The sequence below is a fragment of the Mycobacterium sp. 852002-30065_SCH5024008 genome (assembly GCF_001665645.1).
Classification (GTDB): Bacteria; Actinomycetota; Actinomycetes; order Mycobacteriales; family Mycobacteriaceae; genus Mycobacterium; species Mycobacterium paraffinicum.
Map to the genome: position 1 here is coordinate 1 of NZ_LZSZ01000171.1, position 56,416 is coordinate 56,416.

At 66.0% G+C, this 56,416-nt stretch carries 56 protein-coding genes and 2 pseudogenes (1 of these 58 cut by a window edge); 39 read left to right on the top strand and 19 right to left on the bottom strand.

The features are described from left to right. Positions 1-534 (bottom strand): carboxyl transferase domain-containing protein (locus A5781_RS21000; RefSeq protein ID WP_304441383.1); only part of this gene is annotated, 534 nt, incomplete at its 3' end. A gap of 85 nt (positions 535-619) precedes the next feature. Between A5781_RS21000 and A5781_RS21005 the strand changes: the two genes are divergently transcribed. The 8 genes from A5781_RS21005 to A5781_RS21040 all read left to right on the top strand — a co-directional run bounded on the left by A5781_RS21005 (position 620) and on the right by A5781_RS21040 (position 8,334). Further along, entirely contained in the window at positions 620-1,642 is a 1,023-nt protein-coding gene (locus A5781_RS21005) for an LLM class F420-dependent oxidoreductase (protein WP_067211243.1), read from the top strand. After that, complete coding sequence (locus A5781_RS21010) at positions 1,639-2,874, top strand: cytochrome P450 (protein ID WP_067211248.1); 1,236 nt, start codon at positions 1,639-1,641, stop codon at positions 2,872-2,874. Before A5781_RS21005 ends, A5781_RS21010 begins: the two co-directional genes overlap by 4 nt. A gap of 48 nt (positions 2,875-2,922) precedes the next feature. Beyond that, positions 2,923-3,744: an SDR family NAD(P)-dependent oxidoreductase gene (locus tag A5781_RS21015; RefSeq protein WP_067211251.1), complete on the top strand. Its 822-nt coding sequence runs from the start codon at positions 2,923-2,925 to the stop codon at positions 3,742-3,744. 119 nt (positions 3,745-3,863) lie between these two features. After that, positions 3,864-4,520 carry a TetR/AcrR family transcriptional regulator gene (locus tag A5781_RS21020; RefSeq protein ID WP_067211256.1) on the top strand — a complete coding sequence of 219 codons (657 nt, stop codon included), beginning with the start codon at positions 3,864-3,866 and terminating at the stop codon, positions 4,518-4,520. Beyond that, positions 4,507-5,184 (top strand): hypothetical protein, encoded by a 678-nt coding sequence (locus A5781_RS21025; protein WP_067211259.1) that lies wholly within the window; start codon positions 4,507-4,509, stop codon positions 5,182-5,184. Before A5781_RS21020 ends, A5781_RS21025 begins: the two co-directional genes overlap by 14 nt. Before the next feature lie 2 nt (positions 5,185-5,186). Beyond that, complete coding sequence (locus A5781_RS21030; RefSeq protein WP_067211262.1) at positions 5,187-7,091, top strand: YhgE/Pip domain-containing protein; 1,905 nt, start codon at positions 5,187-5,189, stop codon at positions 7,089-7,091. 68 nt (positions 7,092-7,159) lie between these two features. Further along, complete coding sequence (locus A5781_RS21035; protein WP_067211265.1) at positions 7,160-7,600, top strand: VOC family protein; 441 nt, start codon at positions 7,160-7,162, stop codon at positions 7,598-7,600. After that, positions 7,597-8,334 carry an SDR family NAD(P)-dependent oxidoreductase gene (locus A5781_RS21040; protein ID WP_067211269.1) on the top strand — a complete coding sequence of 246 codons (738 nt, stop codon included), beginning with the start codon at positions 7,597-7,599 and terminating at the stop codon, positions 8,332-8,334. Before A5781_RS21035 ends, A5781_RS21040 begins: the two co-directional genes overlap by 4 nt. On the opposite strand, the gene A5781_RS21045 is transcribed toward A5781_RS21040, so the two are convergent. Then, positions 8,327-9,484, bottom strand: coding sequence for a Zn-dependent alcohol dehydrogenase (locus A5781_RS21045; protein ID WP_067211272.1), 1,158 nt, complete (start codon positions 9,482-9,484; stop codon positions 8,327-8,329). The genes A5781_RS21040 and A5781_RS21045 overlap by 8 nt on opposite strands. Then, positions 9,481-10,707, bottom strand: coding sequence for a cytochrome P450 (locus A5781_RS21050; protein ID WP_067211275.1), 1,227 nt, complete (start codon positions 10,705-10,707; stop codon positions 9,481-9,483). Before A5781_RS21050 ends, A5781_RS21045 begins: the two co-directional genes overlap by 4 nt. A 149-nt stretch (positions 10,708-10,856) precedes the next feature. On the opposite strand from A5781_RS21050, the gene A5781_RS21055 reads away from it, so the two are divergent. From A5781_RS21055 to A5781_RS21080, 6 genes are all read left to right on the top strand, one after another. Then, on the top strand, positions 10,857-11,216 hold the full coding sequence (locus A5781_RS21055; protein WP_067211278.1) for a Rieske (2Fe-2S) protein: 360 nt from the start codon (positions 10,857-10,859) through the stop codon (positions 11,214-11,216). Next, positions 11,213-12,259, top strand: coding sequence for an amidohydrolase family protein (locus tag A5781_RS21060; protein ID WP_067211282.1), 1,047 nt, complete (start codon positions 11,213-11,215; stop codon positions 12,257-12,259). Before A5781_RS21055 ends, A5781_RS21060 begins: the two co-directional genes overlap by 4 nt. Next, positions 12,256-13,404 carry an amidohydrolase family protein gene (locus tag A5781_RS21065; protein ID WP_067211286.1) on the top strand — a complete coding sequence of 383 codons (1,149 nt, stop codon included), beginning with the start codon at positions 12,256-12,258 and terminating at the stop codon, positions 13,402-13,404. Before A5781_RS21060 ends, A5781_RS21065 begins: the two co-directional genes overlap by 4 nt. Before the next feature lie 137 nt (positions 13,405-13,541). Then, complete coding sequence (locus A5781_RS21070) at positions 13,542-14,513, top strand: alpha/beta hydrolase (protein WP_067211290.1); 972 nt, start codon at positions 13,542-13,544, stop codon at positions 14,511-14,513. A 95-nt stretch (positions 14,514-14,608) separates the two neighbouring features. Beyond that, complete coding sequence (locus A5781_RS21075; RefSeq protein WP_067211293.1) at positions 14,609-15,751, top strand: acyl-CoA dehydrogenase family protein; 1,143 nt, start codon at positions 14,609-14,611, stop codon at positions 15,749-15,751. Then, the gene (locus A5781_RS21080) at positions 15,748-16,992 is read left to right on the top strand and encodes an acyl-CoA dehydrogenase family protein (protein WP_067211296.1); all 1,245 of its coding nucleotides are present in this window, start codon (positions 15,748-15,750) and stop codon (positions 16,990-16,992) included. The genes A5781_RS21075 and A5781_RS21080 overlap by 4 nt, the downstream gene beginning before the upstream one ends. On the opposite strand, the gene A5781_RS21085 is transcribed toward A5781_RS21080, so the two are convergent. Then, on the bottom strand, positions 16,989-18,959 hold the full coding sequence (locus tag A5781_RS21085; RefSeq protein ID WP_067211300.1) for a SpoIIE family protein phosphatase: 1,971 nt from the start codon (positions 18,957-18,959) through the stop codon (positions 16,989-16,991). The two genes, A5781_RS21080 and A5781_RS21085, sit on opposite strands and share 4 nt — an antisense overlap. Positions 18,960-19,165: 206 nt before the next feature. Here A5781_RS21085 and A5781_RS21090 point away from each other — a divergent pair, with 206 nt between their 5' ends. The 3 genes from A5781_RS21090 to A5781_RS21100 are packed head-to-tail and all read left to right on the top strand — an operon-like array spanning position 19,166 to position 21,480. Next, the gene (locus A5781_RS21090; protein ID WP_067211303.1) at positions 19,166-19,666 is read left to right on the top strand and encodes an oxidoreductase; all 501 of its coding nucleotides are present in this window, start codon (positions 19,166-19,168) and stop codon (positions 19,664-19,666) included. A gap of 13 nt (positions 19,667-19,679) precedes the next feature. Continuing rightward, positions 19,680-21,173, top strand: coding sequence for a molybdopterin-dependent oxidoreductase (locus A5781_RS21095; protein WP_067211306.1), 1,494 nt, complete (start codon positions 19,680-19,682; stop codon positions 21,171-21,173). A gap of 1 nt (position 21,174) precedes the next feature. After that, the gene (locus tag A5781_RS21100) at positions 21,175-21,480 is read left to right on the top strand and encodes a hypothetical protein (RefSeq protein ID WP_067211309.1); all 306 of its coding nucleotides are present in this window, start codon (positions 21,175-21,177) and stop codon (positions 21,478-21,480) included. Here the strand turns inward: A5781_RS21100 and A5781_RS21105 are convergent. The 3 genes from A5781_RS21105 to A5781_RS21115 all read right to left on the bottom strand — a co-directional run bounded on the left by A5781_RS21105 (position 21,437) and on the right by A5781_RS21115 (position 24,298). Beyond that, entirely contained in the window at positions 21,437-21,820 is a 384-nt protein-coding gene (locus A5781_RS21105) for a hypothetical protein (protein WP_082939464.1), read from the bottom strand. The genes A5781_RS21100 and A5781_RS21105 overlap by 44 nt on opposite strands. 113 nt (positions 21,821-21,933) lie before the next feature. Then, entirely contained in the window at positions 21,934-23,139 is a 1,206-nt protein-coding gene (locus A5781_RS21110) for an amidohydrolase family protein (RefSeq protein ID WP_067211313.1), read from the bottom strand. Positions 23,140-23,266: 127 nt separating this feature from the next. After that, complete coding sequence (locus tag A5781_RS21115; RefSeq protein WP_067211317.1) at positions 23,267-24,298, bottom strand: hotdog fold thioesterase; 1,032 nt, start codon at positions 24,296-24,298, stop codon at positions 23,267-23,269. 184 nt (positions 24,299-24,482) lie between these two features. Between A5781_RS21115 and A5781_RS21120 the strand changes: the two genes are divergently transcribed. Beyond that, positions 24,483-25,340: an SDR family oxidoreductase gene (locus A5781_RS21120; protein ID WP_067211321.1), complete on the top strand. Its 858-nt coding sequence runs from the start codon at positions 24,483-24,485 to the stop codon at positions 25,338-25,340. A 74-nt stretch (positions 25,341-25,414) separates the two neighbouring features. On the opposite strand, the gene A5781_RS21125 is transcribed toward A5781_RS21120, so the two are convergent. Next, on the bottom strand, positions 25,415-26,860 hold the full coding sequence (locus A5781_RS21125; RefSeq protein WP_067211324.1) for an aldehyde dehydrogenase: 1,446 nt from the start codon (positions 26,858-26,860) through the stop codon (positions 25,415-25,417). A gap of 168 nt (positions 26,861-27,028) precedes the next feature. Here A5781_RS21125 and A5781_RS21130 point away from each other — a divergent pair, with 168 nt between their 5' ends. From A5781_RS21130 to A5781_RS21175, 10 genes and pseudogenes are all read left to right on the top strand, one after another. Continuing rightward, entirely contained in the window at positions 27,029-28,297 is a 1,269-nt protein-coding gene (locus tag A5781_RS21130) for an aromatic ring-hydroxylating dioxygenase subunit alpha (protein WP_067211328.1), read from the top strand. Next, complete coding sequence (locus A5781_RS21135; protein ID WP_197503834.1) at positions 28,294-28,632, top strand: hypothetical protein; 339 nt, start codon at positions 28,294-28,296, stop codon at positions 28,630-28,632. Before A5781_RS21130 ends, A5781_RS21135 begins: the two co-directional genes overlap by 4 nt. After that, positions 28,629-29,891 carry an amidohydrolase family protein gene (locus A5781_RS21140; protein WP_067211333.1) on the top strand — a complete coding sequence of 421 codons (1,263 nt, stop codon included), beginning with the start codon at positions 28,629-28,631 and terminating at the stop codon, positions 29,889-29,891. The genes A5781_RS21135 and A5781_RS21140 overlap by 4 nt, the downstream gene beginning before the upstream one ends. Then, positions 29,875-30,327, top strand: coding sequence for a MarR family winged helix-turn-helix transcriptional regulator (locus tag A5781_RS21145; protein ID WP_067211336.1), 453 nt, complete (start codon positions 29,875-29,877; stop codon positions 30,325-30,327). The genes A5781_RS21140 and A5781_RS21145 overlap by 17 nt, the downstream gene beginning before the upstream one ends. Positions 30,328-30,445: 118 nt before the next feature. Next, positions 30,446-30,712 (top strand): annotated as a pseudogene (locus tag A5781_RS21150) (2Fe-2S iron-sulfur cluster-binding protein); the annotation flags it as partial. A gap of 31 nt (positions 30,713-30,743) precedes the next feature. Continuing rightward, complete coding sequence (locus A5781_RS21155; RefSeq protein ID WP_067211343.1) at positions 30,744-31,487, top strand: SDR family NAD(P)-dependent oxidoreductase; 744 nt, start codon at positions 30,744-30,746, stop codon at positions 31,485-31,487. 19 nt (positions 31,488-31,506) lie between these two features. Further along, positions 31,507-32,775 carry an aromatic ring-hydroxylating dioxygenase subunit alpha gene (locus A5781_RS21160; protein ID WP_067211346.1) on the top strand — a complete coding sequence of 423 codons (1,269 nt, stop codon included), beginning with the start codon at positions 31,507-31,509 and terminating at the stop codon, positions 32,773-32,775. 16 nt (positions 32,776-32,791) lie between these two features. Continuing rightward, on the top strand, positions 32,792-33,115 hold the full coding sequence (locus tag A5781_RS21165; protein ID WP_067211349.1) for a hypothetical protein: 324 nt from the start codon (positions 32,792-32,794) through the stop codon (positions 33,113-33,115). A gap of 30 nt (positions 33,116-33,145) precedes the next feature. Beyond that, the gene (locus A5781_RS21170; protein ID WP_067211353.1) at positions 33,146-33,991 is read left to right on the top strand and encodes a TauD/TfdA family dioxygenase; all 846 of its coding nucleotides are present in this window, start codon (positions 33,146-33,148) and stop codon (positions 33,989-33,991) included. A gap of 39 nt (positions 33,992-34,030) precedes the next feature. Next, entirely contained in the window at positions 34,031-34,453 is a 423-nt protein-coding gene (locus tag A5781_RS21175) for a hypothetical protein (RefSeq protein ID WP_231987252.1), read from the top strand. Between the two features lie 21 nt (positions 34,454-34,474). Here the strand turns inward: A5781_RS21175 and A5781_RS21180 are convergent, their stop codons facing one another. From A5781_RS21180 to A5781_RS21200, 6 genes and pseudogenes are all read right to left on the bottom strand, one after another. Then, positions 34,475-35,971, bottom strand: coding sequence for a class I adenylate-forming enzyme family protein (locus A5781_RS21180; protein WP_067211356.1), 1,497 nt, complete (start codon positions 35,969-35,971; stop codon positions 34,475-34,477). Continuing rightward, positions 35,968-36,042 (bottom strand): annotated as a pseudogene (locus A5781_RS25725) (16S rRNA (guanine(966)-N(2))-methyltransferase RsmD); the annotation flags it as partial. The gene A5781_RS21180 and the pseudogene A5781_RS25725, both read right to left, overlap by 4 nt. A 1-nt stretch (position 36,043) precedes the next feature. Continuing rightward, entirely contained in the window at positions 36,044-36,979 is a 936-nt protein-coding gene (locus A5781_RS21185) for an acyl-CoA dehydrogenase family protein (RefSeq protein ID WP_067211359.1), read from the bottom strand. After that, positions 36,976-38,133 carry an acyl-CoA dehydrogenase family protein gene (locus A5781_RS21190; protein WP_197504006.1) on the bottom strand — a complete coding sequence of 386 codons (1,158 nt, stop codon included), beginning with the start codon at positions 38,131-38,133 and terminating at the stop codon, positions 36,976-36,978. The genes A5781_RS21185 and A5781_RS21190 overlap by 4 nt, the downstream gene beginning before the upstream one ends. Then, positions 38,130-39,227 carry an acyl-CoA dehydrogenase family protein gene (locus A5781_RS21195; RefSeq protein WP_067211362.1) on the bottom strand — a complete coding sequence of 366 codons (1,098 nt, stop codon included), beginning with the start codon at positions 39,225-39,227 and terminating at the stop codon, positions 38,130-38,132. Before A5781_RS21195 ends, A5781_RS21190 begins: the two co-directional genes overlap by 4 nt. Beyond that, positions 39,224-40,297: an acyl-CoA dehydrogenase family protein gene (locus tag A5781_RS21200; RefSeq protein ID WP_067211366.1), complete on the bottom strand. Its 1,074-nt coding sequence runs from the start codon at positions 40,295-40,297 to the stop codon at positions 39,224-39,226. Before A5781_RS21200 ends, A5781_RS21195 begins: the two co-directional genes overlap by 4 nt. Positions 40,298-40,374: 77 nt before the next feature. On the opposite strand from A5781_RS21200, the gene A5781_RS21205 reads away from it, so the two are divergent. Continuing rightward, positions 40,375-41,232: an LLM class flavin-dependent oxidoreductase gene (locus tag A5781_RS21205; RefSeq protein ID WP_067211369.1), complete on the top strand. Its 858-nt coding sequence runs from the start codon at positions 40,375-40,377 to the stop codon at positions 41,230-41,232. Positions 41,233-41,235: 3 nt separating this feature from the next. Here A5781_RS21205 and A5781_RS21210 read toward each other — a convergent pair whose 3' ends face one another. Then, on the bottom strand, positions 41,236-41,955 hold the full coding sequence (locus A5781_RS21210) for an SDR family oxidoreductase (protein WP_067211371.1): 720 nt from the start codon (positions 41,953-41,955) through the stop codon (positions 41,236-41,238). 10 nt (positions 41,956-41,965) lie between these two features. Beyond that, positions 41,966-42,787: a FadR/GntR family transcriptional regulator gene (locus tag A5781_RS21215; RefSeq protein WP_066958635.1), complete on the bottom strand. Its 822-nt coding sequence runs from the start codon at positions 42,785-42,787 to the stop codon at positions 41,966-41,968. A gap of 99 nt (positions 42,788-42,886) precedes the next feature. On the opposite strand from A5781_RS21215, the gene A5781_RS21220 reads away from it, so the two are divergent. Together A5781_RS21220 and A5781_RS21225 are read left to right on the top strand one after the other, a co-directional pair. Beyond that, on the top strand, positions 42,887-45,271 hold the full coding sequence (locus A5781_RS21220; RefSeq protein ID WP_067211374.1) for a CoA transferase: 2,385 nt from the start codon (positions 42,887-42,889) through the stop codon (positions 45,269-45,271). Between the two features lie 17 nt (positions 45,272-45,288). Next, positions 45,289-45,480, top strand: coding sequence for a ferredoxin (locus A5781_RS21225; protein ID WP_067211377.1), 192 nt, complete (start codon positions 45,289-45,291; stop codon positions 45,478-45,480). A 60-nt stretch (positions 45,481-45,540) separates the two neighbouring features. Here A5781_RS21225 and A5781_RS21230 read toward each other — a convergent pair whose 3' ends face one another. Further along, positions 45,541-46,779 (bottom strand): cytochrome P450, encoded by a 1,239-nt coding sequence (locus tag A5781_RS21230; RefSeq protein WP_067211580.1) that lies wholly within the window; start codon positions 46,777-46,779, stop codon positions 45,541-45,543. A gap of 152 nt (positions 46,780-46,931) precedes the next feature. Here A5781_RS21230 and A5781_RS21235 point away from each other — a divergent pair, with 152 nt between their 5' ends. The 5 genes from A5781_RS21235 to A5781_RS21255 all read left to right on the top strand — a co-directional run bounded on the left by A5781_RS21235 (position 46,932) and on the right by A5781_RS21255 (position 51,167). After that, on the top strand, positions 46,932-48,059 hold the full coding sequence (locus A5781_RS21235) for an aromatic ring-hydroxylating dioxygenase subunit alpha (protein ID WP_156624912.1): 1,128 nt from the start codon (positions 46,932-46,934) through the stop codon (positions 48,057-48,059). A gap of 21 nt (positions 48,060-48,080) precedes the next feature. Continuing rightward, positions 48,081-49,667, top strand: coding sequence for an AMP-binding protein (locus tag A5781_RS21240; RefSeq protein ID WP_067211383.1), 1,587 nt, complete (start codon positions 48,081-48,083; stop codon positions 49,665-49,667). A gap of 95 nt (positions 49,668-49,762) precedes the next feature. Further along, on the top strand, positions 49,763-50,188 hold the full coding sequence (locus tag A5781_RS21245) for a nuclear transport factor 2 family protein (RefSeq protein WP_067211385.1): 426 nt from the start codon (positions 49,763-49,765) through the stop codon (positions 50,186-50,188). A 62-nt stretch (positions 50,189-50,250) separates the two neighbouring features. Then, positions 50,251-50,724, top strand: coding sequence for a MaoC family dehydratase N-terminal domain-containing protein (locus tag A5781_RS21250; RefSeq protein ID WP_197503832.1), 474 nt, complete (start codon positions 50,251-50,253; stop codon positions 50,722-50,724). Continuing rightward, entirely contained in the window at positions 50,721-51,167 is a 447-nt protein-coding gene (locus tag A5781_RS21255; RefSeq protein ID WP_067211388.1) for a MaoC family dehydratase, read from the top strand. Before A5781_RS21250 ends, A5781_RS21255 begins: the two co-directional genes overlap by 4 nt. A 3-nt stretch (positions 51,168-51,170) precedes the next feature. Here A5781_RS21255 and A5781_RS21260 read toward each other — a convergent pair whose 3' ends face one another. After that, complete coding sequence (locus A5781_RS21260) at positions 51,171-52,643, bottom strand: aldehyde dehydrogenase (protein ID WP_067211391.1); 1,473 nt, start codon at positions 52,641-52,643, stop codon at positions 51,171-51,173. 91 nt (positions 52,644-52,734) lie between these two features. On the opposite strand from A5781_RS21260, the gene A5781_RS21265 reads away from it, so the two are divergent. Further along, on the top strand, positions 52,735-54,096 hold the full coding sequence (locus A5781_RS21265) for a lipocalin-like domain-containing protein (RefSeq protein ID WP_067211394.1): 1,362 nt from the start codon (positions 52,735-52,737) through the stop codon (positions 54,094-54,096). Here the strand turns inward: A5781_RS21265 and A5781_RS21270 are convergent. Then, on the bottom strand, positions 54,079-55,230 hold the full coding sequence (locus A5781_RS21270; RefSeq protein ID WP_067211396.1) for an SRPBCC family protein: 1,152 nt from the start codon (positions 55,228-55,230) through the stop codon (positions 54,079-54,081). The genes A5781_RS21265 and A5781_RS21270 overlap by 18 nt on opposite strands. Positions 55,231-55,270: 40 nt before the next feature. Between A5781_RS21270 and A5781_RS21275 the strand changes: the two genes are divergently transcribed. Both A5781_RS21275 and A5781_RS21280 read left to right on the top strand, forming a co-directional pair. Beyond that, on the top strand, positions 55,271-56,173 hold the full coding sequence (locus A5781_RS21275) for a MerR family transcriptional regulator (protein WP_067211399.1): 903 nt from the start codon (positions 55,271-55,273) through the stop codon (positions 56,171-56,173). Positions 56,174-56,233: 60 nt separating this feature from the next. Beyond that, a protein-coding gene (locus A5781_RS21280) for a DUF1906 domain-containing protein (protein WP_067211402.1) crosses the window boundary here: on the top strand, positions 56,234-56,416 show its start. It continues 540 nt past the right edge of the window; 183 of the gene's 723 nt are visible here — the first part of the coding sequence; its start codon is at positions 56,234-56,236; the stop codon falls past the right edge of the window.

The window sequence follows — 56,416 nt, forward strand, 5'->3', positions numbered from 1 at the left end:
GCTCATGATGCGGAAGTCGCAGACGGGGGCGACGAGGGCACCATGTCCGGCCGACGGGCCGAGCACGGCGGCAACTGTCGGTACCCGGCCCGAGCATTGCGCCTGCGCGAGCAGGTCGGTCGGGGTGCGGCCGTAATGTCCGCCGCCAGGGCGAAAGCCGGCGCCTTCGAGGAGCATCACCAGGGGAACCTTGTCGCGCAGCGCGAGTTCGGCGATGCGGTAGCGCTTGGAGTTGCCGCCGGGTCCGATGCTGCCGGCCATGGTGGTGAAGTCCTCCGAGCCCAACATCACCGGCGAACCATTGATCGATCCGGAGCCGACGACCAGACCGTCGGCCGCGATGTCGCCGCCGACCAGCGTGCCGATTTCGCGGAAGGTCCCCGGGTCGAGGAGGCGCTCGATGCGCGCGCGGGCGTCGAGCTTGCCCTTGCCGCGGTGCTTGTCGAGGCGTTCGGGGCCACCCATACCCCAAGCGCGCTGACGGCGCCGCCCGAGATCGTCGAGCGTTTCTCCCCAGTCCTGGGCTTTCGGCATGCCTATGTCCTACCTCATGGAAGTTTCGTCTGGCGAGCGAAACTGCAGGGTCACATACTGGATTGCTTACTGTAAAGTTACCCGCATGGCCGACGCCGCCCGCCTCAAGGTCGACGGGGGCATCCCCAATCAACTCGCACGGGTGACCGAGGCGGCGGTCGCCCTGGAACGGGACGGGTATGACGGGGGCTGGACGGCGGAGACCAGCCATGACCCATTCCTGCCCCTGCTGCTGGCCGCCGAGCACACGTCGCGGCTCGAACTCGGCACCAACATCGCGGTGGCCTTCGCCCGCAATCCGATGATCGTCGCCAACATCGGTTGGGACCTGCAGGCGTACTCCAAGGGCCGGTTCATCCTCGGCCTTGGCACCCAGATCCAGCCACATATCGAGAAGCGGTTCAGCATGCCGTGGAGCCATCCCGCGCGGCGGATGAGCGAGTTCGTCTCCGCTCTGCATGCCATCTGGTCGGTATGGAGAGATGGCGGCAAGCTGCGCTTCGAGGGAGATTTCTACACGCACAAGATCATGACCCCGATGTTCACCCCCGAGCCGCAGCCCTATTCCGCGCCCAAGGTCTTCATCGCGGCGGTGGGCGAAGCGATGTCCGAGATGTGCGGCGAGGTGGCCGACGGCCATCTCGGACACCCGATGGTGTCCAAACGCTACCTCGACGAGGTCACAATGCCGGCACTACTGCGCGGCATGCAGCGAGTCGGACGGTCCCGCAGCGACTTTGAGGTGTCCGGCGAGGTGATGATCGCAACCGGCGAGAACGAGGATGAATTGGCTGCCGCCACCGCCGCCGTGCGCAAGCAGATCGCCTTTTACGGATCGACGCCCGCCTACCGCAAGGTTTTGGAACTGCACGGCTGGGGGGACCTGCAGACCGAACTGCACCGTCTGTCGCTCGCGGGCGAGTGGGACGCCATGGGTTCGCTCATCGACGACGAGGCGCTCGCGGCCTTCGCGGTCGTCGGCCCGGTGGACACCATCGCTGTCGCCCTCAGGGACCGCTGCCACGGCGCGGTCGACCGGGTTCTGCCCATCTTCCTAAACGCCTCCCAGTCCTGTATTACGGCCGCACTGAAGGAGTTTCGCGAGTGAGCACGACCACGGTAGACGAGTCCGCCAAGCTGCTGGCGGATCCTTTGGCCTACACCGATGAGCGGCGATTGCATGCGGCGCTGACCCACCTGCGTGCCAGCGCGCCGGTGTCGTGGGTCGACGTGCCGGACTACCGGCCGTTCTGGGCGATCACCAAGCACGCCGACATCATGGACATCGAACGCGAAAACATGCTGTTCACCAACTGGCCACGCCCCGTCTTGACGACTGCAGAGGGCGACGAGATGCAAGCCGCGGCGGGCGTGCGCACGCTGATCCACCTGGACGATCCGCAGCATCGGGTGGTACGCGCGATCGGCTCCGACTGGTTTCGCCCGAAGGCGATGCGGGCGTTGAAGGTTCGCGTCGACGAACTCGCCAGGATCTATGTCGACAAGATGATGGCCGCCAGCCCGGAGTGCGACTTCGCCCAGGAGGTGGCGGTCAATTACCCGCTCTACGTGATCATGTCGCTGCTGGGTCTGCCGGAGGCAGACTTCCCGCGGATGCTCAAGTTGACACAGGAATTGTTCGGCAGCGACGATTCCGAATTCAAGCGGGGCACCACCAACGAGGATCAGCTGCCCGCCTTGTTCGACATGTTCCAGTACTTCAACGGGGTGACCGAGTCCCGCCGCGAGCACCCCACCGAGGATCTGGCGTCCGCCATCGCCAACGCCCGCGTCGACGGCGAGCCGCTGTCGGACATCGACACCGTGTCGTATTACCTCATCGTCGCCACCGCCGGTCACGACACCACCAGTGCGACCATTTCGGGTGGCCTGCACGCGCTCATCGAAAATCCCGACCAGCTCGAGCGCCTGCGCGACAACCTCGATCTGATGCCACTGGCCACCGAGGAGATGATTCGCTGGGTCACCCCGGTCAAGGAATTCATGCGCACCGCCACCGAGGACACCACCGTGCGTGGAGTGCCCATCGCGGCGGGGGATTCGGTGCTGCTGTCCTACGTCTCGGCCAACCGCGACGAGGACGTCTTCGTCGACCCATTCCGCTTCGACGTCGGGCGCGACCCCAACAAGCACCTCGCCTTCGGCTACGGGGTGCACTTCTGCATGGGCGCGGCGCTGGCTCGCATGGAGGTCAACAGCTTCTTCACCGAGCTGCTGCCCAGGCTCAAATCCATTGAACTGACCGGTGACCCGGAACTTGTGGCCACCACCTTCGTCGGCGGCCTCAAACACTTGCCGGTGCGCTACACGTTGGCGTGACCCGGAAGGCCCTCCCGCCCTGGTTAGACTGCCCGTGGAGGCTAGGCAATGACGCGTAGGACGATTGTCATCACGGGCGCCAGTGACGGAATCGGCGCCGCCGCGGCCCGCCGGCTACACCGCAGCGGCGCGAACGTCGTCCTGGTCGGACGGACCCAAAGCAAGATTGCCGCCATTGCGGCTGAGCTGGACGCCGCATATTTCGCGGCCGACTTCGCGGACCTGTGCCAAGTGCGGGCCCTGGCGGACAAGATCCGCTCGGAATACCCGCGCATCGACGTACTGGGCAACAACGCCGGTGGCGTGTTCAGCAAGTTGCGCAACACCGCAGACGGCCACGAGATCACTCTTCAGGTCAACTACCTGGCGCCCTTTCTGCTCACCACCATGTTGCTCGACGTGCTCGTCGCGTCGCACGCCATCATCGTCAACACGTCGAGCTCGTCGCAGCGGCTGCTCCGCCGCGTCACCCTCGGCGATTTCGAAACGACCGCCCGGCGCACCCCGAGCACCGCCTACGCGCTGGCGAAACTGGCAAACATCGTGTTCACCAGGGAATTACATCGGCGCTACCACGCCGACGGGCTTTCGGCCGCCGTGGTGCATCCGGGCTTCGTCAACACCAACATCGGTCACTCGTCGGGTTCACGTTTCCTGACGACCATGCAGCGCACCCCGGTCAGCCGCCTCATCAAAACCCCGGACCAGGGTGCCGACCAGCTGGTGTGGTTGGCCTCCAGCACCCCCGGCCTCGACTGGGCATCCGGCGAGTACTACTCGAAGGGCAAAGTCGCGAGGGCCAACCGCGCGGCCGACGATCCGGTGCTCGCGCGCGAGCTGTGGGATCGCACCTTGGCCAAGGTCACCTAGCCGCGGCCACTGACCGCCGAGCGTCACGCCAGCGTGACGACGTCGGCCGACGAAGCCGGAGCCGGCCCGCCCCGCGCCTTGCTTCGATACCGGCTGGTATCCAATCGATACTGGAGAGTATGCTGCTGGTCATGTCGCCCGTCAAGCCGCGCCGAACCCGCCCCACTCGCGACGAGGTTCGCGACCGGATCCTGGACGCGGCGTCGAAGGTATTCGCGGCCGAAGGGTTCGCCGGTGCCACCATCGACGCGATCGGGCAGGCCGCGGGTTTCACCAAGGGCGCGGTCTATTCGAATTTTGAATCCAAGGACGAACTGTTTCTGGCTCTCCTCGACCGCCAGTTCGAGCTTCGTGGCGAGCAGATTGCGACAGCGCTGGACAGCAGCGGCGGCGACACCGGTGCAGCCGCACGCGAATTGAGCAGGTCGGTGCTTGATACAGTTCGCGACCATTCCGACTATTACGTGTTGTTCGTCGAATATTGGCTGCGCGCCCAGCGTGACCCCCAACTGCGCGAGCGCCTCATCGAACGCCGCCGGGCCGCCGCCGCCGACCAAGCGCTGCACATCGTCAGATCGACCCCCTCCGAGGCGTCGGATCGGGAGCTGGCCGACGTCGCCCAGCTCGTCGTCACGATCAACCTCGGCATCGCGATGGAAGAGATCCTGCGTCCTGGGGCCATGAACCCCGACCTGCTCGCGCAGCTGATCACCGTGGCGCTGGAATCGGTCCTGGTTTCCGCCGATCAGGGAGAGGCCCACCATGGATACAAATGACGTGCCGGCCCCTGCGGCGCCGGTGATCACCGCCCGCGGCTTAGGCGTCGACGGCGAGCACGGCCCCCTCTTCTCGGATATCGATCTCGCGCTCGCACCGGGTTTTCACGCGATTCAGATGCCCGGCGGACCTGGCCAGACCACGCTGCTGCTGACGCTCGCGGGACGTTTCAAGCCGAGCCGCGGCACGCTGACCGTCCTCGGCGAAACAACCACGCGCGCGATCCGTCGGCACTGCTCGATCGCGGCCTTCGAAGACATTGACGAGCTGGAGGAATCGGTGACAGTGGGGACCGTGCTCGCCGAGCAACGCCGGTGGTTGGCACCCTGGTATTCGACGGTGCCGCTGCAATCGGGTCCGGCCGAGCTGACCGAGGTATTCGGCGAAATACCCCCACCGTCCCACGACACCTACATCGTTGAATTATCAGACCTGGAACTGTTTTTGATGCGAATCACGCTGGCGTTGCTGTCGCATCGTCCGATCCTGGTGGTCGGCGACCTCGAGCAGGTTCGTGACAATTCCCGGCGAGCGGTCGCGGCCGACAGGCTCGGCGTGATCGCGAAGCAGCGCACCGTAGTCGTCGGGGTGACCAACCCGCTCGGCACGGATGCACCCGACCACGAACTACACGATCACCGCATCCTGACCGGAGAGGACTGAAGATGCTGGCTGGACTCGCCTTCGGCTCAGAGATCAAACGTTTCGGCCGCAGCCGATTGACGCGCGTGGCCACCATCGTGCTGATGCTGCTGCCCCTGGTGTATGGGGCGCTGTACCTGTGGGCGTTCTGGGATCCCTTCGGCCACACCAACAAGATGCCAGTGGCGCTGGTCAACTCCGACCGCGGCGCCGTCGTGTCCGGGCAGCAATTCAACGCCGGCGCGGAGATCGCCAAGAGCCTGACCGCGGACGGCGGTTTGGACTGGCACGTCGTGGACTTGGCGGAGGCACGCAACGGAGTCGACCACGGCAAGTACTACTTCATGGTCGAGTTGCCGCCGGACTTCAGCGCGGCGATCGCATCACCGGTGACCGGGCAGCCCAAGAAGGCCAACCTGATCGCCGTCTACAACGACGCCAACAACTACATCTCGACGAGCATCGGTCGCACCGCCATCGGGCAGGTACTCAACGCCGTGTCCAGCCGGATCTCGGGACAAGCCGTCAATCAGGTGCTGTCGGTAATGGTTTCGTCGGGATCGGGTATCAAGCAGGCCGCCGACGGGGCCGCTCAACTCGATGACGGCGTCGGTCAGCTGGTGGCCGGTTTGGACACCGCCCGGTCCGGCTCGGCAACGCTTGCCACCGGAGCAAAGCAACTCTCAGACGGAATCAACCAGGCTACCGACCCGCTGCTCGCGGTGACCAGGGCGGTATCGCAAATCGGCGGCAGCACGCAGCAACTGCAACAGGGCGCAACCGCGCTTCAGCAGGCCAACGACCAGATCGGTGCCATCGCCACGGCGCAGGATGCTGCCGCAAACTCGCTCTCATCGGTGATCGATCAGCTCTCCGCACGACAGGATCCGCTGGCAAACAACCTGCGCGGCATCCAAGATCAGCTGCGGGGCCACCAGTTCACCCCCCAGATCCGTCAACAGCTCGCCGATGCGCAGAACGCGGCGATCGCCTTGACATCGGGATTGCGTAACCCGGGCAGTCCGCTCGGTTCGGCGCTCGACCAGGTCGGCAGCAAGGGGCAGGACCTGACGAACAAGCTCACCCAGCTGCGCGACGGAGCCCAGCAGGTTGCCACCGGCAACGCCGAATTGGCCGGCGGCGTAGCCAAACTCGACGACGGCGCACGACAACTCAAGACGGGATCGGCCGAGCTGGCGACCAAACTCGCCGACGGGGCCAAGCAGGTGCCCAACTGGACAACCCAGCAAAAGGATGCGGTCGCCGACACCATCGGTGGTCCGGTAAAACTCGAGGCTTCACATGAGAACGCCGCGCCCAACTTCGGCACCGGCATGGCTCCGTTCTTCCTCACGCTCGCCTTGTTCTTCGGCGCATTGGTGCTGTGGATGGTGCTGCGCCCCTTGCAGAGTCGCGCGATCGCCGCGGAGGTACTCGCGATCCGCGTGGTGCTGGCCAGCTACCTGCCTGCGGCCGCGATCGCGGTATTCCAAGCCATCATCCTTTACTGCGTGGTCAGGTTCGCCCTCGGTGTGCACGCCGTGCACCCGGCGGCGATGCTCGGGTTCATGATGCTGATTTCCGGCGCATTCGTGGCCGCGACGCAGGCGATCAACGCGCTTGTCGGTCCGGCGGTGGGCCGGGTGCTGATCATGGCCCTGCTCATGTTGCAGCTCGTCAGCGCGGGCGGCATGTATCCCGTGGAAACCACGTCACGGCCTTTCCAGATCTTGCACCGCTTCGACCCGATGACCTATGGCGTCAACGGACTCCGGCAGCTCATACTCGGCGGCATCGACGCCCGACTGTGGCAGGCGATCATCGTCTTGGTTGGGATAACGGCTGTCGCACTGGCGATCTCCTGCCTGTGCGCGCGAAGAGACCGGGTCTGGAATCTCAGCAGGTTGATCCCCGCGATCAAGATGTAGCCAAACGTTCCGCGTCGACAATCGACGTTGCATGATGGTGGACAAGCTCTGCAATCGAGAGGAAGCCGATGTTGGGTGTTCACCATGCCGCGATCTGTACCGCCGACGTAGAGCGCTCGAAGCAGTTCTGGCGTGACGGCCTCGGCCTCGCCGAACTGTTCGACCACACGTTCACCGGGAATTGGCCAGAACTGTTCGGCGCCAAGACCGACCGGTTGCAGTCGATATTCCTGGGCGATCCCCAGACACCCGATGCCGGCATCGTCGAACTGGTCGTCTTCGACGGCGCCGACGAGGCGGTTGTGCCGCCCCAACGTCCGCGGCACGGCTTCTTTCTGCTCTCCCTACAGCGCGACGTCGACGAAACGCTCGCCAGGCTCGCCGAATTGGGATTCGCCGACGGTGTTCATCGAATCACCATGCCGGCTCTGGGCGGAAAGACGGTGCCGATGGCCGTCATCACCGCGCCCGATGGCGTACTGGTCGAGCTGATCGGACCGGCGCAATGACGGCGCTGGTCACCGGCGGCGGATCCGGAATCGGGCGTGAAGTTGCCGGACGGCTGCGCGATGCGGGCCATGACGTAGTGGTGTGGGATCTGGTCGGTGGCGACATCGCCTGCGACGTCAGCAATCCCGACGCGGTGTCGGCCGCCATGGAGCAAACCGTGCGCGACCACGGCGCCCCCGCGCGAATCGTCACCTGCGCCGGAGTCGGCGCGTCGGGCCTGTTGCTCGAGCAGTCACCCGCGGAATGGAACCGGGTGTTGGGGGTCAACCTCACGGGCACCTGGCTGACGATTCGCGCCGGGGCGCGGGCACTGGTCGACGCCGGGGTCGGCGGCTCGATCGTTGCGGTTTCCAGCATCAGCGGCACCGTCGCCGATCGGGACATGGGTGCCTACTGCGTGTCCAAGGCGGGAGTGGACATGTTGGTGAAGGTCGCCGCCTCGGAGTGGGGCGTGCACGGCATCCGGGTGAACGCGGTCGGGCCGGGCGTCACGCGCACGCCGATGCTGGCGAAACCCGAACAGCTGCCGGGCTGGGTGGAAGCCCTGTCCGAACGGACGCCGCTGGGCGGTCTGGGGGACGCCGTCGAGGTGGCCGGCGCGATCATGGGTGTCCTCGAGTTGCCCTGGGTGACGGGCCAAGTCGTCCACGCGGACGGCGGCCTTGCGCTGCACAGCCCGATCGACGCCTACGGTCAACTGCAACGGGTGATGGGCCGGAAAGGCCTCAGCTGAGCCCGAAATCGATGATGCCCCGGATAATTTTGCCGTTGCGGAGGTCGTCGTAGGCGTCGTTGATCTCGTCGAGGCGATAGCGGCGGGTGATCATCTCATCAAGCTGGAGCTGCCCGGTTTGATAGAGCCTTGCCAGCCGGGCGATGTCCGCTCTCGGGTTGCACGAGCCGAAGATGGTCCCCGCCAGCGTCTTGTTCATCAGGATGAAGTCCTGCAGGTCGATCTTCACCGACCGGGTGAGCTGTGATGTCATGCCGGTGAGCACACACGTCCCGCCCTTGCGGGTCAGCTGCAGCGCATCGCGGACGTCACCGGCGGTGATCAACGAAGGGGAGACCACCACGGCGTCGGCCATGACGCCGTATGTCAAGTCCCGCACCATCTCCTGCGCCTCGGCGATCGTTCCAGCACTGTGGGTCGCGCCGAACTGCAGCGCCGATTTCTGCTTGAAGTCCACCGGGTCCACGGCGATGATCTGCGCGGCGCCGCTGATCCGTGCGCCCTGGATCGCACCCGTGCCGATTCCGCCCGCGCCGATGACGACGACAGTGTCACCGCCGCGCACTCCGGCGCGATTGGCGGCCGAACCGTAACCGGTCGGAATCGCACACGACAGCAGCGCGGTCGGCGCCAGCGGCAGGTTCGGGTCGATCTTCACCAGTGAATTCGTCGACACCACAGTGTGTTCGGCGAACGCTCCGACCTTGGCCAGATGGCCCAGCGGCCGGCCGTCGGCGGTGTGATGGCGAAACGTGCCGTCGGTGGGCATGCCCGGGGTGAGGGTGAAAGCGCCGACGTCACAGATGTATTCCATACCCGTCGCGCACCAGCGGCATTGTCCACACACCGCGACAAACGACATCACCACGTGATCCCCGGGGGCGAAATCCGTTACGCCATCGCCGACTTGGCGCACGATGCCGGATCCCTCGTGACCTCCGATCGTCGGGAACATCGTCGGCAGGCCGAGGGATCGCATCACCTCGTTGGGCGCCGACATGTCACCTTTGAGGATGTGGTCGTCGGAGTGACATAGGCCGGCCGCCGCCATCTCGACCAGGACTTCGCCGGCGCGGGGCGGATCGAGTTCGAATTCCTCGACGGACCAGGGTCCGCCGACGTCGTGCAGGAGGGCCGCACGGCTTTTCATGTGGCCGGGGCGAACGTGACCGGAAGCTTGTTGGGGGAGCGGAACGTAAGCCCGACGATCTTCGACTCCTGGCCGGTTCCGTCATCGGCCACGAAGGCCAGGTTTTTGACGCGGTCGAAGAGGCTGTTCAGCATCAGCCGGGTCTCGAGCCGGGCCAGATGCATGCCGAGGCACATGTGGATGCCGCCGGCGAACGCGATGTGCGCTTGGCGCGGCCGGCGGATGTCGAAGGTGTTGGGGTCGGTCCAGCGGGTCTCGTCGCGGTTGGCCGAGCCCATGCACATGTCGATCTGCGCGTCGGACGGGATTGTCTTGCCGCCGATTTCGACGTCTTGGGTGGTGGTCCGCATGACCATGGTCAGTGGGGTTTCGAAGCGCAGGCCCTCTTCGATCGCCATCGGTATCAGCGACCGGTCCCGGTAGACGAGCTCGAGCTGCTCGGGGTGGGTCAGCAGCAGGTAGAGCAGGTTGCCCGACGACCGGTAGGTGGTTTCCAGGCCGGCGGGCAGCAGCAGGCGCAGGAACGCGATGATCGCCTCGTCGGTGAGCTTCTCGCCGTCGATCTCGGCGGCCACCAGGTCGCCGATGATGTCGTCGGTGTGGTTGCGCCGCCGCTGTTCGACCTGTTCGAGGAAGTAGCCGTGCAGCTCCGCGGCCGCGTTGAGCCCCGCCATGATGTCGGTCGGGATGGAGATGAGGTCCAGGGACAACCGCCGGAAGAAGTCGAGGTCCTCAGGGGGCAGACCGAGCAGCGTGGAGATGATCCGGGTGGGGAATTCGAACGTCACCGCCTTGACCAGGTCCGCGTGGCCGTCGTTTTTGATTTCGTCGACCAGTTGATCGCACACCGGTCCGATGACCGACGGCTCCCATCGTTCCAGGGCGGTGGCGCGGAAGGCCTTGGCCACTAGGTTGCGATGATCGTGGTGTTCCTTGCCGCCCATCGCCAGAATGGTGTGGCCCATCACCAAACCGATGGTCTCGTCGTACTTGTGGGAGCTGAAGATGCGGTCGTCGCGGAACGCCTGGAACACGGGGTCGTAACCGAACAGCACCCACTCGTCGTTCGGCCGCAGCTCTTCTGGCATCTGTGAGTGGTCCGTCAGCGCGCCGTGCCAAACCGGGTCCGTGCGCCTCATGTATTCGAAGAACGGGTAGGGACTCGTTTCGCCGGTGAGGTCGAGTGTGACGGGCTGGTTGGCGGGGTCGGTGCTGAGCGTCATGCAGCGCTCCTCCTGGGCAGCCGGTAAGCGGATTGGTACGCGGGATTATCGCTATCATAGTATAGATAGCAACTAAGCCCAACGGCTTGTCGTGGTTACCGTAATGGGCACAGTATTGATGCTGCGTGGCGTCGGAGGCGGTGATGTAAGTGGCCGAGCGGCGATTCGTGTGCTCGCTGGACGATCTGCCGCCCGGCGGGATGAAGCTGGTCGACGTCGGGAAGTTCGGCGTCGGCGTGTACAACGTGTGCGGCCAGTTCTACGCGATCGTGAACTATTGCTCGCACGAAGGCGCCCCGCTGTGCCTGGGTCTTCTCGGCGGGACCAACGAGTTCGCCCCCGACGAACCCGGCGGCCTGCGACGGGTCCGCGACGGCCAAATCGTCCGGTGCCCTTGGCACAACTGGGAATTCGACATCACCACCGGTCAAAATCTCGCCGACCCGACGCGGCGTATCCGCACCTACCAGGTCGATGTCACCGACGGGGAGGTGTACCTGACCGCATGATCAGCCCGGTCATAGATGCCAATGTGCAGCCGCACTTCCGCTCCAACGCGGAGATCCGGCGCTACCTGCCCGCAGCCCACCAGCTGCGGTCGATCCCCGACGTCGAACAGCAGTGGTACTCCGCACCCGGCGGCGACTACCGGCAGGACCTCTACGGGGAGCACTACCCGGGGTCGGACCCGGAGACGGTCAGTCGCGACCTGTTCGCGCAGGGCGTCGAGTACGCCATCCTCAACCCGCTGACCCGCGGCAACATCGCCGACTACCTGCTCAACAGCAGAATCTGCGCGGCGGTCAACGACTGGCTGCTCGACCGCTGGATCGAGCCCGACATGACCGATCGATTCCGGGGCACCATCCGTGTCAATCCGGAAGACCCCAAGGGGGCCGTGGCGGAGATCGAGCGCCTGGGCGATCACCCGAAGCTGGTCCAGGTCGGTGTCCCGATGCAGTCACGCGAGCCCTACGGCAAACCGATGTTCGAGCCGATTTGGGAGGCCGCCGCCGCCCACGGGTTGCCAGTGGCGGTACACATCAACGGCGGCAACGGCGTCGACTATCCGCCCACTTTCGCCGGGCACGCCCATACCTATCCGGGATATGCGGCTTTCATGCCGCTGAACTTCTTCGTGCATCTGGCCACCCTCATCGTCGAGGGCATGTTCGGCAGGCACCCTGGCCTCAAATTCGTCTTCGCCGACGGCGGCTACGACATCCTCACCCCGTTGATCTGGCGGCTGGACACCTTCTGGGTGTCGATGCGCGACCAGACGCCGTGGGTCGACCGCTATCCGAGCGAATACCTGCCTGGCCACGTCAGGTTCTGCTCGTCGGCGTTCGACGGACCGACCGACGCCGGCGACGCGCAGCGCTGGATGGAGTTCAGCGGCAAGTCCGACCTGCTGATGTACGGGTCGGCGTATCCCCATTGGTCCACTACTCCGCCGCAGACCGTTGCCGAGGGCCTCGATCCCGCCCAACGCGACAAGGTGCTGTGGCGAAACGCCAGCGAGCTGTACGGGCTGAAGGAGCGTGTCCGATGACCACGATCGAACGGGTCGATTCGCCGACCGGTCATGACGACGAAATTGCGGTGAGCATCGTCGACACCGACGTGCACCCCTTGCCCGTCTCGACCGACGTGCTGAAGTCGTACGCGCCGCCCGAATGGGTGGACAAGATATGGCCGACCGGAAACGCCGTCACCCCGGTGCCGCATTTCTACGACACACCGGATTCGTACAAGACCATGTCGCTGCGCATGGATGCCGCCCCGCCAGGTGGCGGGTTCGCGGGCAGCGACCCGGAATTCGCCGCCAAGCAGTTGCTGCTCGACGCCGGCGTCAGCATCGCGACGCTGGAACCGATGTGTGACGCCCAGCTGCCACAGGCCGAACACGTTCTGAAGTCCGCCTACAACGACTGGCTTGCCGACGTCTGGCTCGACACGAACAACGAGCACGGCCGCTGGCGCGGATCGATCAGCGTCAGCGCGCAGACGCCCGAGCAGGCGGCGCGCGAGGTCGAACGGTGGGCGGGACACCCATACATGGCCCAGGTGCTGATGACACCGCAGACTCGTGGGATCCCCTTCGGCAACCCACATTTCGACCCGCTCTATGCAGCCGCGGCGCGCAACGGTTTCCCGGTCGCCACGCACCTGATGGGGCAGACACCGTTCGAGCTGATCCCGCTTTATCCCGTCGGCAACCCCGCGCACTGGCACGACTTCTTCGCGTCCTGGCCACTGCTATATGTCTCGCACCTGATGAGCCTGGTCTTCGACGGCGCTTTCGACCGCCACCCCGATCTGCGGGTGGTGTTCGTCGAAGGTGGCTTCACGTGGGCGATGCCGGTGATGTCGCGGATGGACCGCATCTGGGAAGCCCGCCGCGGCGACCTGCCGCACGTGCGGCGCCGTCCGTCGGAGTATGTGCGCGAACATGTTCGGTTCACCACCCAGCCGCTGGAAGATGCCGACACCGTGCAGTTCCGCGAGTACCTCGAGATGATGGACCTGGGCGACAACCTGATGTTCTCGACGGACTACCCGCACTGGAGCTACGACTCGCCAACCTATGCGATCAACCGATTCCCGGCCGACCAGCGCGAGCGGATCATGCGCGGCAACGCAACCGCTCTCTACGGGCTGCCGGCGACGGTTAAGGCGCTTCCCGGGGAACGGTGAATTCCGCCCGAGCTGAAGCGATACGTACCTCGTCTTTCACCACACGGAATCGCAGGTCTACCTTGAAGAAGGTTTCCGGCACGGTCCCGCGCCGGGACCGGACGAGCCCGCATGACGAGCCCGGAAGACGAGAAGGTATGACACAAACGAATCTGACGCGGCCACAGGGCCTTAACCGGATCGACCCCGTGCTCCGGGAGGCCGCCACCGCATTGGGCGTCGTCGAATTCCGCGCCGAGACACTGCCCGCCGAACGGGAGCACGCCGACCGGCTCGCAGCCGAGCGCGCCGCCGCGGTCGGCACCGCCGATGTGGCCGTCGAAACGCGCACCATCGCCGGGCCGGGCGGCCATGAGCTGAAGCTTCGCTTCTACCGGGGCCCCGACCTCGATCGAGCCGGGTCAGGTGCACCCCTTGTCCTATACGCCCACGGCGGGGGATTCGTGACCGGCAACCTGGACACCGATCATGCACCGTGCGTAGAGCTGGCCAAAGAAGGCGGATGCCTGGTGGTATCGGTGGACTACCGGCTCGCGCCGGAACACCCGTGCCCGGCTGCGTTGGACGATGTCGAGGCCGGCCTCTACTACGCCATCCGCAATTGCGCCGAGCTGAAGGTGGACGTCAACCGCATCGCCGTGATGGGCCGCGACGCGGGCGCGGCGCTGGTCGCGGGCCTGAGTCAGCGCATGTTCGATGACGAAGGCCCACAGATTCTGGTGCAGATCCTGCACCAGCCGATGCTCGATTCCGACGCCACCCAATCCCGGCGCGAGTTCCAGCGCACGCCGGGCCTCAATGGGCCGGCCGTGAGCCGGGCGTGGGGTCATTACCTCGGTCACGCGAGCGCCAACGGCCAGCACGTCCCCGCGCACCGCGCGAACCTCGAGGGCCTGCCGCCGACGTTCATCAGCTGCGCTGAGATCGATCCGTGCCGAGACGAAGCCATCGACTACGCGAACAGGCTGTTGCACGCCTACGTGCACACCGAATTGCACGTCATCGCAGCTGCATTCAACGGGTTCGACTCATTGGTTCCCGATTGGGTGGTTTCTCAGGAGAACCGGGCGCTGCACGCGCGTTCGCTGCGCCGTGTGTTCGCCATGTAACGCTGAGCAGCGCTATCGATGGAACTCCGGTATCTCTTACCGTAGTGCTCGTTGCTACCATCGAAAACGCCGGAGAACTCTCGACGAGAGGCAGCATGACCACACTCGACTCTCCCGAAAAGACGCTGTTCACCTCGACCACCCAGGCTTTTCTGGAAAAGGAAGCGCCGCTGCGGCGCGTGCGGGAGTTGCACGCCGCCGGGGTGTCGTTTGATCCGGCATGGTGGCGGCGCGCCGCGGAGCTCGGCTGGACGGGCCTCTTGGTACCGGAGGAGTTGGGCGGCGGCAGCGTCTCGGACAGCGGTTTGGCGGATCTGGCCATGGTCGCCGAACAGCTCGGCAAGACCGTGGCGCCCGGGCCGCTGTATCCGGTCAGCGTCGTACTGGCCGCGCTCGTCGAGTGTGCGGACTGGCAACCGCACACGGCCGTCATCGAGGCGCTGATGTCCGGTGAAACCGTGGCATCGTGGGCGGTTTCGGAGCCGGGCCAGGGGTGGGCGCCGCTGAATCCGTCGGTGACGGCCACCCCGACCGATTCGGGCTATCGCATCGACGGCACCAAGGACCGGGTCGAGGCCGGCGCGCAGAGCGCGGTGCTGCTGGTGGCGGCGCGCAGCGGTGAGGAGCTCCGGCAGTTTTTAGTACCCACGGACGCGCCCGGCGTCACGATCGAGCCCCAGCAGTCGGTCGACCTGGTCAAGCAATATTCCCGGGCGCATTTCGACGGTGTGATGGTGGATCGATCGGCGGCGGTCGGCACCGCCGCCGAGACGGCCACGCTGATCGACCGGCAGAGCCAAATCGCACAGACCCTGCAGTGCGCCGAGGTGGTCGGCGTCCTGCAGACGGTGTTCGACCTGACCGTCCAGTGGGCGTTGGACCGGCACACCTTCGGGCGCCCGCTGGCGTCCTACCAGGCCCTCAAGCACAAGTTCGCCGACATGAAGCTGTGGCTGGAAGCCTGCCGAGCCACCACGGCCGCGGCGGTCGCCGACGTCGCCGCCAACTCACCCGGGGCGGGCCTGTCGGCCAGCATCGCCAAGTCCTACGTGGGCGAGATGGCCGGCCAGATCGTCCAGGCCTGCGTGCAGATGCACGGGGGCATCGGCGTCACCTGGGAACACGACCTGCACCTCTACCTGCGCCGAATCACGTTGTACCGCTCCATGTTCGGAACACCGGAGGAACACAACCTGCGCGTGTATGAACACGAGAAGGCGGGTCGTTCCAACAAATGACGCCGACCGAATCCGTTACCGAGTTCGCGGCCCGGGCCAGGGAATGGCTGGCGGGCAACATGCCCCGCATCGATCCCGAGTGCCCACCGCCCGCCCCGCGCGACGACGAACGATCCTGGCTGCGGGCAAGAGAACTGCAAAAGCGGCTGTACGAAGGCGGATTCGCCGGGATCTGTTTCCCGCGCGAGTACGGTGGCCTCGGCCTGGACTACGAGTATCAGAAGGCATTCGACGCGGAGACCATCGACTATGAGATGCCGCTGATCCTCAACACCCCCACGTTCACCATCTGCTGCGCCACGCTGCTCGACACCGGCAGTGAGGATCAGAAGAAGCAACACATCGCGGCGGCGCTGCGCGGCGACGAGGTACTGGTGCAGCTGCTGTCCGAGCCGAGCGGCGGATCCGACCTGGCCGGCGTCCTGACCCGGGCCGAGCGCCAGGGCGACCGCTGGGTACTCAACGGCGCCAAGACGTGGAGCACAAGCGCGTTCGCCGCTGACTACGGACTGTGTCTGGCCCGCACCAACTGGGATGTGCCCAAGCACGAGGGCTTGACGATGTTCCTGGTGCCCATCGCTCATCCGGGAATTACGTTGCGGCGCATCACCATGCTGAGCGGTTCCACCGAGTTCTGCGAGGAGTTCCTCGACGGGGTGGACGTCGGCGACGACGCCGTCGTTGGGGAGGTCAATAACGGCTGGGCGGTGGCGTCGCGGCAGCTGTACCACGAGCGCCGGGCGGTGGGACAGGGCTCCGAATTCGCCAGTGGCAGCGGCAGCGAGGGCGGCAACGCGAATCCCGTTGACTACGTGGCCCTCATCGAGAAGACGGGTCAGGCCGGGAACGAACGCGTGCAGCAGATGGCCGGGCGCGCACTCGTACAACGTGCGGTGGCCGAGCAGCTGATCGGTCACGTCTACCGCAGCGTCCGAGATGGCACACTGCCGCCGGCCGCCGGCACACTCATCAGGCTGTTCCACGCCGAGACCGTGTTCGTGGATGTCGACACCGCCATGGCGATCGCGGGAAGTGCCGCCGTGGTCGGAGAACCCGGCGACGGCCTGGAAACCGGTCTGCGCTACCTGGCCCGCCAGACCGTCGCGATGGGCGGCGGCACCACGGAGATGGCGCGCAACGTCATCGGCGAGCGGGTGCTTGGCTTTCCGCGGGAATACGCAGCCGACCGGGGCGTGCCGTTCAAACAGGTGCGGCACGGCCGGCGATCCGACCGGCCCTAGCCCTCGGCGACGAGATTCTCGGCGAGCCCGCCGGCCACTGGGAGTTGTACCAGCGACAAGACATGGTGCGCCGGGCTCCCCGGCGGGGCCACCAGCACATACTCACTGCCCTGTCGTTGTGCGCGGTCGCGCGCGGCCGCCAGCGCGCTGACGCCGGCCGACCCGAGCTGGGTAACGGCGCTGAGATCGATGGTCAACGGCGCTACGCCGGAACGGCTTTCGACCGCGATCTGGCGATCCAGTGTGGAGGCGGTGGTGGAGTCGACGTCGCCGCTGACGACGATGCGGCCCGGTTCGGTGACCACGGAGACGAATTCGGAGTTCGTCGACCGCTGCTGCCGATCGGCCCGGCTGACGAGTGTGTCCGTGACGAAATTGGCGGGCCGCGACAGGCGGTGCGTCAAGCTGGCGGTGGTTCCGCCGGGCCCGTGAGTGACTTGGGCACTGGATACCAGGGCTTCGGCCATGGCAAGGCCGCGGCCGCGACCCTGCTCGCCTTCGCGATGATCCTTCCACTGCCCATGGTCGATGACCGACGCGTACAGGTTGCCGTCTCCGGCCAGCGACGCCTCCACGACGACCCCGTCGGGAACCTCTGTGGCGTAACCGTGTTCGACCGCATTCTCGACGAACTCCGAGATCGCGTGCACGATGTCGGAAATGTCATCGGGGGCGGCGCCGACCTCGGAGAGCCACTGACGCAGGCGGGAGCGAATCGCGCGTGCGGCATGAATCGTTGCATCCAGCGTCATCTGGAGCGGTGGTGGCGGTGTACGCCGTTGCGCCGCAAGCAGTGTGATGTCGTCGCTGTAGCCGGTTGACCGCAGCAGCAGTTCCAGCGTCTCCGAACAGATGCGGTCGATGGGCCGCCCCCAGGACTCGATCACGAACCCGCCCTGGCCACCGGCGATGTTGGCTGCCAAGTCGGCGAATTCGGCGGTGCTGGCCACCAGCGGCCGGCCGGGACGTTCGATAAGACCGTCGGTGTAGAGCATGACCGCGTCGCCCACGCCCAGGAATTCGGTGCGCACCGGGAAACCGGTGCCGCTGCCCAGCGGACCGGCGCCGGACGGCTCAAGGTAACGCGAATCGCTGTCCGAACCGACGAGCAGCGGCGGCGGGTGCCCGGCCGTGCAGTACTGGAATTCACCTGTGCCGAAGTCGAGCGACCCCACGCACACGGTGGCCGACCTCGAGCCGGGCACATGTTCGTGGAAGCGGTCGACCGCCGCCAGCGCCTCGGCGAGCGGGTATCCCGCCACAATCTGCATCCGCAGCGCCGTGCGCAATTGCGACATCACCGCGGCCGCCTCGACGCCATGGCCGACGACGTCGCCGACGATGAGCACCAGCCGATCCCCAAGGGGGATCGCGTCAAACCAGTCGCCACCGGCGGCCGTGTCCTCCGCGGCGACGAGGTATTCGGCGGCCACGTCGGCGCCCGGAACGACGGGTACCGACGGCGCCAACAGTGCCTGCTGCATGACGGTGGCCGAGTCGCGCACGTTGCGGTACCGCTCGGACAACTCCTGCATGCGCGACTCGGCGGCCAGCCGCGCCCGCACCCGGTCGGTCACGTCGACGAAGGCGAGCTGTACCCCCTCGATCGAGCCGTCGTCGCCGCGCCGCGCCGTGACGATGAAGTCGAAGAAGTGCTCTTGTGCCGTCCCCGAGCCCTCGAAGTCGGCTTGTACCCGCCACTCGCTTCCCGATTGCGGTTCGCCCGTCTCGTAGACCCGGTCGAACATTTGCAAGATCTGCTGGCTCTCCAGCTCGGGGTAGACCTCCCGCACCAGGAGCCCGATGCTGTCGATCGGCGGACTGAGCGCTCGGTAAGCGGCGTTGACCGCGACGAATCGGTGGTCGGGCCCTTCGAGGCCAACCAAAAGCGCGGGGACATTCTCGAAAATGCGGCGGACGTCGTCGGCCGCGCCCACGGTCTTGTCCCAGTTTCTTTCGGCCGCCATTGACCGTTCCTCCTACGGACCCCTTCTCGGGCTGAGTCCCGCAAGCTGGTCACAAAGCGCTGAGCACTCGCCAGGCACAGACAGTAAGAGTATCAATGGCAGTCGCATGCTCGATGCAACAGTTTCCCAGCGTGGCGCGGGCCGGCTCGAGCTCGGCAATTTAACCAGGACGGTTTGTAATTAATCAGCGTGGGTACCACGCTCGCATGGTCAATGTCGTCCCGCGGCGGTCGATCTCGATTTGGCGAAGCATCGTGACCTCACCGGTGCTCACCCTGAACGGCTGGGTTGCCTTCAACCTGCCGCGAACGGTGACCGCGTTGGGCGGCTCGCTGTTGGTGGGCCTGGTGGCGGTGCATGCCTACGTTTGGATCAGGGAACCGGGCGTTCCCTGGTCCTTCGCCGTCTACTCGGCTTTGCTGGCAGTCTGTTGCCTGACGGCCGCGGCCGCGATGATGTTCGCCTTCAAACCGCGTGTGCCACAGGCGGGGTGGTACCTCGGCAGCTTGGTCTGCCTGGCTTTCCTGGCGGTCTACCTGGTCAGCCGCTGGGTCAGCCTGCCGGGGCTGGAGTCGCTGACCGGCCAATGGGATCTGGCGCCGGGCACATTCGCTTTGGTGTTCGCCGCCGCGTTCATCGCGGTGCACACGACGGTGCTGTCCGGCGTCAACGTGGCCTACCCGCAACGGCAGCAGTGGTACGACTGACTGGAGCCCAGGCATGACGACACTCGACTACCCGGCGTGGCTGCGAGTGGACCATTGGCTCAACGTCCTGTTCGTCACCCTGATCATCCGCAGCGGCATCGAGATCCTCGGCACCCACCCGAAGTTGTATTGGCACGACGACAGCAAACCTGGCAGCGAATGGGCGCGCTTCACCCGCAAGGTCATGCCGCGCAACCGGTTATACGACACCCTCGACGAAGAAGAGTCCTACAGCTCGCTCGTTGCGCTGCCCGGTCACAAGAAATTGGGTATGGGTCGGCATTGGCACTTCTTCACGGTGATCTGCTGGATTCTGCTCGGGTTCTCCTACTACGTCCTGCTATTCGCGACTGGCCAATGGCATCGATACTGGCCTTATTCGTGGTCGATTTTTCCCGAGGCGGCCAATGACATCGTCACGTACATGTCGTTCAACCTGCCGCCGCTGCTCCCCGGCGAGCCGTTGGACGCCATTCAGAAGCTGACCTATGCGGGGGTCGTGTTCATCCTCGCGCCATTCCAGATCCTGACTGGGGCCGCGCAGTCGCCGGCGATCGAGGCGCGCTTTCCCTGGTATGTGCGGATGTGGGGCGGCCGGCAGTGGGCTCGAAGCCTGCATTTCCTGGGGTTGGTGGCCTTTGTCGTCTTCATCCTGATCCACCTGTCGATGATCTTCTTCTGGGGCTGGGGCCAACTGACGGCGTCGATGATCTTCGGCTCCGTGCGCAACATCAATTGGGCGACGGCGTGGTCGCTGATGATCATCGGAGCGATCGTCGCCGTCCACGTCGCCGCCACCAAATGGAGCCTCCGCCATCCCGTGCAGGTGCACCGCATACTCGGCGCCGTGGTTACCGGTGCCCGGCTGCTCTTGCTGCGTCCGCTGAACTCCCGGCAGGACTATCCGGTCCGCAAGTTGACCAAAGATCACCGGGTGAACGGAAAGCCACCCGCCAGTGCGGAATACAAAGTGATGGCGGTCCACAACTTCGTCGACTGGCGGCTACCGGTCGGTGGGCTCGTCGAAAATCCAGTGACGTTGGACTTGGCCGCGTTGCGAGCGCTGGGCGAGCGGCAGACGCAGCGGACGATGCACAACTGCGTGCAAGGCTGGACCAGTATCGGCGAGTGGAGCGGAATTCTGCTGGCCCAGCTGGCGGATGTGGTGCGGCCGTTGCCGCAAGCCAAATACATCTGCTTCCTCAGCATGCAGGAGACTGGGCGTGACGAACCCGCGGCAGAGAGACCGGGGGGCCAATTCTACGAGGTGATGGACCTCGAACTCGCTTACAAACCGCAGACGCTGCTGGCGTATGAGATGAACGGGCGGCCGTTGCCCATCAAACATGGCGCACCGCTGCGATTGCGGGTGGAGACGCAGGTCGGATTCAAGATGGTCAAGTGGATCAACGGGATTGAGTTCATCAACGATTATTCCGGCATCGGTAAAGGTCTGGGTGGCTGGCGTGAGGACCATGTCCACTACGACAAAGACGTGGAGATTTGACATGACCGATGGCGATCCGATGGTGCGGCCGGAACTATTCGCCCTGAATTCCGCTGCGCAGCATCGTGTTATGGAAAATATTTCCGCCAAGGGCGGTCACTGCGAGGCGTGCGGCGGAACCGAGTTCGAGGTCGGGCACGCCTTATATCTGGGATTTCTGTTCCTCAACGAGGACGACGACGCCTACATGGTGGCGCTGACGTGCCGCAATCCGGATTGTCCGAAGCCGCGCACCGGAATCGTGTTGCCGGAGAGGGACTTTCTCAGCCTGGGAACCTCGGCTTCGGAGAACGCGACCGCATCCTGAGGCGGCGGCGTCCCTTTGCCGGCGCGATCTGATCGCCGGGCAGCGCCGGGCGCGGCAGCCCGAACCTTTCGGCGATACCGGAAACCCCGCGGAGATCCTCACATAGCGACCGGAACCGGCGCTCGTCCGTGTCCTCGAGCAGACCGAGCGAGCTGTAGTGCACCAGGCGGGGTAGCCGCCCAGCCAGTGCCGCGCCCCAACGGACGCTGAAGTCGTAAAGTTCGCCGTCGTCGACCGAATCCTTTCGGCCCAAAACCTCGAGGGCCGCAATTTCCTCGGCGAGAAACTCGACGTCGGCGTCGATGCTGACCGGTGCCCGGCCTTCCGATGCCACGCTCATCTGTCCTCCCGTCCCTCTGATCCCGCAAGGGCGGGTACCCAGTTTCATCGGCGCCATCGCGCTCAGCCCGCTGGGAGGAAGAATTTGGCGCTGCAGGGTGTGCGCCGAACAGCTCAGGCTGAGACGGGTTTCTTAGCCGGCGCCGACACCTTCATCAGCTTCATCAGGTTGCCGCCCATGATCTTTGCGATGTCCGCCTCGTCGAAGTCGGTGAGCTCGTCGACGAAGGAGATGGGGTCCTTCAGGCCTTCGGGATGCGGCCAGTCCGAGCCGAACAGCACTCGGTCGGTACCCACCATCTTGACGATCTCGGTGAACCGGTCCTCCCAGAACGGGGTGATGTAGACGCAGCGCTTGAACGCCTCGATGGGATCCTCGCTGAAGGACTGCGGCATCTTCTTGTAGACGCCCTTGAGGCCCTTGAACAGGTCCGGTACCCAGTCGGCGCCGTTTTCGATCGACAAGATCCGCAGCTCGGGGTTGCGAGACAGCGCGCCGTGGCAGACCAGCGCACCCATCGCGTCCAGGATCGGCCGGTGGCCCATCGCGAAGCTCCGGAACGCGGTCGGCTTGAACGGCAGGAACTCGTCGCCCGGCTCCCACACGTTCGCGAATTCCGAGTAACCGCTGTCCGAGGCGTGCATCGAGACCGGGAGTTCGGCCTTGACGCAGGCCTGCCAGAACGGGTCGAACTCCTCGAGGCCGAACGAGCGGCTGCCCTTGAAGCCGGGCACCGGCGCGGGCCGGACCAGCACCGTGCGGGCACCGCGCTCCAGGACCCACTCGAGTTCTTCGAGCGCCCGCTCGACGATGGGCAGGGTGATCACCGGGGTGGCGAAGATGCGGTCCTTGTAGTTGAACGACCACTGCTCATACATCCATTCGTTGAGCGCGTGGATGACGTCGTGGGTCATCTCCGGGTCGTCCTTCATGCGCTCTTCGACCAGGCTGGCCAGCGTCGGGAACATCAGGGCGTAGTCGATGCCGAGCTCGTCCATGACCTCCAGCCGCGCGCCGGGTTCGCGGAAGGCGGGGATGGCCTTCATGGGCTCGCCCAGGATCTCCCGGTAGCTCTTGCCCTGCGCGCCGTTGCGGAAGTAGTCCTCCTGGGCGCCCGGCTTGGCGACCTTCTCGAAGGTCGGGTTCGGGATGTACTCGCTGATGTGGCCGCGCACCACGATCTTGGTGCGACCGCGCACCTGCACGTAGTCGATGACGTTCTTGCGCTTCTCGGGAAGGTACTTGGTCAGCGCCTCTTGCGGCTCGTACATGTGGTTGTCCGCGTCGAACACGGGGAAGGAAAGTTCGCGAGACGGCATGGCGATCTCCTTGCGGAAGTACTCGGGTTCTCTGTAGGTGGTAATGACGTTACCACTTTGGCCCCGTCGCGTGTAGCGCCGCCAGTCGGCTCGGTCGCCGCGCTGGCGTGACGTTCGTCGTCGGCGGCTAAGCGTCCGGCCAGTTGGGAAGCTTCGGCGTCGCCCCGTTAATGACGGCGAAATTCACCGTCGCGGTCGCGGCGAGCTCATCGTCGGCCTCGCCGTAGATGTCCACCTGCATCACCATCGCCCGTCGCCCGGACCGCAGCATCCGGGGCACGGCGAAGGCGGAGCCCTGCCGGATCGGGCGCAGGTAACGAATGAAGAGGTCCGCCGTCGTCATCGTCGTGTCCGGCTGCAGGTAGTCCAGCCCGAATTGTCCGCCCGCCACGTCGACGAGTGTCGCGACCAGGCCGCCCTGCAGTGCGCCGGAAGTGTTGACGACGGCCGGGCTGACCGGCATCGTCATCGCGAATTCGCCATCGCGGGTTCCCGGCCGCATGCCGATCTGCGCGAACAGTTCGCTCAGCGACGGCGTGCTCGAATCTTCGTCGCCGTCCCGGATACCCAGAGCGCGACTGCAGAAGTCATACAGTTGACCGACGTCGACCGGAGCTCCGTTCAATTCCGTTCCCAGCCAATGCAATCGCTGTGCCCCCATCACCGTCTGCATGACGATGGCGGCCGCCGCCCCGACGTCCACTCCCGGGTTGAAGACGCCCTCGGTGATGCCCTGGCCCACGATGTCGCGAATGAGTCGATGCAAGGGTGAGAGCACTCGGGCGTAGTCGCGTGGACGGGTCTCGGCCAGATGTTGGTTATAGAGGGTCAACGCGCGATTGAGGCTGTCTTGGGTGGTCGATTCCGGTTGCTGGCTGATGCGATCGATCACCAGCTTCAGCGCCGCGGTGCTGTCCAGCCCGTCGGTCTCGGCGCGCCACGTCTGAACCGATTGGGCGATGGTCCGGTCGAACAGCGCGAGCAGCAGCTCGTCTTTGCTGCTGAAATGCTGGTAAAAGGCGCGCAGCGACGTTTTGGAGCGGGCGACGACCTCCTGCACGGTGAAGTCGGTGCGTCCCGTCTCGCCCAATATCTCGACGGCCGTTTTGATGAAGCGGTCGCCGCGGGTCACTTCGACGTCGTCGCCAAGGTCGGTCATGAGCGATTCGTCCCCTTCCTTGGCGCGGTGCGCGCTATGAGAATGAGGTTACCGTGGGCACCCGGTGTATCCGAGAAACCGTGGTTTCCGTCCCGTTCGTGGTTCCGGGCAGGCGCGCGTCGTATCGGCGGCGTGCTGTCACGATCCGCTCTACCAGCCGCGATTCAGGGATTAGGCTGCTGGAATGACAGCGAGCGTGTCCGGGAAGGTTGCATTCGTCACCGGCGGCGCGTCTGGCATCGGCGCGGCGTTGACCACTGCGCTGGTCGACGGGGGCGCCGAGGTCTGGATCGCCGATCGGCAGATCGGCCCTGCGCGGGAGTTCGCGCAACGCCTCAGCAGCGGCGGTGGTAAGGCGCACGCGACCGAGCTTGATGTGCGCGACTACCCATCGTTTGAGCGCGCCGTCGCCGAGGCGGTGCAGCAATCCGGGCGGATCGACTACTTGTTCAACAATGCCGGCATCGGAGTCGCCGGTGAGGTCGACAAATACACGCTCGACGACTGGAACGACGTCTTCGACGTGAACCTGCGCGGTGTCGTGCACGGTATCCAAGCGGTGTATCCGATCATGATCCGGCAGCACTCCGGTCGTATCGTGAACACGGCCTCCATGGCCGGTCTCATGACGACCGCGGGCCAGGCAAGCTACACCGCCACCAAACACGCCGTCGTCGCGTTGTCGAAATCGTTGCGGCTAGAGGCCGAGCGCCACGGGGTGCAGGTCTCGGTGCTCTGCCCCGGAGTGATCCGGACCCCGATACTTACCGGCGGCAAGTACGGACGGACTGATATGGCGGGCATCAGCAACGAGGAAATCCTCGATATGTGGGAGCGGCTGCACCCGCTGGCGCCTGAAAAGTTTGCCGAGCGCGCGCTTCGCGCCGTGTTGCGAGGAGACGCGATCATCGTGGTGCCCGCGTGGTGGAAGGCGTTTTGGTACCTCGAGCGGCTCTCGCCCGCGTTGTCGATGCGAGCCGCAAAAGGAATGCTCAAGCGCGTTCGTGCAATGGAGCAGGCCTCGGCGCCGTCGGCGGGTTGACGATCGGCCTGGGCGCCGCAATGACCTTTGCGCCGTGCCGATGGTCGATCCCAAACCTGGTGTGTGACTGAGGATTACGACGAAATCGCGATGGACTTGGGTTCCAGGTAGCTGTCGATTCCCTCGGGTCCCAGTTCCCGACCGTAGCCGCTGCCCTTGACACCGCCGAACGGAGCGAACGGGTCCATGGTGTAGCCCTGGTTGATCCCGAGGGTGCCGCTGCGCACCCGGGCGGCGATCGACAGAGCCCGCTCGGTGTCAGCGCTCCATACCGATCCGGCCAGGCCGTAGTCGGAGTCGTTGGCGATTGCGACCGCGTCGTCCTCGTCGCGATAGGGGATGACGGTGAGCACGGGGCCGAAGATCTCTTCGCGGGCGATGCGCATGCCGTTATCGGCGGAAGCGAAGAGGGTCGGCGCGACGTACCAGCCGCGGTCGAGGCCGTCTGGCATGTGAGCCCCGCCGGTGACGAGCTGCGCGCCTTCGTCCTGGCCGATCTGGATGTAATTGCGGACGCGATTCTGTTGGCGGCGGGACACCAGCGGGCCCAGCTGGGTGCCCGGGTCGCTGGGATCACCCACCCGCAGACTGGTCATCTCCGCTGCGAGTGCGTCGACATACTCGTCGTGTCGGTGCTGGGGGACCAGCAGGCGGGTCAAGGCGTTGCAGATTTGCCCGCTGTTCGACAGGCTGGCCGACCGCACTCCGGTGGCGACCGTCTCGGGTGCGGCGTCATCGAGGACGATGGCGGCCGATTTGCCGCCGAGTTCCAGACTGACCTTCGTGAGGTTCGCCGCGCACGCGGCCGCCACGGCCCGCCCCGCGGCCGTCGATCCGGTGAACGACACTTTGTCCACCCCGGGGTGCGACACCAGGAGTTCGCCGACGGCGCTGTCGCCGGGCAGGAAACTGACCACGCCGGGCGGCAGGTCGATTTCATCGAGAATCTGCGCCAAAAGCAATGCGTCCAAGGGTGATTCGGGCGCGGGCTTCAGCAGGACCGCGCACCCGGCGAGCAGCGCGGGCACCAGTTTGGTGGTGATGAGGAATTGGGGCATGTTCCACGGCACGATCGCGGCGACGACGCCAACGGGTTCCTTGTGCACCTGCACGTCGGCACCGAAGAAGCCGCGGCGCGACTCCTTCCAGGTGTGGCGCTCGGCCAGGTCGCAGAATGCGCGCATCATCATCGCGGGCAGGCCGACTTGGGCGCGCTGGGCGAAGGTGATGGGAGCGCCGATCTCGGCCGTGATGATGCCGGCCATCTCCGCGCGCCGCTGGTCGTAGGCGTCGGCGAGTCCCCGGATCGCGGCGATCCGCTCGGCGGGGGTGGTGCGGCTCCAGGCTCCCGAGTCGATCGCCGCGCGTGCGGCCTTGACCGCCGCCTCGACGTCCGCGGGTTCGGCAGCGGCCACCTCGGCGATGGATTCCTCGGTGTGTGGGGATATGACCTCGAATACCCCACCGTGCGACAGCACCGAGCGGCCCGGAGCGATCCGCAACCCATGGTCTTGCTCCATCGAAAGACTCCCATCGGCAATATCAACTACTTGCGATTATGTCGTGGAGCATATACCGTCGGCCCCGACGGGGTCCTGCGGAATCACTGAAACCGGTGGCCGCGCGGCCATTCGGAGTGAACCGGCCGTCGGGCGGCCCGTGTGACATCGGATCGGATAGGAGCGTTCATGGCTCGATTCCCCAAGCCGCCGGAGGGCAGCTGGACGCAGCATTATCCCGAGCTGGGAACCGGACCGGTCTCGTATGAGGATTCCATCAGCCCGGAAATCCACGAGTTGGAACGAGAGGCCATCTTCAAGCGCGCCTGGCTCAATGTTGGTCGCGTTGAACGTCTTTCGCGTACTGGCAGCTACTTTACCAAGGAGCTCAAGGCCGTCAACACCTCGATCATCCTGGTGCGCACCAGATCCGGGGAGATCAAGGCGTATCACAACGTGTGTCGGCACCGCGGGAACAAGTTGGTGTGGAATGACATGCCGCTCGAGGAGACCAGCGGTGTGTGCCGCCAATTCACCTGCAAATACCACGCCTGGCGGTACGACCTGGACGGCAACCTGACGTTCGTGCAGCAGGAGGAGGAGTTCTTCGACCTCGACAAGAGCCGCTACGGGTTGGTGCCGGCGCATTGCGAGGTCTGGGAAGGCTTCATCTTCGTCAACTTCGCCAAGCATCCCGAACAGTCGCTGCGGGAGTTCCTCGGGCCGATGGTCACCGCGCTGGAGGGGTATCCGTTCGACCGGATGACCTCGCGCTGGCACTACCGCTCGGAGGTCAAGGCGAACTGGAAGCTCTACATGGACGCGTTCCAGGAGTTCTATCACGCCCCCGTGCTACACGCGAACCAGTCGCCAACCGCCTACTCAAAAGCGGCCGCCGAGGCCGGTTTTGAGGCCCCGCATTACCGATTGGAAGGCCCGCATCGGCTGGTCAGCACGTCGGGAGTGCGGGCGTGGGAGATGGCGGCGGAGATGCGCAAGCCGATCGAGGACATCTGCCAGAGCGGCCTGTTCGGTCCATGGGACAAGCCGGATCTCGGGAAGATGCCCGCCGGGCTCAACCCGGCGAAATGCGATCCGTGGGGGCTGGACTCCTTCCAGCTCTTCCCCAACTTCGTGATCCTGTTCTGGGGACAGGGTTGGTATCTGACGTACCACTACTGGCCAACCTCCTACAACTCCCACCTCTTCGAGGGGACGTTGTATTTCGCGCAGCCGCGCACTCCGCGCGAACGCGTCGCCCAGGAACTCGCGGCCGTTTCGTTCAAGGAATACGGCCTGCAGGACGCGAACACGCTCGAGGCGACTCAGAGCATGGTCGAGTCGCGGGTCATCGATCGGTTCCTGCTCAACGACCAGGAGATCCTGCTCCGGCACTTGCACAAGGAAACCGCGGCGTGGATCGATCGGTATCGCCGCACCGCTACGGCGTGGGTGTGACCGCGATGTCTCCCATGCTGCCAACCGAATTCGCCGACCTGGAGCAATTCACGGACTGGTGTCTGCCTTCCGAACCGGAGCGCTACGCCAAGAGGCTGGCGAGCACGATGACGGAGATGAAGGCCTTTTACGACGCGATCACGCCCCGCGCGGAAGAGGCCCTCGCGTACTGCGACAAGTTCTCCCTCGACGACTTGCCCGATGATGTGCTGAATCTCATGCATCTGCTGTATTCGATGATCATGGTGTCGTTTCCGGTGGAGTGCTGGAAGCAACCGCGGGTGCCCGACTCCGGTGCGTCCACCCTGGATTGCGTGTCCGAGCCCGTACCATGACCACCGTCCTGCGGGCGGCGCGGTGGGGTGACGTGATCGACGGCCAGGTTCGCTCACCCGCCGTCGTGGTGGTAGAGGGTGAGCGCATCGCCGCCATCAATCCCGAAGGCGGCGTGCCGGATTGGGCGACGGTCATCGACCTGGGCGACGTGACGCTGCTGCCGGGCCTGATGGATATGGAACTCAACCTGCTGATCGGCGGCCCCGGTGGGCCGGAGGGCTTGCCGTCGCCGATGCACGGTGTCCAGGACGATCCGGCCTATCGCACTTTGCGTGGTGCGGTCAATGCGCGCACCACCCTGGAGGCGGGTTTCACCACCGTGCGCAACCTGGGGCTGATGGTGAAGACCGGCGGCTACCTGCTCGACGTTGCGCTGCAGCGCGCCATCGACCAGGGCTGGCACGCCGGCCCCCGCATCTATCCCGCCGGCCACGCCGTCACCCCTTACGGCGGACACCTGGATCCGACGGTTTTCCAGCGGCTCGCGCCCGGCATCATGCCGCTGTCGGTGGCCGAGGGCATCGCCAACGGTGTCCCGGACGTGATCGCTTGTGTCCGTTACCAGATTCGCCACGGGGCGAAGCTGATCAAGGTGTCGGCCTCCGGCGGGGTCATGTCCCACAGCACGGCCCCGGGAGCCCAGCAGTACTCCGGCGCCGAGTTCGCCGCGATCGCCGACGAAGCCCACCGGGCCGGCGTGCGGGTGGCGGCGCACGCCGTCGGCGACAGCGCGATCCAGGCGTGCATCCGAGCCGGCATCGATTGCATCGAACACGGATTCCTGGCCAGCGACGAGACCATCCAGATGATGGTCGACCACGGCACCTTCCTGGTCTCCACCACGTATCTGACCGAGGCGATGGCGGTCGACCGGATCGCACCGGAGCTGCGCAAGAAAGCCGAAGAGGTGTTCCCGCGGGCGAAAGCCATGCTGCCGAGGGCGATTGCCGCCGGAGTGCGGATCGCGTGCGGCACCGACGCGCCGGCGATTCCGCACGGCCACAACGCCAAGGAGCTGGGCGCGCTGGTGAAGCGCGGCATGACGCCGATGCAGGCGATCCGGGCGGCCACGGTCGTGGCCGCGGAGCTCATCGATGCCGACGAAGAACTGGGCCGACTGGCGCCCGGCTACCTCGCCGACATCATCGCCGTACCCGGCGATCCCGCGCAGGACATCGACGCCACACTCGACGTGCCGTTTGTCATGAAGGGCGGCGAGGTTTTCAAACAGGGAGGCAACCATGGAACTCACCGATAACATCCTGTGGTTGCTCAAGCAGGCTTTCTATTACTCGCTGACCACCATCAACGACGCGATGCGAGTGCACGGTGTCAGCACTGCCCAGATCGGCGTGTTGCGCCAACTCGCCAATGAGCCCGGCCTTTCCGGCGCCGAACTGGCCCGCCGCCTGCTGATCAGCCCGCAGGGGGTTCAGCTCGCGCTGACCGCGCTGGAGCGCCGCGGCCTGGTGGAAAGAAAGCGCGATCCCCAGCACGGCCGCATTCTGCAGGCCTACCTCACGGGGGAGGGCCGCAAAGTCGCCGCAACGGTCGTCAACGACGCGATCGCCGCTCACGAAGAGGTGTTCGGTGTCCTCAGCGAGCAGGAGCAGCAAACCCTGCGTGAACTGCTGGGCCGCGTGGTCGAAAAGGGCACCGGCCACGAGCTTTTCAACGACCGCGTGGAGAACTAGGGGCCGATTCTCTAGTACTTGATATTAATCGCAAGTAGTTGATACTGTTCGAGAGATGCCAGAGCCCAGAGCGACCGCCGCGTCGGGGTCGCACGATAGCGACGGGGTCGTGACCGAGGAAGTGACCATAGAGCTGGACCGGCGCGCCACGACGGTGCCCTACAGTGCGGGCGATACCTTGCTGCAGACCGCCCGCATGGCGGGCTTGGCCGCGCCGTCCTCGTGCGAAACCGGTTCCTGCGCAACCTGCATGGCGCGGCTGACGCAGGGCAGCGCCCGAATGCTCAACAACGACGCACTCGATGACGACGAGGTGGACGACGGGTGGGTCCTGACCTGCCAGGCGTTGCCGACCAGCCGCACCGTACGCGTGGTCTACGAGTGAAGGGGAGAACAACCGCAATGGGGCGCAGTCGATGAGCCGGGTGGCCGTGGTGACGGGCGGCGCCTCGGGTATGGGCGAAGCCACCTGCCACGAATTGGGCCGGCGGGGACACAAGGTCGCGGTCCTGGACGTCAACGAGCAAGCGGCGCAGCGTGTCACCGAGGATCTGCGTGCCGAGGGTGTCACCGCGATCGGAGTGGGTGCCGATGTCACCGACCGGCCCGCGCTCGAGCAGGCATTCGCCAAGGTCCGCAGCGAGTTGGGCCCGGTCACCGTGTTGGTGACCAGCGCCGGGCTGTTCGGCTTTTCGGCCTTCGCCGACATCACCGCCGAATCGTGGGCGCGGATCATCGACGTCAATCTGACCGGGACGTTTCATTGCTGCCAACTTGCGCTCCCGGACATGGTCGATGCGAATTGGGGCAGGATCGTCATGATCTCGTCGTCAAGCGCTCAACGTGGCTCACCGTTCGCCGCCCATTACGCGGCGTCCAAAGGCGGTGTGATCACCCTGACCAAATCGCTTGCACGCGAATATGCCTCGCACGGGATTACCGTCAACAACATCCCGCCGTCGGGCATCGAAACGCCGATGCAGCATCAGGGGCAGGCGGCCGGTTACCTGCCGTCCAACGACCAGATCGCCGCCAACATCCCGCTGGGCTATCTGGGCACCGGGGCTGACGTCGCCGCTGCGGTGGGATTCCTGTGTTCGCAGGAAGCCAGATTCATCACCGGCCAGGTTTTGGGCGTCAACGGCGGAGCGGTGTTGTGACGTCGATCAGGAGGTTCAGATGACGCGATCGGGCAGGCCACCGGAGGGATCCTGGACCGAGCACTATCCCGAACTGGGCACCGGCCCGGTGTCATTCGGCGACTCCACGTCGCCGGAGTTCTACGAGCTCGAACGCGAAGCGATCTTCAAACGCGCCTGGCTGAACGTCGCCAGGGTCGAGGAGTTGCCCCGCGTCGGCAGCTACCTCACCAAAGAGCTCGAGGTGGTCCGGAGTTCGGTCATTCTGGTGAAAGCGCGAGACGAACGCATCCGCGCCTTCTACAACGTCTGTCGTCACCGGGGAAACAAGCTGGTGTGGAACGACTTTCCCGCCCAGGAAACCCGAGGCACCTGCCGGCAATTCACCTGCAAGTACCACGGGTGGCGTTACGACCTCGAGGGGGCGTTGACATTCGTGCAGCAGGAATCCGAATTCTTCGACCTCGACCCGTCCGACTACGGGCTGCGACCCGTGCACTGTGACGTCTGGAATGGGTTCGTCTTCATCAACTTCGACGCCCAACCCCGACAGAGCCTGCGCGAATTCCTCGGGCCTATGGTCACGGGTCTCGACGGGTACCCGTTCGAAAAATTGACCGAACGCTACGAGTGGGTGGCGCACAACAACAGCAACTGGAAGATCTTCGCCGACGCGTTTCAGGAGTACTACCACGTACCTTCGCTGCATCCGCAACAAGTGCCTCCCTACGTGCGCGACCCCAACGCCGGATTCACCTGTGGGCACTTCCAGCTCGACGGTCCGCACCGGCTGGTGTCGACCGCCGGGCGGCGGCGGTGGCTGCTGCCTCCCGAGTACATGTATCCGATCGAGCGGACCACCCAGAGCGGGCTGGTCGGCCCGTGGCGCACACCGGATATCGGTGCGCTACCGCCTGGCCTCAACCCGGGCGGCATCGAGCCATGGGGCATCAGCAATTTCCAGATCTTCCCCAACATCGAAATATTGATCTACGGCGGCTGGTATCTGCTCTACCGGTATTGGCCCACCTCACACAACACGCATCGCTTCGAGGGCTATACCTACTTCCACCCGGCCCGCAGCGTGCGCGAACGCATCGAACACGAAGTGGCGTCGGTGGTGCTCAAGGAGTTTGCGCTGCAGGACGCGGGGATGCTCGGTGGCACGCAGGCCGCACTGGAATACGGAATCGTCGATGCGTTTCCACTCAACGACCAAGAAATCCTGGTACGCCACCTGCACAAGGTCGTCACCGACTGGGTCGACGCGTACCAGCGCGAATCTGCTTCGGCGCCGGCAGGAGTGTGAACCCGTGTCAGACGCCATGCTGCCCAGCGCCTTCGCCGAATTGGAGAAGTACGCCCAACAGTGGTGCCTGGCAACCGAAACCGAACGCTGGAACACCCGAATCGCCAGCACGATGCCCGAGATGCGCGAGTTCTACGACGCGTTCTTCCCACGGCTTGAAGAGGCCATCGAATACTGCGACAAGTTCCCGCTCGACAACCTGCCCGACGATGCGCTCAACCTGCTGCACATGATCTATTCGTTGATCATGGTCGCGATGGCGGTGGAGATCATGCACCAGCCCGCGCCCGTCAGTGCCGCCGACGCGGTCATGATCCGCACCGTCGAGCCGTCGCCCTAACGGCAAGGCATTGATCAGGAAGGACAGGCCATGAGTCTGCTCACCATCAACAAGCTCACCGCGTCCGTCGGCGCGGAGGTCAGCGGCCTCGATCCGGGCCGCCTGGCTTCCGACGACCCGGTCGGTGAGGCGGTCTTGGATGCGTTGGAGGACAACGGAGTCCTGGTCTTCCGCGGTTTGCAGCTCGATCCAGAGGCCCAGGTCAGGTTCTGTCGTCTACTGGGGGAGGTCGATCACTCCGCCGACGGCCATCACCCGGTCGCCGGCATCTATCCCATCTCACTGAACCCGGCCAAGAACTCCTCGGCGGAAATCTTGAAGGCCACGTTCGATTGGCACATCGATGGATGCACGCCGCTCGACGACGAGTGCCCGCAGAAGGCCACCGTCCTGTCGGCGGTGCAGGTGGCCGAGTGGGGTGGCGAAACCGAATTCGCCAACTCCTATGCCGCCTACGACGAACTGACCGAAGAAGACAAGGATCGCTTCGGGTCGCTTCGCGTCGTGCACTCGCTGGAGGCCTCTCAGCGGCGCGCCCATCCTGACGCCTCGCCAGAACAGGTGGCCCGCTGGCGATCCCGGCGCACCCATGAACACCCGCTGGTGTGGACGCACCGCAGCGGCCGCAGATCGCTGGTGCTGGGCGCGTCGGCCGACTACGTGGTGGGCATGGATCTCGACGAGGGCCGAGCGCTGCTTGAGGAGCTGCTCGAGCGCGCCACTAGAACGAACCAGGTGTACAGCCACCACTGGTCGGTGGGCGACACCGTCATCTGGGACAACCGGGGAGTGCTCCACCGCGCGGCCCCCTACGACCCCACCTCGCAACGCGAGATGCTGCGCACGACCGTGCTCGGTGACGAACCGATTCGATAAATCGGTCCGCCGGTTGCCTCGTTGTGGCACGGTTGGCATGTGTTGAGAAAAGCGCTGACCGCCGCAGCAACCGTACTGGGCGGCGCCGGAACCGTTCTTGCGCCGCAGGCGTTCACGCCGTTGGCCGCCGCCGATCAGGACAACTACGTGGCTTTCCTGTCCCCGTCACGCAACATCAGCTGCGAGATCGACTACCAGCGTCGCGGTCTACCCGACGAAACGTTCTGTTTCACCTTGTCGCCACCGGCGTCCGTACGGATGGACACCGGTGGGGGCCTGTCCCGCTGCGCGGGGGAGAGCTGTCTGGCGAATCCGGCGGAGGGCACTCCGATCCTCGGTTACGGGCAGACGATGGGAGCCGGCCCGTTCACATGCCGGTCGGAGACCGGCGGGGTGACATGTACCGTCGTTTCGGGTCGCGGCTTCACCATCTCGAGCTCGGGGATCACACCGGTCGGCTGACCATTCCAGAGTCCGGTCCTCTCAGCCGCCCCGGGCCTCGATCATCGCCGAGCGATTGACCTTGGTCGCCGCGGTGCGGGGAATCGCGTCGACGAACTCGATGGTCTTGGGGGCCTTGTAGTGGGCGAGCCGGGTCTTCGCATACTCGATCACCTGCTCTTCGGTGAGCGCCGCACCGCCGGCGAGCTGCACCACCGCGTGCACCCGGCGTCCCCATTGCGGGTCGGCAAGGCCGATGACGACGACGTCGGCGATGTCGGGATGTCCCGCTAAAGCCGACTCGACTTCCGCCGGAAAGACATTCGCGCCGCCGGTGACGATCATGTCGACTCGGCGGTCGACGATGTAGAGGTAGCCGTCCTCGTCCAGGTAGCCGATGTCGCCGGCGGAGCGGAAGCCGTCTTCGGTGGACGGTAGCGGCGCCGCGCCGCCCACATAGCGCGATCCCGCGCTCATCGGTGCGCGCAGGTAGATCTCGCCGTGTTCACCGGGGCCAAGCTGTTTCGTTCCGGCGTCGAGAATCCGGATTTCGGTATCCCGGAAGCCGCGGCCGACACTGCCCGGGTGGGCGAGCCACTCGTCGCCGCGCAAGGCCGTGAGCCCAAGGTTTTCGGTCATGCCGTATGCCGACACGATCTGCTGCGGGCTCAGCAGTTCGAACCAGGTATGCATGAGCGACGGCGGCATCACGGCGGCGCCCTGCAGGATGAACACGATGCTGGACAGGTCCCGCTCCCGGACTTCCGGCCGGGCCGCGATGCGCGCCAGCATCGTCGGCGTGGCGGTGAAGTTGGTGACCTTGAAGCGTTCGATCACATCGAGAACCAGTGCGGCATCGAACTTTTCCAGCACCACCAAACGGTCGCCGGCCAGCAGGAAGAAGAAGGTGGCGAAGCCGTTGGTGTGATACATCGGCGCGGGCACCATGATGGTCTGTGGCTGAGCGACCGGCGTCCAGTTCGACAGGAACGGCTCGCCGTGCTGGGGGGTCCAGAGCGACGGCGCCAGGCTGAGGATCACTTTCGGTACCCCGGTCGAACCGCTACTGCAGATTCCGTTGACATTGGGGGACACCGCCTCGGGCAGCGCGCCGGCGGATTCGCCCGCCGCCTGCGCCTCGAGGCGCCACCGACTCACCTCGTCCACGACGACCGCGGGGTTGATCACCTCGCGGACTCTGTCTCGCTCCCACTCGGGCAGGTCCCAGTGCATGGGGACGGGAACGGCGCCGATCTTCCAGCACCCCAGGGTGGCCAGCACCAGGTGAATCGAGTTCGGGATCGCCAGCGCGACAAGGGAACCGGTCTCCGCGCCGTAGGCGGCCAGTGCGCGGCCCCACTGATTGGCGCGGGCGTCGAGTTCACCGAAGCTCAGCGACTGCGCGGTGCCGTCGAGGGCGACGACGGTCACCCCGATGTCGTCACGACGCTGTTCGGCGAGCTGTTGAAGTTTGGTTCCGAAGGGGATTCCGTCCGCTAGCGGGTTGGCCGCCACCTCGGCCGCCGCAGGCTTAGTCACGAGCGCCGCTCCTCCTCATCGCTTCGTCCCCCGCAAGCGGGCGGTGCCCCCACTGCATCGTCGCCGGCGCGCTCACGCCGATACCGGCCCGCTGAACAGTGTCTCGAAGGAGCCGTCCGGGATGCCCGGGATGAGGCGCAACGCGAGCGCCTCGGCGCTCAGCGGCAGACGGATCAGCGGCTGGGTATGCCGGTCGAGCACGCTGACATCGGACTCATCGCAGAAGCCCAGCGCGCCGAGCAGTTGGTGCGAGGTGCGTAGCACTTGGCGCGCGGCGTCGGACGCCTTGAGCCGAAGGACAAGCGCGTCCGCCGAACGGACCTCTGTTGGTAGCGATTCCGGACGGCAGATGGTGAATTTCGCCAACTCGTGCAGTCCGCGCACCGCGACCGCGGCCTCCGCCACGGCGAACCGGACGGCCTGAAAGTCCGCCAGTGGCTTACCGAACTGAATGCGGGCACGCACATGATCGGTGACGATCTGCAGCGCCTGCTGCACCGATCCCAGAATCCGCCATGATCCCAGCACGAGATGAAGGTTAACGTCGCCGGCCGGAACAGTTCCATCGGGCTCACCGAGGGAAGCGGGCACCAGGAACGGGCCGAGCTTGGCGTTGGTCCGCGAAGCCGGCCGCGGGTGGTATCGGGTGCCGTCGAGGTCGGCGGCGATCCAGTCACCGGGCAGGTCGCCATGGTCGATGCGCGGCGCAGCGGGGTCGACCAGGGCAAGGCGGGCGCCGTCGATCGCCAGTAACTCTTCGACGAGGGGATAGGGCAACGCGGTAGCGCCGGCGGCGCGGCACAGCACGGCCGCGGCGAGCAGGTCGTCGGGCGCCGATCGGACATCGAGCTCGAACGCGCCGACCTCGGCCAGGGCCGTGCGCGCCGCGTCGCGGATGCCATCGTCGGTTTCGGCGCGCAACGCTGCCTGCGGCCCGCCCAGTCGGCCCAGCCGCTTGGCCGCGACCGCAGCGAAGTCGCTGATGTCTTGTGGCAGATCAGTTTTCACCGGTGTTCTCCCAACACGTCCCTGGCCACCAACATCTTCTGCACTTCGATGGTGCCCGATGCCACGGTGGCGGCCTGCGCGTAACGCCAATGGTCTTCGATCGCCCCGTGCAGCGCAGCGCCGGCACCGCTGTCCAGCGCGACCGGGCCCAACACGTCGAAAAGTAGCTCGGCGACCTGCTGGTCGCACGTCGTGGTGGCGATGCGGGCCGCACTGGCCGCCGCGCCCGCCGCCGGGTCATCTTGCAGCGACACGGCTCGATAGGCCAGCAGCCGGGCGACCCGTAGATCGACGAGCGCCCGCACCCACCGCGAGCGAAGCGATTCGGGAAGCGCGCCCCAATCGTCGCCGAGCAGGGTGCTCATCCGGTCGAGCAAAGATTCGCAGCGCGCGTAGCGGGCGATGCCCACACGCTCGAATGCCAGCGCCTCGCGCATGACCCGCCAGCCGTCGCCGACCTCGCCGAGAACATCATTGGGGAACGCCTGCACGTCGTCGAGGAACATCTCGTTGAGGTGATGCGGCCCCAGCATCGACCCGATAGGCCGGACCGTGAAGCCGGGCCGATCCATCGGAATCAGAAAAAGCGTGAGCCGCTTGGGCTTTGGGGCCTCGGGATCGGTGCAGGCCGCCAGCACACACCAGGACGCCATCAACGCATACGACGTCCACACCTTCTGTCCGGTGATGCGCCAGCCGTCGCCGTCCCGCACGGCGCGGGTACGCAACGAGGCAAGGTCGGTACCGGCCTCCGGCTCGGAAAAACCCTGACACCAGATCACGTCGCCGGCGGCGATGGCGGCCAGGTGCCTGGCCTTCTGTTGGGCGGTTCCGTAGCGCATCAGTGCCGGGCCCACCCAATTGATCCCCATGTATTGGGGACCGCGGGGCTCGTGCTGGGCCCACATCTCCTCGCGCAGCACCGTCTGCTGCCACACCGAACCACCGCCGCCGCCATGCTCTTTCGGCCACGCCAGCGCCAGCAGGCCTTCGGCGGCCAGCAATTTGCAGAACGTCTCGGTGGTGGCGAGATCTTGCGGGTTCTCGGTACAGGCGCCCAGGAAGTCGGCGGGGATGTGGTTGGATACCAACTCCCGCAGGTGGTTTCGCAGTTCTGCGGCGTCGTCGCCGAGGTCGTAATCCATCGTCGTCATCCCTTCGGCAGCCCGAGCAGCCGCTCGGCGATGATGTTGCGCTGGACCTCCGACGTTCCGCCGTAGATGGTCGCGGCCAGCGCGTCCTGGCGTTCGAAGATCAGATCCGAGTCGCTGAGCGACTCTGTTCCTTGGGCAACGGCAGCAAGCTCCCAAACCCGTTGCAACGTAATCGATCCCAGCAGCTTCATGGTGTCTGCTTCGGGGCTCGGTCGGCCCGCCAATTCGTTGCCCAGGGCGCGGTATCCGGTGGCCCGCAACGCTTCGGCATCGGCCAGCAGGGAACCGAGCTCGGTGCAGATATCCGCGGTCGGCTGTGCCCTGCGTACCGATTCGAGTCCACGCTTGATCTCGACCCAGTTCATGATCCAGATCATCTGGCGTTCGTGGTGCAACGACGACAGCGCAACGTTCCACCCACCGTGGAGCGGGCCCAGCAGGTTTTCCATCGGAACTTCGACATCGTCGAGGAAGACCTCGCAGAATGTCTCGTCGGAGATCGACGCCATCCGGATGGGCTCGATGCGCACCCCCGGCGAATGCAGGTCCAGGATCAGGCAGGAAATACCCCGATGTTTCGGTGCCTCCGGGTCGGTGCGGGCATACAGGGTGCACCACCGCGACTCGTGGGCTTGGGTGGTCCAGATCTTGTGGCCGTTGACCCGAAACACGTCTCCGTCGCGTTCGGCGCGCGTGCGCAGGCCGGCGAAATCGGATCCGGCTTCCGGTTCCGACATGCCCAGCGCCCACCATTCGTCACCGCGCAGCAGGGGAGCCAGCAGGCGGTCGATCTGGGCGGCGGTGCCGAACTGACGGATGCCGGGTGCGGCCACATTGGGGCCCGCGATGTTGGGCAGCTTGGGCGCGGACCGCAGCGCCGCCTCGAGCCGGACCTCCATCGCATCGCGCAGACCCAGCGATCGGCCGCCGTGTTCGCGCGGCCAGGTCGGCTGTATCCATCCGGCCTCGAAGGCCGCTCGCTGGTAATCGCGCCGCAGCTTCAGGTCCCAGCGGTACTCGCGATAATTCTCGTAATAGTCCTTCGGCAGAAACTCCCTTAACCAGGCGCCGAATTCGTCGATGACCGCGGTCATGCCGCGCCTCCCGCGAAACGGCGGCCCACCTCGTGATAGAGCACGCGGCTGTCGCCCAGCATCGCGGCGGCCTGCCAGGCGTGGCGGACATAGAGGTGGGCGTCGTGCTCCCAGGTCTGCCCGAGCGCTCCGTGCACTTGGACCGCGGTTCTCGCACAATTGGCGGCCGCATCGCCGGCCGCCGCCTTGGCGAGCGCCGCAGTGGTCCAGGCGTCCGCGGGCGTGGTGGCCGGATCGCCGAGCCGGGCGGCTGCGGCGTAGGTGAGGCTGCGGGCGCGCTCCAGCCCGACGTAGTTGTCGGCGAGCGCATGCTTGATCCCCTGGAACGCGCCGATCGGGGTGCCGAACTGACGACGCGTCTTGGCATGCTCCACGGCGCGGTGCAAGGCTGCGCTCGCCGTGCCTACCAGGTCGGCTGCCGCGGCCACCAACGGCGCCGTCAACGCGCTTTCGATATCGACGGGCGCGGTTGCCAACGGCTCGGCGTCGACCTCGACCTCTGCCAGCGGCTGCGCGGGATCCGTCGATTCGCCCCCGATCACGGTCACCCCGTCGCCGCAGCGCGCGACCGCCACCACGGTGTCATCAGGGCCGCTGTCGGCGCGCGCTAGCGTGACGAGCAGCTCGGAGCGGGTCAGGTTGGGGACCGCGACCGCGCGTCCGCGCAGGCGTCCGCCGCGCAGGGTCATCGGCACCCCGGGCAGCCGAGATCCCCTGGCGTGCACGGCCAGGGTGGCGACGGCGCCGCCGGCGATGTCGTCGAGAATCGCCTCGAGACCTGTGCCCCGGAGCGCGCCGGCGGCCAGGCCGACACTGCTCAACAGCGGGATCGGCGCGATGGCGGCACCGCATTCCTCGAGCACTACTGCGAGCTCCACCGGTCCGTAGTCGCCGGCCCCGGGCGCGGCCAGTTCCGTCCAACCGAGATCGACCACCGTCTTCCACAGCGTGCGCCACCGCTCCGGATCCGTCATCGCCTGGCGGGCGGCGTCGGGCGGGCACTCGGTGCGTAGGACGTCGCGCACCGTGTCGCGCAGCGACAACTGCTCCGAATTCAGTCCGACATCCATAAGACCCCTAACATAATAAAAATAGTAAACTAGCGGCCCTGTCGCAATCGCACAGGAACAAACGCATAGGTGGGTGCATGGTCGAGTGGTATTTGTTCCTGCCGCAGGTGCGGCTGTCGGCGACGGACATCGTGGAGCGGGCACGCCACGCCGAGGCCAGTGGCTTCGACGGCATGGCGTTCATCGATCACCTCGAGGCGCCCGGTCTGCCCGATGAAAGCATTTGGGAGGCAATGGGCATTGCGAGTTGGGTGGCGGCCAAGACCGGGCGGCTGCGCATCGGTCATCTGGTGCTTTGTGATGCCTTCCGCCACCCCGCCGTGCTGGCCAAACAAGCCGTCACCCTGTCGGATGCATCGGAGGGCAGGTTCGACCTGGGCCTCGGGGCGGGGTCCTGGCCCGCGGAGTTCACCAGATTCGATGTCGGCCTGCAGGACGCGGTCGCCAGGGTCGAGCAGCTGGATCGGCACCTGGCGCTGCTGCGGCAGTACTGGGGTGACGATCCGGGCGCCGGCTCGGCTGCGCAAGCCCCGCCGAGGTCTCATCCGATACCGCTGGTCCTCGGCGGCACGGGCCGCCGGATGATGGAACTCGTTCGCAGATACGCGGATTGGTGGAACCTGCCGGCGAACCACCTCGACAAGTTGCCCACGCTGGCCCCGGCGGCCGGCACGGCCCGGCTCTCCGTTCAGCAGATGGTGGGGTTCGTGCGATCGGGTACCGACCCCGACACGGTGCGCGAGGTCAACACGCGGCGATTCGGCAACCTGGGCGCAGGGCTGGTGTGTGGCGATGCCGACGAGCTCATCGGCCACTTCACCGGGCTGGTGTCCCAGCGCGTCGAGCGGTTCTACGTGTGGTTCGCCGATTTCGCCGTACCCGATTCCCTGCACGAGTTCGGCGAAACGGTGATCAAAGCGTTCCCGGCGCCGTAGCCGTCAACCCCGTTGCTCTGCGCGCCGCCGCGCTTCCGTGGGGACGACCGGCGGCCGCGCGAACGGTCCGCGCTGGACCGCGCTGAGCCGGATCTCCGGCAGGTCGACCGACGGGTCGACGGTGTCCAGCCAGGCCACCGCGTCCGCCACATCCGAGACCTGGATGGCGTACATCTCGAAGGGAACGTCCTGAAGCATCTCGGTTTCCACCGGGCCCGGGGTGACGATGTGGACGCTGATGCCGTCACGGTCGACTTCCAGCGCCAAGGCCCGGGCGAAGGCGTTCATCCCGGCTTTGGACGCCGAGTAGGCGGTTCGCGCCATCATCGGTTCGTGCGCCGCCGACGACGAGATGAACACGAACCGCGAACCCGCGCGCATCCGGGGCAGGGCGGCGGCGGTCACCACGAAGCACGAATCCAGATTGGCCGAGATGATGGTCCGCCACTGCTCGAACGTCTGCTTGCGCGCGTACGTTCCACCCAGCGTGCCGGCGGCGTGGACGACGAGGTCGATTGTCTCCAATGTGCTTGTCGCAGCGGCGAATCCGTCTGGATCCGAGGCATCGGCCACGACGTGGCGCGCGCCGATCTCCTCGGCGGCCGCACGCAACGGGGCCTCGCGACGCGCCGCCAGCACCACGTCGTAACCCAGCTCGGCCAACTTGCGACCGCACCCTTTGCCGATCCCGCCGCTGCCGCCGGTGACCAATGCGGTTCTCACGGGCTGCCTCTCAGGTTTGGCGGAAATCCCGCGTCCGCGACAATGCCTGCGGCGACAGCGCGTGAATTCGTTGATCGTGCCGACCGGAGAGCACGTAGGTCTGGGTGTCGGCGAGATGGCGGCCCGCGATGCGGCGCGCCCGATCGACGTCGCCCTCCGCGATGGTCTCGGTCAGCTTGACGTGCGTGCTGAGCACCGCGCGGCGCTGGGCCAGCGAGGGGTAGGTGCCTCGCGCCGCGCTCTCGTCCGCCCACTGTTGTTCGTGGCTGGTCCAGAGCGTCTCCAAGCTGCCGACCACCGCGATGATGGTGTGGTTTCCACAACCGCGGACCACGAGATCGTGGAATTCACGGCCGATTTCGGTGAACAACCCGCCGTCTTCGATGTTCTCGGCCATGGAGTCGTTGACCCGGTTCAGCTCTGGGACCAAGGTGTCCGCCCGGTCTGGCCGGCGGGCGGCCAGCGCGGCGCACGCGGGCTCGAGTTCCTGCAAGGCCATGCCGAGGTCGGCGACCGCTACGGACTCGCTCTGCAGTAACAGCCCGAGCATGTACGCGGCGCTGGTCTTCGCCGGGGCGTGCACAACGGCGCCACCACGGTTCCCCCGTCGCACCGAAACCAGGCCCTCGGTTTCCAGAATCCGCAGCGCTTCGCGCAGGGAAACCAGACTCACGTTGAACTGCTCGACGAGCACCTCTTGACGCGGCAAGAGATCGCCGTCGGCGAGGTCACCGTTGATGATCTGGCGGCGCAACTCGTCGGCTACGATTTCTGCGATCCGCGGCGCCGATAATCGGCGACGGGCGTCGCTCCCAATTCCCAAGGCGGTCATCCGATCCTCGATGCATAGCAACTCGCTGGCTTAGCTATTTTAGCAGTAATGGTATAAATAGCTTCTTCGATCGCGTGTCGATCGGGAGGGCGGGTGTAAGTGAGCGAGCGGTCTGACAGCCGGCCCACACCGCTGCACGACCTGCGTGTCGTCGAGATCAGTGACCGGATTGCCGGCAGTTACTGCGGGAAGCTGCTGGTCGACGCCGGGGCGCAGGTGTGCAAAATTGAACCGCCGCAAGGCGATTGGCTCCGCCGGTATTCCGCGACCGGATCGCCGGTGCCGGACGGCGAGAGCTCGCCGTTCTTCGCCTACCTCAATGCCGGCAAGCGCAGCATGACTTACCCGCCCGACGCCGGGCGCTTCTCCGCCGAACTGTCCGCCGCGGACGTGGTGGTGGTCAGTGCCGGCCGGGGGCAGGCCGCGGCGTTGGGCGTTGATCCGCAGCGGCTGCTGGCAGACTGTCCGTGCGCAATCATCGTCACGATCTCCGACTTCGGCTGGACCGGGCCGTACGCCGAGCGTGCAGCCAGCGAATTCACCCTGCAGGCGTGGGCGGGCTCGCCCGGCTTCCGCGGCGATCCGGCGGGGCCGCCCATCTCGATCGGCGGCGACCTCGGGGAGTACATGGGCGGCGTCTACGCCGCGTTCGGCGTTTTGGCCGTGCGCCGCCGCGTCGAGCGCGGTGGCCCCGGTGAGCACCTCGATCTGTCCATGCTCGAGGCGTTGACCGCGATGCAGAGCAGCGAATGGCTGCACTCCCAGCTGCTGCGGGTGCCCCCGATCCGCCGCACGCTCGAAGTGCCATCGATCGAGCCCGCCAAGGACGGCTACGTCGGGATCACCATGGTCACCGGCCAGCAATGGCTCGACTTCGTTGCCATGGTCGAATGCCCGCAGCTCGAGGAGATCGAACAGCTCCGCTTCCAGATCGGCAGGTGGGCCTATCGTGACCTGATCCGCGAACAGGTCGGCCCATGGCTGGCCGAACGCACCGTCGCGGAAATCGTGGAGCTCGGCCAACTGTTCCGGCTGCCCATCGCGGCGCTGGGCAACGGTTCGACGATCCGGGAGATGGAATACGTGACCGAGCGTGGGGCATTCGTCCGCACCCCCGCCGGCTTCCATCAGCCCCGGCCACCCTGGTTGATGTCAGCGTGCGCGCCCGCCCCGCCGCGGGCCGCCCCAGCGCTCGGCGAGGCCAATGACGAGACCGTCTGGCCCCGAAGCGAATCCGCGGCGTCCGCGACGCCGGCCGGGCTGCCGCTGGCGGGTGTGCGCATTGTCGACCTGACCGCGTTCTGGGCCGGTCCTGCGGCCACCCACCTGCTTGCCGCGTTCGGGGCCGACGTCATCAAGGTGGAGTCGATACAGCGACCCGACGGCATTCGATACTCGGGCGGCATGCGCACCGATGTCGACGATTGGTGGGAATACGGCTGGGTCTTCCACGCCATGAACACCAACAAGCGTTCCGTCACACTGGATTTGGGCTCCGAAGACGGGCGCCGCCTGTTCACCGAGCTGGCCGCCGGCGCGGACGTGGTGATCGAGAACTTCTCGCCGCGCGTGATGGACCAGTTCGGCCTGACGGCCGATGCGCTGCTGAACGTCAACCCCAAGCTCGTCGTCGCCCGGATGCCCGCGTTCGGGCTGGACGGACCGTGGCGAGACCGCGTCGGATTCGCCCCCACCATGGAGCAGATTGCCGGCCTGGCCTGGGTGACCGGGTTGCCCGAGACTCCGCCGGTCACACCGCGCGGCGCTTGCGATCCGCTGGCCGGTGTGCACGCCGCGTTCGCCGTGCTGGCCGCGCTGAATTTCGCCGAACGCACTGGGTCGGGGCAGCAACTCGAGCTGCCGATGCTCGAAACGGTGCTGAACGCCACCGCGATACAGGCGATCGAAACCGAGGTCTTCGGGATAACCCTGACCCGGCGGGGCAACCGCGGTCACGGCGACTCGATCCAAAACATCTACCGGTGTGCGGGTGACGACGACTGGATCGCGGTCACCGTGCGCGACGACCGGCACTGGCGTGCGCTGGTCGAGGTGATGGATCGACCGGCGTGGTGCGACGAGGAGCTGGCCACCGCCGCCGGGCGGCGCCAGCGGGCCGACGACGTCGATCGCCGGCTGGCGGATTGGTTCGCCCGCCAACCCCTCGACTCGACGGTGGAGCGGTTGGCCGCCGCCGGCATCCCCGCCGCGCCGGTGGTGTCGCCGTCGTTGGTCATCGAGAATCCCCAACTGCGCCATCGGGGATTCTTGGAGACCCTGGACCACCCCAGCACCGGCGCCGGTCTCTATCCGTGCCCGCCGTTCGCCCAGTTGACCGGCCAGGATAGGTGGCTGCAGCGGCCACCGCCGCGGCTGGGCGAGCACAATGAAGAGATACTGCGCGAGCGGTGCGGGCTGACCGGCGAAGAACTGACACGCCTCGCAACCAGCGGGGTGATCGGGACCCGACCCAAGGGGCTGTGAGAAGTGGAGGGCATCTGATGCGGGTGACAGTCGACGAAAACCTTTGTGAGGCCAACGGCTTCTGCGAATCGCTGGCACCGGAAGTCTTCGAGCTGGGGGACGAGGACGTGGTGCAGATCGCGGACGGGCCCGTGCCGCCGCGGCTGGAGATCGATGTGCGCGCCGCGGTGGACCAGTGCCCCAAGGCCGCGCTGCGGCTGACCGACTGAGGGATCAGCGCCTGACGACGGCGAGCACGGGGACGGCGCGAGTAAGAAGTCGAGCAATCATCATGCGCGTTCGCCCAGCGAGATCGACATTTCGTCGTAGATCGACATGTTCGTGGTCAGGTTCGGATAAGCGACTTTCGCCGGGCCGAGGGCGATGTTGTCGCAACGCAACAACAGCTCGTCGAACACGGCGCGCAGTTCCGCGCGCGCCAGCATGGCGCCCAGGCAGTGATGCGGCCCGCCGCCACCGAAGGCCACCTGCGGGTTCGGCTGACGACCGATGTCGAAGGTGAACGGAGATTCGAAGACCTCCTCGTCGCGGTTGGCCGAACGCAGCATCGACACCACCCGCTCGCCCTTCGCGATGCGCTGGCCGTCCATCTCGACATCGACCTTCGCGGTGCGCGTCCAGTACGCGACCGGTGACGCCCAGCGCAACACTTCCTCGATGGCGCTGGGCCGCAGCGCTTCCTGCTCGCGATAGCGCTCGATCTGCTCCGGGTTCGCCACGAATGCCTGCAGCCCGATGGCCAGCGCATTCTTGGTGGTGTCGCTGCCGGCGAACGCCAGCACGAAGAAGAAAAATTCGAGTTCGTGAGGTGGCAAGCTGAAGTGATCACCGTCTTCGCCGGTGATCACCGCGGTCGCCAACGTGCTCCAGATGTCGTCGGTGGGATTGCGTCGTTTCTCCGCGGTGAGGTCCATTGCGTACCCGAAGATGTTGGCGTAGAGGTCGGTTTCGTCCTGCCGGCTCAGCTGCACCTCCGGTGAGTTGGCCTTCAATATGCGGTCCAGGCCGTCGAAGATTCGGGGCCGGTCGTCCTCCGGTATGCCGATGATGTCGCCGATGACCGTCATCGGCAGGGCATCGGCCACGTCCTCGATCCAATCGCCGCCGCCCTCGGCGAGCAGGCGGTCGATCATGCGCGCGGCCCTCGCCCGGATGCCGTCCTCGAGCTTGGCGATCGCCCGCGGATTGAACGCGTTCGAGATCAGCTTGCGGCGCTTGTTCAGCCCGGGCGGGTCCATGTTGATGATGGTGGGGTACGACGAGAACATCCCGACCGGCTGGATGAGCGGGCCGTCGACCGCGGTGAAGGACTCGACATCGCGATGCAGCCGGACCGCGTGCCGGTGCTTGGTGGCCACCCAGAACTGGCGCTGGACCGTCTTGGCTACGCCCGGGGTCAGGTCGTGACGGAAAAGTGGCCGGTTGCGGCGCAAATCCGTGAACAATTCGTCGGGAAACCCGTTGCGCCACAGGGCGAAATCGGAAAGGTCCACTGCCGCAGCCGTCATCTGAAACTCCGCTCTGCCCGGGCGCATCTGGTGCCGCGTTGACGTTCAATGCTTAAAATAGTAAAAATAGACCTTGTCGTCGAACCGCGGTGAGTGAAGGGCGGCCAAGTTGCGCTCGGCTCGCCTTGGTCTTGGCGGGATATGGAGAGTTTGTGACGCACACAATTTCTGACCCGGTGTCGGATTCGGCCGGGGATCCATCGGAACGCGAGTTCGGGCAGTCGGGCATTGCGCTGTCGACGTATCGGTTCCCGACGGGCTGGTTCATCGTCGCCTTCGGCTCGGACCTGGCCGCCGGTCAGGTCAAGCGCGCCCACTACTTCGGTGAGGAACTCGTCATCTTCCGCACCAAGTCCGGCGAGGTGCACGTGATGGACGCCTACTGCCAGCACCTCGGCGCCAACCTCGGCGTCGGCGGCACCGTAGAGGGCGAGAACATCGTCTGTCCGTGGCATGGCTGGCGCTGGCGTGGCGACGGCAGCAACGCGCTGATCCCGTACAGCAAGATCGGGTGCAAGAACAACGTCCGCATCCGCACGTACCCGAGCATGGAGTGGTACGGCTTCGTGCTGGTGTGGCACGAGCGGCACGGGCGGGCGCCGTACTGGCAACCCCCGGTGCTGCCCGAGCTGGAAACGAACGAGTACTACCCACTGCACCCGCACACGCAGATGATCAACCGGGTCAAGGTGCACCCGCAGATGATCATCGAGAACGCCGCCGACCCGTATCACGTGCAATACGTGCACAAGGCCGCCAATCCGGCCACCACCGCGTCGTTCGAGGTGTCCGGTTACCACTTGCACGCGACCGTCAACGCCCATTTCGGCGGCGGCCGTGCGTCGACCTGGCTGACCCCCAATGGGCCGGTCGACGCCAAGATCATCTACGACAACTACTCGCTGGGGCTGGGGGTCGTCCGCTTCCCCAGCGAGCTGGTGGCCACGGTTCAGGTGACCGGGCAGACGCCGGTCGACGAGGACTACACCGATTACTTCTACACGCAGGCGTCCGTCCGCGAGCCCGGCGACACCGGTGACGTGCCGACCGGTCGCGCGGCCAAGTTCCTGGCGCTGCAGCAAGAGGTCATCAAACAGGACTTCTTCACGTGGGAGAACATGAAGTACCTGGAGAAGCCGAACCTGGCTCCCGAAGAGGCGCACGACTATGCCGCCCTTCGCCGCTGGGCGCACCGCTTCTACCCGGGCACGCAGCCGTCGCCGTCCGACTTCGGGTACACGGCCGACGGTGAGCCCGACCCGGCGGCCGCGAAAGCCTGAGCGAAAGCCCCTGGAAGCCCCATGAGTCCAGACCGGAGCGGACCTCTCGGGCCCGCCGACTTCGGCGTCGAAAGTTTCACGGTCCCGGCCGTGCTCGATCGGCGGGCCGAGCAGTGTCCCGACCGGGTGATGATGTCGATCGCCGGCGTTGACGTGACCTTCGAGCAGATGCGGCAGCGCTCCTGCGCCGCCGCGAACATGCTCACGGAGTTGGGTGTCGGCCGCGGCGATTGCGTGGCGTTGTTCACCGGAACCTGCCCGGAATGGGTCTACTTCTGGTTGGGAGCGGCGCGTATCGGCGCGGTGAGCGCCGCCGTCAATGCCGCGAACAAAGGGGATTTCCTGCTGCACGCCCTGCGGCTGTCGCAGGCCAAGGTGATCCTGACCGACGCCGACCGCCGGCCCCGGGTGGACGAGGTTGCCGGGGCGTTGGAGGTCGCGCCGACCGTTGTGCTGCAAGGTGATTCAGTTGACGTGGAGTTGAGCCGAGGCGGCGCCCGTGCGGTCGCAGACGTCGACGCGGCGGCGGACGACGTGGGCTGTCTCTTCTACACGTCGGGCACCACCGGGTCGTCGAAGGCGGTTGCCACGACCTGGCCTTACCTGTTCACGGTGGCCGCGACGGTCGCCTCGGCCTGGGGATTGCGCGCGGGGGAGGTGCTGTGGACGGCGATGCCGCTGTTTCACTTGAGCGCGGCCCCCAGCGTGCTCGCCCCGATGCTGCTCGGCGCGACGACTGTGCTGGCGCAAGCGTTTCACCCCGCCGAGGTGTGGGACGACATACGCGCCCGCGGTGCCGTCGGCTTCGCCGGCGCCGGCGCGATGGTGTCGATGTTGCATAACCTGCCCGCGGATCCGCGTGACGCCCAGTTGCCGCTGCGGTTCATCTCGGCGGCTCCGATCGACGCCGAGGCTTATCGCGACATCGAAAAGCGTTACGGCTGCCGCATCGTCACGATGTACGGGATGACCGAGGCGTTTCCGATCGCCGTCAAGGCCCTGGCCGACGACGGGGTGCCCGGAACATCGGGCCGGCCCAATCCGAATTTCGACGTGCGGATCGTCGACGCGGGCGGTGACCCGGTGCCCGCCGGCGCGGCCGGGGAAATCGCCTGTCGGGCCCGGTACCCGCACGTGATGAGCGAAGGCTATGTCGCGCAAGGCATGCGGGTCATTCCACACCCGGAATGGTTTCGCACCGGCGATGTCGGCCGGCTCGACGCGGAGGGAAACCTGACATACGTCGACCGCACGAAAGATTCGCTTCGCCGGCGCGGTGAAAACGTTTCCTCGATCGAGGTGGAAACCGTGGTCACGAGCCATCCCGCCGTGGCGGAAGCCGCCGCGGTCGGGGTACCCAGCGCGTTGGGCGAAGACGACATCCTGGTGATCGTGACGTTGCGACCCGGAGCCACAGTGGATTACGCCGAGCTGCTCGATTTCTGCTCGGCGCGGATGCCGTACTTCTGCGTGCCCCGATACGTGGAGACCGTCAGTGAACTCCCGAAGACTGTCATCGGGCGGATACGTAAGGACTTGTTGCGCGAGCGGGGGGTGACTCGAGAGGCGTGGGATCGTGAAGCTCAGGGCTATATCGTTAGCCGGTAAGTTACGTTAATGTTACGTATTAGTCGGCAAGTGACTTTATCGTTACATCCGTCCGCTCGTTGGCAGTCGTTTCCCGGGAGAGGCTGGAGACCGAAATGACCATGTCCTATCAGGAACAGCAAATGCTGCAGGCCGCCACGGGCCGCGCTGCCATCCTCAATCTGAACGCCCGCCATAACCGGGCATACTCCGAGGGCGATCGCGAGCGCTGGATTGCCACGTTCCGCCACGCCGGCGCCACCTACCAACGTGACGGCGACACGTTCGACGATCTGCGTGCGGCGTTCGACGGCGGCGACGGACAACGGCTGGTGACGGTCGACCACGAGATCCGGGTCGACGGGGTCAACGCCGTCCAGCGTTGCGTCGTCTTGCTTTTCGCCAGCATGTACGGCGACACCACGCTGCGTGCCACGGGGATATTCCGGGACACGCTGATCTACGAGCGTGGCGGCTGGTACTTCACTTCCCGTGCGCTGCAATGGGATTCGGTGCCCAGTCGGCACCCGCTCGTTATGTGAGCCGCGTGGACCCGGACCTCAGTTACCAGCTGGCTTTCGGCACCTATGAAGACGCGCTGCGCATGGTCGGCGCGACGAGCGAGCCGCGCACCGCGGCCACGGCGGTCAGCGGTGCACGCATCCAGTTGTTCGCCGCGATGGTCCACGACGGCAATCGGTCCTACTGGGACGCCGAGTTCGCCCACCGGAAATGGGGAGGGCTGCTGGCGCCCCCGGCCTTGCTGATGGGGTGGCTGATCCCTCCGCCCTGGCAGCCACAGGGCAGGCCGCCGACGGCGTCCCTGGTGCTGCGAGTGCCGCTGCCGGGCACCACGTTCATCAACGCGGCCAACGATGTCGAGTTCGTGGTGCCCATCGTTGAGGGCGACGTCCTTACCGTCGTCGAGGAGCTGGTGTCGGTGTCGCCGGAGAAGCGAACGCGGCTGGGCGTGGGCCATTTCGTCGAGACGCTGGAGACCTACCGCCGCCAGGACGGAACCCTGGTTGCCACCTGCCGGAACACTTTGTTCCGCTTCACGCCCGGAGCATCCCCGTGACCGGCGACGACCTGGACTTCAACGAGATCACCGTTCCCGTCGACCTGCCCGAGGTGGTCGACCACATCAGCTACCAGCGAGTGGTGGAGAACGCGGGAGCGACGTGGGACTACTTCCCGGGCCACTTCGACCCCGAATACGCGCAGCGCCAGGGCAATCCGACGATCTACGTCAACACGATGCACCTCGCCGGCTTCGCCGACCGCGTCGCGACCGATTGGGCCGGCCCGAGCAGCCGGGTGGTGCGGCGCTCCTTGCGGCTGGCGGGCTCGGTGTATGCCGGTGACACGATGATCGGCCGGGGACGCGCGGTGGCCAAGCGGCGGGACACCTCGGTGGACCCGCCGCGCTGCCTCGTCGACATCGAGATCCAGGTGAGCAACCAGCACGGCGCGCTGTGCTGCCCGGTCGAGCTCACCCTGCAGATGCCCGAAAGTGGTTGAGCGTCAGCCGGATAGCGGCGGCAGCTGCCCTTTGCACACCAGCGTCTGCAGCTCGACGTATTCGTGGAGGCCCTCCGGACCGAACTCGCGCCCGATGCCCGACTGCTTGAACCCACCGAACGGGGCGCCGATATCAAGCGTGTACATGTTGATGCCGTACGTGCCGGTGCGCACGCCCGCCGCGATTTCCAGGCCGTGTGCGATGTCGGAGGTCCACACCGAACCGGCCAGGCCGTAGTCGCTCTCGTTGGCGATCCGGATGGCGTCGTCCTCATCGCGATAGCGCAGCACGGTCAGGACCGGACCGAAGATCTCCTCCCGGGCGATGCGCATGTCGTTGGTCGCGTCGGCGAACAGCGTTGGCTGCACATACCAGCCACGTGTTGACGGGCTGTCCTGGCCACCGAGGACGACGCGGGCGCCTTCGGCCTGGCCGGACTTGATGTAGTCCTGGACGCGGCGTTGTTGTCGTTGCGCGACAAGGGGTCCGATGTCGGTGGCATCGTCCGACGGATCGCCGACGTTGAGAGCCGACATCATGTCGGCCAGCGCGTCGACGACTTCGTCGTGCCGCCGATCGCTGACCAGGATGCGGGTCTGGGCGACGCACGCCTGGCCGTTGTTCATCAGGCCGGCGGTCTTCAGTCCGGCGACGGTCTTGCCGATGTCGGCGTCGTCGAGAATGATCGCCGCGGACTTGCCGCCGAGTTCCAGGCTCACCCGCTTGAGCTGTTCACCGCACAGGGCCGCGATGCGGCGCCCGACGGCGCTGGAGCCGGTGAACGCGATCTTGTCCACCCCGGCATGGCGCACCAGCGCCTCACCGATCTCGGGTCCACCGGGCAACACCGAAACCACCCCGTCGGGCAGGTCCAGCTGCTCGATCATTTCCGCCAACCACAAAGCATCCAAAGGGGTTTCGGGTGCCGGCTTGATGATGACCGTGCAGCCCGCGATCAGCGCCGGGATCAGCTTGGGCATGATCAGGAACTGCGGAACGTTCCACGGAACGATCGCGCCGACCACGCCGACCGGGGCCCTGCGCAGGTGCACTTCGCCGAGCACGCCCTGGCGCCGTTCCTCCCACGGAAACTCGCGCGCGGCGGCCAACGCCAGATGGATGAGCGACGCTGCGGCCGCCGCTTGGCCCATTCGGCTGAAACTGTGCGGCGAGCCCATCTCGTCGGTGATCAGGTCGGCCATCTCCTCGATGTGGCCGGCGTAGATCGCGGCGAGCTGTTCGACCTTGGCCATCCGCTCGGCATGGGTCATCCGCGGCCACGGCCCGCGGTCGAAGGCGTGTCGCGCGGCGGCGACGGCGGCGTCCACGTCCTCGGGCCCGGCCAGCTGGACATGGCCGACCGGTTCTTCGGAGTGTGGGGAGATGACGGCGAGCTGTTGGGGGTTGGCGGGCTTGCGCCACTGACCCCCGATGAAGAGTTCGTCATAAGACCGGTGGCCAGAGTTTTCTGTCATCGGGCACTTCCTCGAGGGTTGGGCGCAAGTAGCCAGTGACCGGGATTTCTCTATTGACGCTAACATAGCGAAAAAAGCAGCGAGGGCCGATATGACCAGCGATTGGCGTAGTTACCCGTTCCAGTTGGTGCCCGGCGACGCCCAACTGGATTTCCCCGCCGCCGAGGGCGAACACCCGGATCAGGAGTCGGACACCTGGTTCATCGCCGGGCAGCTCGATGCGGCCGAGACCGACCGGTCGTTTGCCTTCCTGACCATCTTCAACAAGAACCGGCCCGGCGGCACCCTGGTCGCCGATTTCTACACGATGGCGCTCTTCGATCTGGACACCGGCGATTACGGCACCTTCACGGATTACGACATGCCGCCGGCGAACCTGGAACCCGGAGCGCGGCGCAAGCTGACATTGGCCCCGGGCCATCTCGACATCCACTACTCCAGCGCGGCGGGCACCGCGTCGTGGACCACCTGCCGCGACGGCGATGGAGAGCTGCTGCCCTACACGTACCGCGTCAGCCTGGTCGGCGAGGACCAGTCGGGTCGGCCCATGCGGCTGGACCTGGCCATAACACCAACGCGTGCACCGACACCGGTGGGTGCGTCGACCTACAACGGGAAGATCTGCTGCTTCGGCCAGACCGAAACCTACTCGTATTTCCAGACTGGCATGGCGATGACGGGCACCCTGCGCTGGGGCGACCTCGTCCAGCAGGTCTCCGGCAGCAGCGGGCACATCGACCGGCAGTGGTTCCCGAAATACGCCGGCGGCGGAGGGACCGAGGGAGACCCGCGGGCCAGATCCCACGAATGGCGCACCATCAACTTCGACAACGGCGTGGACCTGAGCATCTGGCGGCAGTTCGACCGCACCAATGGCAATGCGCTACAGCCGTTTACGGGTGTGACGACGAGCCATCCGGACCCGGGCATGCCGCCGGAGTGTGCCGAAGACGTCGAGGTGACGGTCAGCAGCTACGTGCGGTGGCCGGACGCGGTGCAACCATTGGTGCGGCCGCAGGCGGCCGCCCGCTACATGCCGGACCGGCACCGGATCACCTGCCGCACCATGCAACTCGACATCGTCGGGGAGCCGCTGGTGCCCGCCCCCGCGCACGGCCTGCCCATCGAATACATGGAGGGCCCGTACCGCTATCGCGGAACCCTGTGGGGCCAGCCGGTGACCGGCTTCGCGTTCAACGAGCGCTCGCTGGCCCTCTATCGGGACTGGGAGCTGGTCGAGGTGCTGGCCACCACCGTCGCGAACATGGAACCGGCCGACCGGGACCTACAGATGGCGGCGGGACTGCTGGTGCAGCTGCTGGCCCGCGGCCGCCGACGCGAAGCCGTAGGGCTGTTGACCACGGTGCGTCCCGCGCAAACCGACCCGCTGGCAACGCTGTTGGACGACCTCGTGGCGGTGCTATCCGCCGACGCGTCAACCGAGAGCGGCTGACTCGCCAAGCGCACGGGCCCAAGCGTTGTGGCGGTGCTGCAGGCCGGGCTCGTTGCGGCCGAACAGCAGGTGGTCGCGGGCGCCGGACTCTAGGTTGGTCTGCAGGCGTTCGACCAGCCGGTAATCCTCGTCGCGCACTGTGGCGTGGGCGTAGTCGAACACGGCCTGCGCGCCGGCGGCGACCGATTCGTCGGAAAGGTCCAGCGGTGTCGAGTTCTGGTGCACGGTGATCGATCTCCCGGGCCGGTCGGCGGGGTAGATCCGGAACAGCTCGCCGTTGGCGATAGTCACCGACAACACGATGTTCGGGAACAGTGCGTAGATCACCACCATGTTCTGGAACGGGTCCCACTGCTCTTCGGGGACGTCGTCCAGTGCCAGGATCGTGTTGAGCGGGAAGATCAATCGGTGATGCGGTCCGAACGCGTCGAACACCGTGCAGTTGCTGCGGGCGATGGTGGCAAACGTCTGCTGATGCACGGTGGCGAAATGATAGTTCTCCGAGAAGGTGTCGACCGCGAGCTTCCAATTGATCGGGCAGTCGAGCACCTTCTCACCCAATGGCGCCCACCGCCCGATGCCCCACGAATCGAGCTCGTCGGCCAGGGGGCCCAGGTGTGCGGCGACATCCAGACTGGCCCCGGGATCCAGTGCGACCCAGAGGAATCCGGCGAATTCGGCGGCGGGCAGTTCGGTCAGGCCGTCGGCCTTGACGGTCACGCCGCTAAAGCCCTCGCGGCCGGGCAGGCCGACCAACCGGCCGGTGTTGTCGTAGGTCCACGCGTGGTACGGGCAGGTGAACCGCTTCGCGCTGCCGCAGCCGGTTGCGACCTGCGACTGGCGGTGCAGGCAGACATTGTCGAACGCCTTGACCGATCCATCGGCCGTTCGGGTCAGCAGGATTGACCGACCCATCACCGTCTTCGTGCAGTAGGCGCCGGGGGCGGGCAGCTCCGAGACGTAGCCGACCAACTGGGGGCTGGCCAGGATCATGGCCCGGTCTCGGTCGTGGCGCCCGGCCGACGTATAGGACGTCGCCTCGACGCGGTGCTCGGCGGGGGCGAGATCGGTGGTCTTGTCGCGCGCCAACTTCAAGGCACGGCGGGTGAGATCGATCAGCTGCTCGCGTTCCATCCGCTCAGTACAGACCTTGCGACAGTTGTAAGGTCAAGGAGTGGCTGAGCAGTTGCTGATCGGCGACGTCACGGCCCTGACGGGGATCGCTTCCGGTCGCATCCGCCATTACGAGAAAATCGGTTTGCTGCGCGCCGAGCATCTGTCCAACGGCTATCGGGTCTTCGACGTGGAACAGGTGCTCGACCTGCTGCGCATCGATCTGATGAGAAGTCTCGGCGTGAGCATCAATGACATCCAGCGCTTGATCGCGGGTGGGCGCACCACGTTGGCGGGTGTTCTCGACGAGCACCGAACATTGCTGATGCGCCAGCGGGACCGGTTGGACCAGTTGATCGCGGCCATCGACCAATCCCGCGCCGCCACCGATTGCGCCGACTCCGACGTCAGCGAGGACATCCTGCGCAGGCTGGCGACCACCCACCGCGACAGCATCGGGGTCATGGGGCGGCTCACCGCGCCCCTGTCCGCGCCCATCGCCACCATGTATGCCGACCTGTTCGACGAGTGGGACCTGCCGGTACCGGTCTTGTTCGGGCAGATGGTGCTACCGCCGGCGGCCAGCACCCTGCTGGCCCAATTGGCCGAGACCCCGGGACGTCAGGTGCTGTTCGACCGGTTGCGCAACCTCACCGGCGACGTGATCGGGCTGGGCGACGACCGGGCGGCCGCAACGGAACTCGCTCAGAGCTGGATCGACCGGCAGCTCGCCGACCCGCTGCCCGACGACGTGGTCAACGTGCTTCGGGGCGTGCAGCCGTCGTTGGAGCGTGACCCCGTGATCGTGCAGGGGTTCCGTGCATGGGCGGGATCGATCAACACCGCGGCCGCCCACTTCCTCGAAGAGATCGCTCGTCAGACCGCTCGCCGCGGCCTGGAGGCCGTGAGCGTCATCGTGCTGCCCACTGCGCCGCGGACCCAAACCAACGATGCGCCACCGTGATGCAGATGTGACCCGTGTGGTCAATGTGTCAGGTGGTGTTCCTGTCGTACTCTGACGCTTGTGTCATCGGTTTCGCGACGCGACGTACTCAAATTGGCCGCAGCGGCCCCTGCCTTGATGGGGCTGGGCGTTGCCGGTGCGTCGCTACGTCCGGCACCTGCGTCGGCGTCGCTCGGCACCTTGTTGGACTACGCGGCCGGGGTCATCCCAGCCAGCCAGATCAGGGCCGCCGGCGCCGTGGGC

Bases quoted from the DNA above. Each gene is read 5' to 3' on its own strand.
- A5781_RS21005 (WP_067211243.1), top strand. From the start codon at position 620: ATGGCCGACGCCGCCCGCCTCAAGGTCGACGGGGGCATCCCCAATCAA.
- A5781_RS21015 (WP_067211251.1), top strand. From the start codon at position 2,923: ATGACGCGTAGGACGATTGTCATCACGGGCGCCAGTGACGGAATCGGC.
- A5781_RS21020 (WP_067211256.1), top strand. From the start codon at position 3,864: ATGCTGCTGGTCATGTCGCCCGTCAAGCCGCGCCGAACCCGCCCCACT.
- A5781_RS21025 (WP_067211259.1), top strand. From the start codon at position 4,507: ATGGATACAAATGACGTGCCGGCCCCTGCGGCGCCGGTGATCACCGCC.
- A5781_RS21030 (WP_067211262.1), top strand. From the start codon at position 5,187: ATGCTGGCTGGACTCGCCTTCGGCTCAGAGATCAAACGTTTCGGCCGC.
- A5781_RS21035 (WP_067211265.1), top strand. From the start codon at position 7,160: ATGTTGGGTGTTCACCATGCCGCGATCTGTACCGCCGACGTAGAGCGC.
- A5781_RS21040 (WP_067211269.1), top strand. From the start codon at position 7,597: ATGACGGCGCTGGTCACCGGCGGCGGATCCGGAATCGGGCGTGAAGTT.
- A5781_RS21045 (WP_067211272.1), bottom strand. From the start codon at position 9,484: ATGAAAAGCCGTGCGGCCCTCCTGCACGACGTCGGCGGACCCTGGTCC.
- A5781_RS21050 (WP_067211275.1), bottom strand. From the start codon at position 10,707: ATGACGCTCAGCACCGACCCCGCCAACCAGCCCGTCACACTCGACCTC.
- A5781_RS21060 (WP_067211282.1), top strand. From the start codon at position 11,213: ATGATCAGCCCGGTCATAGATGCCAATGTGCAGCCGCACTTCCGCTCC.
- A5781_RS21065 (WP_067211286.1), top strand. From the start codon at position 12,256: ATGACCACGATCGAACGGGTCGATTCGCCGACCGGTCATGACGACGAA.
- A5781_RS21070 (WP_067211290.1), top strand. From the start codon at position 13,542: ATGACACAAACGAATCTGACGCGGCCACAGGGCCTTAACCGGATCGAC.
- A5781_RS21075 (WP_067211293.1), top strand. From the start codon at position 14,609: ATGACCACACTCGACTCTCCCGAAAAGACGCTGTTCACCTCGACCACC.
- A5781_RS21080 (WP_067211296.1), top strand. From the start codon at position 15,748: ATGACGCCGACCGAATCCGTTACCGAGTTCGCGGCCCGGGCCAGGGAA.
- A5781_RS21085 (WP_067211300.1), bottom strand. From the start codon at position 18,959: ATGGCGGCCGAAAGAAACTGGGACAAGACCGTGGGCGCGGCCGACGAC.
- A5781_RS21090 (WP_067211303.1), top strand. From the start codon at position 19,166: ATGGTCAATGTCGTCCCGCGGCGGTCGATCTCGATTTGGCGAAGCATC.
- A5781_RS21095 (WP_067211306.1), top strand. From the start codon at position 19,680: ATGACGACACTCGACTACCCGGCGTGGCTGCGAGTGGACCATTGGCTC.
- A5781_RS21100 (WP_067211309.1), top strand. From the start codon at position 21,175: ATGACCGATGGCGATCCGATGGTGCGGCCGGAACTATTCGCCCTGAAT.
- A5781_RS21105 (WP_082939464.1), bottom strand. From the start codon at position 21,820: ATGAGCGTGGCATCGGAAGGCCGGGCACCGGTCAGCATCGACGCCGAC.
- A5781_RS21110 (WP_067211313.1), bottom strand. From the start codon at position 23,139: ATGCCGTCTCGCGAACTTTCCTTCCCCGTGTTCGACGCGGACAACCAC.
- A5781_RS21115 (WP_067211317.1), bottom strand. From the start codon at position 24,298: ATGACCGACCTTGGCGACGACGTCGAAGTGACCCGCGGCGACCGCTTC.
- A5781_RS21120 (WP_067211321.1), top strand. From the start codon at position 24,483: ATGACAGCGAGCGTGTCCGGGAAGGTTGCATTCGTCACCGGCGGCGCG.
- A5781_RS21125 (WP_067211324.1), bottom strand. From the start codon at position 26,860: ATGGAGCAAGACCATGGGTTGCGGATCGCTCCGGGCCGCTCGGTGCTG.
- A5781_RS21130 (WP_067211328.1), top strand. From the start codon at position 27,029: ATGGCTCGATTCCCCAAGCCGCCGGAGGGCAGCTGGACGCAGCATTAT.
- A5781_RS21140 (WP_067211333.1), top strand. From the start codon at position 28,629: ATGACCACCGTCCTGCGGGCGGCGCGGTGGGGTGACGTGATCGACGGC.
- A5781_RS21145 (WP_067211336.1), top strand. From the start codon at position 29,875: ATGGAACTCACCGATAACATCCTGTGGTTGCTCAAGCAGGCTTTCTAT.
- A5781_RS21155 (WP_067211343.1), top strand. From the start codon at position 30,744: ATGAGCCGGGTGGCCGTGGTGACGGGCGGCGCCTCGGGTATGGGCGAA.
- A5781_RS21160 (WP_067211346.1), top strand. From the start codon at position 31,507: ATGACGCGATCGGGCAGGCCACCGGAGGGATCCTGGACCGAGCACTAT.
- A5781_RS21165 (WP_067211349.1), top strand. From the start codon at position 32,792: ATGCTGCCCAGCGCCTTCGCCGAATTGGAGAAGTACGCCCAACAGTGG.
- A5781_RS21170 (WP_067211353.1), top strand. From the start codon at position 33,146: ATGAGTCTGCTCACCATCAACAAGCTCACCGCGTCCGTCGGCGCGGAG.
- A5781_RS21190 (WP_197504006.1), bottom strand. From the start codon at position 38,133: ATGACGACGATGGATTACGACCTCGGCGACGACGCCGCAGAACTGCGA.
- A5781_RS21195 (WP_067211362.1), bottom strand. From the start codon at position 39,227: ATGACCGCGGTCATCGACGAATTCGGCGCCTGGTTAAGGGAGTTTCTG.
- A5781_RS21200 (WP_067211366.1), bottom strand. From the start codon at position 40,297: ATGGATGTCGGACTGAATTCGGAGCAGTTGTCGCTGCGCGACACGGTG.
- A5781_RS21205 (WP_067211369.1), top strand. From the start codon at position 40,375: ATGGTCGAGTGGTATTTGTTCCTGCCGCAGGTGCGGCTGTCGGCGACG.
- A5781_RS21215 (WP_066958635.1), bottom strand. From the start codon at position 42,787: ATGACCGCCTTGGGAATTGGGAGCGACGCCCGTCGCCGATTATCGGCG.
- A5781_RS21225 (WP_067211377.1), top strand. From the start codon at position 45,289: ATGCGGGTGACAGTCGACGAAAACCTTTGTGAGGCCAACGGCTTCTGC.
- A5781_RS21230 (WP_067211580.1), bottom strand. From the start codon at position 46,779: ATGACGGCTGCGGCAGTGGACCTTTCCGATTTCGCCCTGTGGCGCAAC.
- A5781_RS21240 (WP_067211383.1), top strand. From the start codon at position 48,081: ATGAGTCCAGACCGGAGCGGACCTCTCGGGCCCGCCGACTTCGGCGTC.
- A5781_RS21245 (WP_067211385.1), top strand. From the start codon at position 49,763: ATGACCATGTCCTATCAGGAACAGCAAATGCTGCAGGCCGCCACGGGC.
- A5781_RS21250 (WP_197503832.1), top strand. From the start codon at position 50,251: ATGGTCGGCGCGACGAGCGAGCCGCGCACCGCGGCCACGGCGGTCAGC.
- A5781_RS21260 (WP_067211391.1), bottom strand. From the start codon at position 52,643: ATGACAGAAAACTCTGGCCACCGGTCTTATGACGAACTCTTCATCGGG.
- A5781_RS21265 (WP_067211394.1), top strand. From the start codon at position 52,735: ATGACCAGCGATTGGCGTAGTTACCCGTTCCAGTTGGTGCCCGGCGAC.
- A5781_RS21270 (WP_067211396.1), bottom strand. From the start codon at position 55,230: ATGGAACGCGAGCAGCTGATCGATCTCACCCGCCGTGCCTTGAAGTTG.